Source organism: Pirellulales bacterium (assembly GCA_033762255.1).
Taxonomy (GTDB): Bacteria; Planctomycetota; Planctomycetia; order Pirellulales; family JALHPA01; genus JANRLT01.
Genome location: JANRLT010000021.1, coordinates 173,015 through 230,685 on the forward strand (window position 1 = coordinate 173,015; position 57,671 = coordinate 230,685).

Annotated in this window: 42 protein-coding genes, 1 other RNA gene and 1 riboswitch (2 of these 44 running past the window's edge); of the genes, 21 read left to right on the forward strand and 22 right to left on the reverse strand. The window is 55.3% G+C overall.

All coding sequences use genetic code 11. The features are described from left to right. Together nrdR and ispD are read left to right on the forward strand one after the other, a co-directional pair. Positions 1–410 carry the 3' portion of a transcriptional regulator NrdR gene (gene nrdR, locus SFX18_06315; protein MDX1962747.1) on the forward strand. Its footprint begins 61 nt before the window's first position, so only the last 410 of its 471 coding nucleotides appear in the window; its start codon lies beyond the left edge, outside the window; it ends in the stop codon at positions 408–410. Between the two features lie 39 nt (positions 411–449). Next, complete coding sequence (gene ispD, locus SFX18_06320; GenBank protein MDX1962748.1) at positions 450–1,193, forward strand: 2-C-methyl-D-erythritol 4-phosphate cytidylyltransferase; 744 nt, start codon at positions 450–452, stop codon at positions 1,191–1,193. A 310-nt stretch (positions 1,194–1,503) separates the two neighbouring features. Here the strand turns inward: ispD and SFX18_06325 are convergent, their stop codons facing one another. The 4 genes from SFX18_06325 to SFX18_06340 all read right to left on the reverse strand — a co-directional run bounded on the left by SFX18_06325 (position 1,504) and on the right by SFX18_06340 (position 7,399). Next, a complete protein-coding gene (locus SFX18_06325; GenBank protein MDX1962749.1) occupies positions 1,504–3,429 on the reverse strand; it encodes a hypothetical protein in 1,926 nt (641 codons plus the stop codon). 285 nt (positions 3,430–3,714) lie between these two features. Further along, positions 3,715–4,908 (reverse strand): hypothetical protein, encoded by a 1,194-nt coding sequence (locus SFX18_06330; protein ID MDX1962750.1) that lies wholly within the window; start codon positions 4,906–4,908, stop codon positions 3,715–3,717. 419 nt (positions 4,909–5,327) lie between these two features. After that, positions 5,328–6,434, reverse strand: a complete 1,107-nt coding sequence (locus tag SFX18_06335; GenBank protein MDX1962751.1) for a Gfo/Idh/MocA family oxidoreductase — start codon at positions 6,432–6,434, stop codon at positions 5,328–5,330. A 122-nt stretch (positions 6,435–6,556) separates the two neighbouring features. Next, the gene (locus SFX18_06340; protein ID MDX1962752.1) at positions 6,557–7,399 is read right to left on the reverse strand and encodes a hypothetical protein; all 843 of its coding nucleotides are present in this window, start codon (positions 7,397–7,399) and stop codon (positions 6,557–6,559) included. On the opposite strand from SFX18_06340, the gene SFX18_06345 reads away from it, so the two are divergent. The 11 genes from SFX18_06345 (at position 7,368) to SFX18_06395 (ending at position 21,287) form a co-directional block, all read left to right on the forward strand. Then, on the forward strand, positions 7,368–7,679 hold the full coding sequence (locus SFX18_06345) for a hypothetical protein (protein ID MDX1962753.1): 312 nt from the start codon (positions 7,368–7,370) through the stop codon (positions 7,677–7,679). The two genes, SFX18_06340 and SFX18_06345, sit on opposite strands and share 32 nt — an antisense overlap. Before the next feature lie 412 nt (positions 7,680–8,091). Beyond that, positions 8,092–8,461, forward strand: a riboswitch (cobalamin riboswitch). A 255-nt stretch (positions 8,462–8,716) separates the two neighbouring features. Then, on the forward strand, positions 8,717–9,589 hold the full coding sequence (locus SFX18_06350; protein ID MDX1962754.1) for a DUF1559 domain-containing protein: 873 nt from the start codon (positions 8,717–8,719) through the stop codon (positions 9,587–9,589). Between the two features lie 290 nt (positions 9,590–9,879). Continuing rightward, positions 9,880–11,559 (forward strand): DUF4465 domain-containing protein, encoded by a 1,680-nt coding sequence (locus SFX18_06355; GenBank protein ID MDX1962755.1) that lies wholly within the window; start codon positions 9,880–9,882, stop codon positions 11,557–11,559. 710 nt (positions 11,560–12,269) lie between these two features. Continuing rightward, on the forward strand, positions 12,270–13,094 hold the full coding sequence (locus SFX18_06360) for a class I SAM-dependent methyltransferase (GenBank protein MDX1962756.1): 825 nt from the start codon (positions 12,270–12,272) through the stop codon (positions 13,092–13,094). Positions 13,095–13,231: 137 nt separating this feature from the next. Then, complete coding sequence (locus SFX18_06365) at positions 13,232–15,667, forward strand: PSD1 and planctomycete cytochrome C domain-containing protein (protein ID MDX1962757.1); 2,436 nt, start codon at positions 13,232–13,234, stop codon at positions 15,665–15,667. Between the two features lie 236 nt (positions 15,668–15,903). Beyond that, positions 15,904–17,406: a DUF1501 domain-containing protein gene (locus SFX18_06370; GenBank protein MDX1962758.1), complete on the forward strand. Its 1,503-nt coding sequence runs from the start codon at positions 15,904–15,906 to the stop codon at positions 17,404–17,406. Positions 17,407–17,412: 6 nt separating this feature from the next. Beyond that, on the forward strand, positions 17,413–17,739 hold the full coding sequence (gene cutA / locus SFX18_06375; protein MDX1962759.1) for a divalent-cation tolerance protein CutA: 327 nt from the start codon (positions 17,413–17,415) through the stop codon (positions 17,737–17,739). A gap of 126 nt (positions 17,740–17,865) precedes the next feature. Beyond that, positions 17,866–18,795 carry a hypothetical protein gene (locus SFX18_06380; GenBank protein ID MDX1962760.1) on the forward strand — a complete coding sequence of 310 codons (930 nt, stop codon included), beginning with the start codon at positions 17,866–17,868 and terminating at the stop codon, positions 18,793–18,795. Positions 18,796–18,960: 165 nt separating this feature from the next. Further along, positions 18,961–19,545, forward strand: coding sequence for a class I SAM-dependent methyltransferase (locus tag SFX18_06385; GenBank protein MDX1962761.1), 585 nt, complete (start codon positions 18,961–18,963; stop codon positions 19,543–19,545). Positions 19,546–19,638: 93 nt separating this feature from the next. Next, positions 19,639–20,682, forward strand: coding sequence for a PIN domain-containing protein (locus SFX18_06390; protein MDX1962762.1), 1,044 nt, complete (start codon positions 19,639–19,641; stop codon positions 20,680–20,682). Between the two features lie 89 nt (positions 20,683–20,771). Beyond that, positions 20,772–21,287 carry a hypothetical protein gene (locus SFX18_06395; GenBank protein MDX1962763.1) on the forward strand — a complete coding sequence of 172 codons (516 nt, stop codon included), beginning with the start codon at positions 20,772–20,774 and terminating at the stop codon, positions 21,285–21,287. A gap of 10 nt (positions 21,288–21,297) precedes the next feature. Here SFX18_06395 and SFX18_06400 read toward each other — a convergent pair whose 3' ends face one another. The 3 genes from SFX18_06400 to SFX18_06410 form a co-directional block, all read right to left on the reverse strand. Continuing rightward, the gene (locus tag SFX18_06400; GenBank protein ID MDX1962764.1) at positions 21,298–23,640 is read right to left on the reverse strand and encodes a hypothetical protein; all 2,343 of its coding nucleotides are present in this window, start codon (positions 23,638–23,640) and stop codon (positions 21,298–21,300) included. Between the two features lie 207 nt (positions 23,641–23,847). Next, positions 23,848–25,839 carry a polyprenyl synthetase family protein gene (locus SFX18_06405; GenBank protein ID MDX1962765.1) on the reverse strand — a complete coding sequence of 664 codons (1,992 nt, stop codon included), beginning with the start codon at positions 25,837–25,839 and terminating at the stop codon, positions 23,848–23,850. A gap of 948 nt (positions 25,840–26,787) precedes the next feature. Further along, positions 26,788–27,132: a hypothetical protein gene (locus tag SFX18_06410; protein ID MDX1962766.1), complete on the reverse strand. Its 345-nt coding sequence runs from the start codon at positions 27,130–27,132 to the stop codon at positions 26,788–26,790. Positions 27,133–27,429: 297 nt separating this feature from the next. On the opposite strand from SFX18_06410, the gene SFX18_06415 reads away from it, so the two are divergent. Further along, positions 27,430–28,707: an NAD(P)/FAD-dependent oxidoreductase gene (locus tag SFX18_06415; GenBank protein MDX1962767.1), complete on the forward strand. Its 1,278-nt coding sequence runs from the start codon at positions 27,430–27,432 to the stop codon at positions 28,705–28,707. A 132-nt stretch (positions 28,708–28,839) separates the two neighbouring features. Here SFX18_06415 and SFX18_06420 read toward each other — a convergent pair whose 3' ends face one another. Continuing rightward, entirely contained in the window at positions 28,840–31,878 is a 3,039-nt protein-coding gene (locus tag SFX18_06420) for a hypothetical protein (GenBank protein ID MDX1962768.1), read from the reverse strand. 279 nt (positions 31,879–32,157) lie between these two features. Then, entirely contained in the window at positions 32,158–34,017 is a 1,860-nt protein-coding gene (locus tag SFX18_06425) for a hypothetical protein (GenBank protein MDX1962769.1), read from the reverse strand. A gap of 638 nt (positions 34,018–34,655) precedes the next feature. On the opposite strand from SFX18_06425, the gene SFX18_06430 reads away from it, so the two are divergent. Next, the gene (locus SFX18_06430) at positions 34,656–37,367 is read left to right on the forward strand and encodes a hypothetical protein (protein ID MDX1962770.1); all 2,712 of its coding nucleotides are present in this window, start codon (positions 34,656–34,658) and stop codon (positions 37,365–37,367) included. A 301-nt stretch (positions 37,368–37,668) separates the two neighbouring features. Then, positions 37,669–38,064, forward strand: a complete 396-nt coding sequence (locus SFX18_06435) for a GlsB/YeaQ/YmgE family stress response membrane protein (GenBank protein ID MDX1962771.1) — start codon at positions 37,669–37,671, stop codon at positions 38,062–38,064. A 36-nt stretch (positions 38,065–38,100) separates the two neighbouring features. On the opposite strand, the gene SFX18_06440 is transcribed toward SFX18_06435, so the two are convergent. Then, positions 38,101–41,253 carry a DUF6797 domain-containing protein gene (locus tag SFX18_06440; GenBank protein MDX1962772.1) on the reverse strand — a complete coding sequence of 1,051 codons (3,153 nt, stop codon included), beginning with the start codon at positions 41,251–41,253 and terminating at the stop codon, positions 38,101–38,103. Between the two features lie 447 nt (positions 41,254–41,700). On the opposite strand from SFX18_06440, the gene SFX18_06445 reads away from it, so the two are divergent. Together SFX18_06445 and SFX18_06450 are read left to right on the forward strand one after the other, a co-directional pair. Further along, positions 41,701–43,734 carry a DUF1553 domain-containing protein gene (locus tag SFX18_06445; GenBank protein ID MDX1962773.1) on the forward strand — a complete coding sequence of 678 codons (2,034 nt, stop codon included), beginning with the start codon at positions 41,701–41,703 and terminating at the stop codon, positions 43,732–43,734. Between the two features lie 164 nt (positions 43,735–43,898). Continuing rightward, a complete protein-coding gene (locus SFX18_06450) occupies positions 43,899–45,188 on the forward strand; it encodes a DUF1501 domain-containing protein (GenBank protein ID MDX1962774.1) in 1,290 nt (429 codons plus the stop codon). Between the two features lie 235 nt (positions 45,189–45,423). Here SFX18_06450 and SFX18_06455 read toward each other — a convergent pair whose 3' ends face one another. From SFX18_06455 to SFX18_06465, 3 genes are all read right to left on the reverse strand, one after another. Beyond that, on the reverse strand, positions 45,424–46,158 hold the full coding sequence (locus SFX18_06455) for a sulfite exporter TauE/SafE family protein (GenBank protein ID MDX1962775.1): 735 nt from the start codon (positions 46,156–46,158) through the stop codon (positions 45,424–45,426). Positions 46,159–46,498: 340 nt separating this feature from the next. Next, positions 46,499–46,759 (reverse strand): 50S ribosomal protein L27, encoded by a 261-nt coding sequence (gene rpmA, locus SFX18_06460; GenBank protein MDX1962776.1) that lies wholly within the window; start codon positions 46,757–46,759, stop codon positions 46,499–46,501. Between the two features lie 151 nt (positions 46,760–46,910). Next, positions 46,911–47,909, reverse strand: coding sequence for a hypothetical protein (locus SFX18_06465; GenBank protein ID MDX1962777.1), 999 nt, complete (start codon positions 47,907–47,909; stop codon positions 46,911–46,913). Positions 47,910–48,328: 419 nt separating this feature from the next. Here SFX18_06465 and SFX18_06470 point away from each other — a divergent pair, with 419 nt between their 5' ends. Both SFX18_06470 and arsM read left to right on the forward strand, forming a co-directional pair. Further along, positions 48,329–48,727 (forward strand): arsenate reductase ArsC, encoded by a 399-nt coding sequence (locus tag SFX18_06470; GenBank protein ID MDX1962778.1) that lies wholly within the window; start codon positions 48,329–48,331, stop codon positions 48,725–48,727. Continuing rightward, positions 48,718–49,611, forward strand: coding sequence for an arsenite methyltransferase (gene arsM / locus SFX18_06475; GenBank protein ID MDX1962779.1), 894 nt, complete (start codon positions 48,718–48,720; stop codon positions 49,609–49,611). Before SFX18_06470 ends, arsM begins: the two co-directional genes overlap by 10 nt. A gap of 136 nt (positions 49,612–49,747) precedes the next feature. On the opposite strand, the gene SFX18_06480 is transcribed toward arsM, so the two are convergent. The 6 genes from SFX18_06480 to rnpB form a co-directional block, all read right to left on the reverse strand. Continuing rightward, entirely contained in the window at positions 49,748–50,644 is an 897-nt protein-coding gene (locus SFX18_06480; protein MDX1962780.1) for a transglutaminase family protein, read from the reverse strand. Between the two features lie 4 nt (positions 50,645–50,648). Then, entirely contained in the window at positions 50,649–50,891 is a 243-nt protein-coding gene (locus tag SFX18_06485; GenBank protein ID MDX1962781.1) for a hypothetical protein, read from the reverse strand. Between the two features lie 173 nt (positions 50,892–51,064). Further along, positions 51,065–51,637: a Uma2 family endonuclease gene (locus SFX18_06490; protein ID MDX1962782.1), complete on the reverse strand. Its 573-nt coding sequence runs from the start codon at positions 51,635–51,637 to the stop codon at positions 51,065–51,067. A gap of 282 nt (positions 51,638–51,919) precedes the next feature. Further along, complete coding sequence (xylB, locus tag SFX18_06495; protein ID MDX1962783.1) at positions 51,920–53,452, reverse strand: xylulokinase; 1,533 nt, start codon at positions 53,450–53,452, stop codon at positions 51,920–51,922. A 430-nt stretch (positions 53,453–53,882) separates the two neighbouring features. After that, entirely contained in the window at positions 53,883–54,218 is a 336-nt protein-coding gene (locus SFX18_06500) for a VOC family protein (GenBank protein MDX1962784.1), read from the reverse strand. A 48-nt stretch (positions 54,219–54,266) separates the two neighbouring features. Next, positions 54,267–54,673: RNase P RNA component class A (gene rnpB / locus SFX18_06505), an RNA gene on the reverse strand. Positions 54,674–54,957: 284 nt separating this feature from the next. On the opposite strand from rnpB, the gene SFX18_06510 reads away from it, so the two are divergent. Further along, on the forward strand, positions 54,958–55,179 hold the full coding sequence (locus SFX18_06510) for a hypothetical protein (GenBank protein ID MDX1962785.1): 222 nt from the start codon (positions 54,958–54,960) through the stop codon (positions 55,177–55,179). A 21-nt stretch (positions 55,180–55,200) separates the two neighbouring features. Here the strand turns inward: SFX18_06510 and SFX18_06515 are convergent, their stop codons facing one another. The 3 genes from SFX18_06515 to SFX18_06525 all read right to left on the reverse strand — a co-directional run. After that, positions 55,201–56,301: an efflux RND transporter periplasmic adaptor subunit gene (locus SFX18_06515; protein MDX1962786.1), complete on the reverse strand. Its 1,101-nt coding sequence runs from the start codon at positions 56,299–56,301 to the stop codon at positions 55,201–55,203. Between the two features lie 106 nt (positions 56,302–56,407). Continuing rightward, positions 56,408–57,145 carry an ABC transporter ATP-binding protein gene (locus SFX18_06520; protein MDX1962787.1) on the reverse strand — a complete coding sequence of 246 codons (738 nt, stop codon included), beginning with the start codon at positions 57,143–57,145 and terminating at the stop codon, positions 56,408–56,410. 234 nt (positions 57,146–57,379) lie between these two features. Continuing rightward, positions 57,380–57,671, reverse strand: partial view of an FtsX-like permease family protein gene (locus SFX18_06525; GenBank protein MDX1962788.1) — the 3' portion only. 848 nt of this gene lie beyond the right edge of the window; 292 of the gene's 1,140 nt are visible here — the last part of the coding sequence; the start codon falls outside the window, past its right edge; it ends in the stop codon at positions 57,380–57,382.

Sequence of the window (57,671 nt, forward strand, 5' to 3'; positions counted from 1 at the left end):
ATGGCTTTTCCATCCGTCGCCGGCGCGAGTGCCAGGGCTGTTTCCGTCGTTTTACCACGTACGAACATTCGGAGGAAGCCGCCGTCAAAGTGGTAAAGCGGGACGGCTCGCGCATTCCCTATGACCGCCAAAAGATCAAGGCGGGCCTGACCAAAGCTTGCTGGAAGCGTCCGATTAGCGAGGAACAAATCGAAGCTCTGGTCACCGCGGTCGAGCGTAACATTTATGATTCATTCGAAACCGAAGTGGAAACCAGCCATATTGGCGAACTGGTCATGCAAGAACTGCGCAAATTAGACCAAGTGGCCTTTGTGCGGTTTGCCAGTGTGTATCGTAAATTCCAGGATGTGCGCGATTTTGTCGATGAATTGCAGCCCATTTTGGCCGAAACGCAAAAAACCAAGCGTTAGTCGGGTCTCGATAACCGTTTTTTTCTTTCCCAGCTTTGTATGGCCCACACGTTTGCCGTGATAATCGCCGCCGCGGGAAAAAGCACGCGTTTCCGTGACCAGCACTATAAAAAGCCGTTCGCCCCGCTGGCAAACAAACCGGTTTGGCTGCATTCCGCCGAGCGGTTTATCAATCGCGCCGATGTAAAGCAGGTTATTTTAGTTATTTCACCCGCTGACGCCGAAGTATTCGCGGCCAAATTCGCCGGCAACGCCGCGATCCTAGGAATAGAAATTGTGCACGGCGGCCAAGAGCGGGCCGATTCCATCGAAAAAGCCCTCGCGCGGGTCCGCCCCGACATCGGTTATGTGGCGGTGCATGACGCGGCCCGCCCCTGCCTGGCAGATGCCTGGATCACCCAGGTCTTTGACGCGGCGGCGCAGAGTGGCGCTGCGATCTTGGCTATTCCCGTGCGGGGAACGCTAAAAAAAGCCGACAACCAGGGAAAAATAATCGACACCATTCCCCGTGACAACCTGTGGGAGGCCCAAACACCACAGGTCTTTCGCCGGGATTGGCTTTTGGCCGCGTACGCCCAGCGCAACGGCTTTAACGCGACCGATGACGCCCAATTGCTTGAACGCTCAGGCAAATCCGTGACCCTAGTCAGCGGCTCGGCCATCAATCTCAAGATCACCACCCGCGAGGATCTAAAACTGGCGGAACACGCGCTGCAGGCCCTCCCCCGTCCTAAGCTGGGCAACGCCATGAACCCCTTTGCCGACGATGATATGTGGCGGTGAGGGGAGGAATGGAGTTTGGAGGAGTGGAGTTTAGAGGAATGGAGGGGAAGAATTTGGGTGGCGGGGGACGAGCCTTGGCGAGGACCCTATAGGGCAAAGTCAGAAATCTGAATAGCCGCAATTCTTCATTCTTCATTCATACTTCTGCATTCAGCTGGCCTCATTCTTAATTTTAAATTCTTCATTTTTAATTCCATAAAAAAACCCCGCGGGAGAGTCATCATGACTTTCCCGCGGGGTGTTTTGCAGCATCGCATGGCCATCCTGGCCCGATGGTACTGACAGCTATGCCCGCTTATTGCCAGTGGTATTACTTGCTGTTGACGGTGAAATCGGCGTAGCCAATCGTCCCCATTTCGGGACCATCGCAACCCGCAATTTCCGTTTCCTTGCTCACTCGCAGTGGCGTGATCAGGTTTGACAGGTTAAACCAGACATACGCCATGCCAAAACCCACCACCCAGACCGTGACGGCGGAAATGAGCTGGGCGGTCAACTGACTGGCATCGCCATAGAACAATCCTCGCACGCCATCCTCGATTAAAGCGGGATCCCCGCCAGTGAATTTCTTTGCCGATTCGTCGAAAATTCCACGTTCGACGCCATTAAAGCCCAGGCCGTACTTGCCATTGGCAAACAGACCCAGGGCAATGACGCCAAAGGTGCCATTCACCCCATGTACCGAGATGGCACCGCAGGGATCGTCGACGCCCAATTTTTCAAAGAAAAAGACGCTAAAGACCACCAACACACCGGCGATAGCGCCGATCATACATGCCACCCAGGTATCCACAAAGGCACAGGGGGCAGTGATTGCCACCAGGCCCGCTAACATACCATTACACAACATTGTTGGGTCGGGCTTCATCCCTTGGGCGGTCAAGGCCAAATGCGCGCCCACCGCGGCAAACACGCTGGCCAGCATTGTGTTAACCACTACCACGGAAATCCGCAAATCGGTCCCGGACAGCGTGCTACCCGCGTTAAATCCAAACCAGCCAAAGGCCAGCACGAACGTGCCAAAAATCACCATCGGCACGTGGTGGCCGGGAATCGGTTGCGGCTTGCCATCTTTATATTTGCCAATACGCGGGCCAATGACCAGGCAGCCCGCCAGACCGATCGCTCCACCCATGGCGTGTACCACGCCCGAACCGGCAAAGTCCACCGCTCCATGGCCCAACCCCCAAAATTTACCCATCTGCGCCAGCCAGCCGCCACCCCAGACCCAGTGGGCGTATATACAATACGGCAGCGCGACCCACAGACCATACAGTAGAAAGTTATTCCATGCCCACCGCTCGCACATGGTTCCCGTGGGAATCGTGGCCGTGGTGTCCATAAACACCATCATGAAAAAGAACAAGGCCAAGACACTCACGTCATCCTTGCCGGTCAAAAAGAAACCATTTGTCCCAATGAAACTCCATTTACCCTCGGATTCGATCTCTTGACCATCTTTGATTTCTTTATACTTAAAAGCGTCCGAGGTGTAACTTTTATCCAAGAGCACCGTTCCGGGACCGATTGGTGAATACCACCCGTCCGGCACCGGCGCGTTCCACCAGCCACCCCAGCCCAGGGCAAAACCGTACACGTAAAACGCAATACAGCCCAGAGGGTAAATCATGAAGTTCATCGCCACGGTATGGGCCGAGTTCTTCGCCCGGCAAAGCCCGGTTTCCACCATTGCAAAGCCCAGTTGCATGAACATGACCAAGGCACCGCACAGCAGCACCCACATCATGTTGATAGAGAACAAATTGTGGGCGATACGGTTGTAAAGTTCAGTTGGAGTTTTGGCGGATAGATCGCCGTCACCCACGGGACCAGCGGATGGGGTTGTCCAGTAGCCCGCATTTCCCCCAATCGGATCGGGGAACTTTACGACATCCCCCCCTTTGTCATCTTTTACAGAAATTGTGGGGGACTGATACAACTCAAGTGGCGGTGGTGCAGCCGCGCCTCCAGCGGCGGCATCAGGGGCAGGGGCCGCCGCATCAGGAGTCATCGTACTCGCGGGGGCGTCCGCTTTAGGTGGTTCAGCCGGTGCGTCCGCTTTCGGCTCATCAGCCTTGGGAGCGTCCGCGGCGGGTGTATCCGCCTTTGCTTCGGTTTTGGCCGCATCCGTAGCCGGAGGAGCATCCCCCGCGGATTGGGCAAAGAGAATCTGGCATGCCCAAATCCCTAGGCAAACATAAATCCCTGCAAAATAGAACCGCCTGCGTGTCAACATACAAAAAACCTTCCCAGTATAGAGTAGGGGAAATCCACGTGTCACCAGAAAGCCGCCTGGAGCACTTCTCGCTGGGAAATAGGCAAGCGATATGCCAATCGCAAAATCCTGTTTGTGAATCCACTCTTAATAACACGGGAAGTTGCCCCGCGCATTTTTAGATAACTTCCATATAGATAAGGGTTTAGGAATATTTTCAAAAAATTTATCGAAAATGAAACTATTTTTACAGGAATTTAACATCTAAACCGATAGTCGAGCTTTTCAGCAATTCTTGCCAGCTAATTAAGCGATGCTTATTTCCCCTGTATCCGAGGATGGGCATTGGTAAACAAGTCGGTAGCCAGCTCTACCCCACGCCCAATAACTTACTGAAAACAGCACAATCTCTAACAAGCCTAAAAATACCAATTCGACCATCTTCAGCACCGCAAAGACGCCATATAACCAAATCCAACCCGCGGTAAACAGCACCACCAGCAAGACCAGCAGGATTTTGTACAGTATCCCCGCATTCCCGGGAAAGGTCAGTTGAACCTGGACCCCCACTAATAAACAACACCAGGCGGCCAGATTAATTGCATATGCCGCCGTATCACTTTTGCCTAGGATAGGCAGAATTAAACTGATTCCCTGGCTAATAATCGCCGCAAACACCAGGCCCACTAGCAAGTCTTGTAACGTAAACTGGGTCGGTCGCTCACCGGTCCCCCGCGACTTTATCACAGGTGGAAATAGAAAGGAGAGCGATGTGTAACTCGGTTCTGCTTTATCTGAAGGTGTCGCGAATGTCCAACGCCAGCCTAATTGGGCAATCCCCCACCAGACTCCGGCGGGGACGAATATTCCCACAATCACACAACCCCACCATTCCCACGGGTCAAGCCGCAGTTTGGTTTGGGCGTATTCCGACAGGGAAAAAGATAATCCGGTAAACGCATAACCCGTCAGCAGGCGCAGCCAAATAGGCTCCTTGCCAGCCCCGATCCACAGCGGGAGCCAAGAGGCGGTCGACAGCAAGGCCAAAACGCCATAAGCCAAGAGAGGGTTTAATTCTGGTTTGAGATAGGCCCCCCCCATAGCGGCAGAAACAGCCCCCAAGAGTGTCATTACCGCGATTCCCACGGCCAACCACCGCGCGGGCCAAAAAAGCTCGGCGGAAGCAAGCCGCTGCACTGGTCCAGGATTGGGAATCAGCGGTACCTGGGGTAGAGAGGGGAACACTTCTTCCGCCAGCGGCAGCGCCGGAACCGCCGTCCCAGGCAAAAGCTCTGCTGATATCTGGGCGTTTGCGGTATGGCCGGGGCGAGGGGGGCTGGCTTCCCCCTGGTCCAATGGGTACGGATCTAGTGGAGGGGGCAACACGGGATTTCCCGCATTGGTGGACAGAGGCGCGGGGGGCGCGGGCCGTTCCCGTGATCCAAACAACGGATCATGCGCCGGTCGCGCGGGCGTCGGACGTGGCGGTTTGCGGGACACGGTATGTCAATTAATAATTAATAATTAAAAATTAAGAATTGAGGATGAAACGCTAGTTGCATGGGCTTTAGCCCGTGGCAGATTGTGTATTCCGCACAAACAATCAGCAGCCACGCGTTAGCGTCCGGTTGAATGGTCTGAACCGTGGGCTAACGCCTAATGCTGATTTCGTCCGGTTGTCCGCAAACAATCAGCCGCCACGCGCTAGCGCCCGGTTGAATGGCCTGAACCGTGGGCTAACGCCTAATGCTGTTTTCGTCCGGTTGTCCGCAAACAATCAGCCGCCACGCGCTAGCGTCCGGTTCTGTTCATCCCGAATCAACATAAATCGTGGGCTAGCCTCCGGTTAAATAGTCTGAACCGTGGGCTAGCGCCCAGCGGCTGATTTTCCGGTTCTGACTGTTACCGTATAACCTTTCCTACCGCGCCGCGAGCGGCGTATCGATCCAGCGGCGTTCACGGTGCGATTGCAGGCACGCGTCCGCCACCAGTTGCGCGTTTAGTCCATCATAAAAGCTGGGAACCGCCTGGCGCCCTTCGACAATCGCACTCACAAATTCCCACATCAGATCATAGCGAAAAACCGTGGCTGGATCACCAACCGCCGGGTCGCGGGGACTATCCGCCGGTTTGAGAAATTCCGCCGGTACTGGCACGGGGGCCAGGTCTTGGCCGGTCCTGCCCAGAAGCAGTGTGTTTGGCTCATGCAGTTGATACACGGCGGAGGCCTCGCTGCCGTTGATTTCCGCCCATTCATGGCCAAAGCCGCGGCGGCCGTACCCCTTGGCCAGGGTGGTCCCTTCCCAGACTCCAGTCGCGCCGCTGGCAAATTCACCAATCAGACTCGACCAATCATCCACGTCGGAAGGAGCGCATTCCCGCCCATCGGGGGTCTGGGTGCGGGGGGCAAACCGGGCCACCGCGCCGCAGATCGATTTGATCGGCCCGAGTAAATCAATCGCAAAATCAAGCCGGTGGATCGTCATGTCAAACAAGTCCCCCGCGCCCGCCAAGTGGGTATATTGTCGCCAACCCCAACTAGTCTCTGGCCAGTCGAGAAACCGCTGGCTGCGAAAGTGCCGCGGCTCCCCCAAGGCCCCCGTGGTCAGCAAATGCCGCAGATACCGCATCGACGGGGCAAAGCGATACGTAAACGCCGTCATGTGGACCACGCCATTGTCCCGCGCGGCGTGATACATGGCGGCGACCTCGCCGGCGTTCAGGCCCAGCGGTTTTTCACACATGATGTGCTTGCCATTGCGGGCGGCGGCCACGGCAATGGGCAAATGCGTAAAGTTGGGCGTGGCGATAATGACCGCGTCGATGTCGGGATCGGCGCAGAGTTGTTCGGGATCGGTGGTGGTTTTGGCCAAATTCCAGTCGGATTGGCGCGCGGCCAGCAGGTTGGGATCGGTATCGCAAGCGGCGACTAACTGGCAGCGCGGGTCTAGCCGAATCGCGGGAACGTGGTGGTAATCGCTGACTTTACCAGCGCCGATAATGGCAATGCGTATGGGTTGGGTCATGGGTAGTCCAAGTAAATGAAATAAATCCCGCGCGGAACAAGTTAAAGGGCGTTCCGCGCGGGATTCTTGATTTTATGAAAGTTTTTGCGAGGACAACAGGCAAAATTAGCCGCAAGCCAGGATTAGGTATCCTGATAAGCAACCGGTTGGCCGGTCATCTTGAGGTAGGCCACGTTTGCGAGCAAATAACCAAATAGCCCCACCGCAATGGCACCAATGATTGTGATGAATATTACCACAAAAATCAAAAAGAGCACCAACCCCGTTAAAAATAGGGTGAGTTTATTTCCTTCTGTATATTTTGTACATAAGCTATATACCTCTCCAACATTCGCATTTTTATCCACGACAAATTGAAACGCAGGAGCAAACATTAACCCAAGATAGATTCCCGGCACGATTAACAGTAAAAAACCGATAATAACAGCAATACCTACCATCAATGAAGTTAACAGAAAGTTAGTAAAATAAGGGCCGCCACTAGTCAGGTCATTAAATTCTGATGGTTCACCGCGGGCTACTTTGAGCAAAAATTTAATTAATCCTGCGCCGAAAAACACATTTACTGGCAAGGTCACAGCCAAATTAAGCAGTATTCCCAAAAAGCCAAAAGAATCATTTAGAAAAATGGCATCTGCAATCCGACCGATGATATTCGTGATCAGTCCCGTAATGAACACCCCAAATAACACGCTCGACCAACGTTGCTTAAAAACTTTCCAGGTGGAGTTAAGCAGATCGCCAATCTCAAGCTTGGTGTGCTGCATTTCTCCCGTGCCGACGGGCTCTCCTTGATACGTCCGCACCGTTTGAGGGGCCGCGTACGGATTTTCGGCCTGACCGGGCTGCGGGCCACCCCAGTTGGGGGCTCCGGGGGCTGGTGGCGGCTGAAACTGCGGGAAATTTCCTCCCGGCGGAGGAGGGGGCGGCGGCGTGAATCCACCCGCCGGAAAACTGGGGGCCAAGGGAGACGCCACGCCAGCCCCCGGCGAGGGAACTGCTCCCCCCGGCACGGTCAATAACGTGGTGCAATTAGGGCATTTCGCCGTCCGACCGGCAAATTCCTCGGGGACGCGCAGCTTCTTTTGGCACGAACCGCAGACAAATTCGATCGGCATGGGATTGGCCCTGGAAAAATTTGCGTTTGATTTCAACTGGGAAATATCCGTGGCAGCCCTAGGCAGGGGACGGACGCAGCTAGATTGTGTCGAGTGCCGGGGAAAGTTGCAAGAATTCTTTCGGTGAATTCCGGGAAATCTTGGTAAAACCCCGCCTCTGTACCGCACGTACCGGCGGACTTACGTCCGCCGCTCGTCCCGCGTCTCCCATCTCCCGTCTCCCGCGTCTCCCATTTCCCGTCTCCCGTCTCCCGTCATATCGCGCTCCGCTGCGCGTCGCGGCTAAACTTGCCGCGTCCCGCGCCTCCCGTCTCCCGTCTCCCGTCTCCCGTCTCCCGTCTCCCGTCTCCCGTCTCCCGTCTCCCGTCTCCCGTCATTTCGCGCTCCGCTGCGCGTCGCGGCTAAACTTGCCGCGTCCCGCCGATACCATCGGCGGCTTTGTTACCTTGACGCGCGTCCCGTCCGGCGGACGGGACCTACACCTCACTGGAATTTTGTAAAAACGCTTGACGAATTCCAACATGTTCCGTATAGTCACCTGCATGATCCGCCGGGTTGGTGGTCGGGTTGCGTTGTTCGCACTCGACAAACAAGGGAACTGTGGTCGGGTGGGTTGGATAATTCACGTCGCATTCGATATTTTTTCGCGTTTGCGATCAGGCTTAGCCACTTCCGCCTTATTCCGCGACGGCCCCGCCGCTGTGATCGGGTAAGTATGGATTTGTCGGGGATTCTTGGCTCCATATCTTGGCAGCCACGAGTTATCGGCACCATCCACACACTGAACGGCCTCTCTGTTTGTGGCCATTGCGTTGGTTGTTGTGAGTAATCACAAATACCATTTGCGCGAGAAGGCCCTGGCTGTTTTGCCCGTAAGTCAGAAGACCTACCAACACGGTTCGAACGCGACTTCACGAGGGTCTGAAGTCTGTTCGGGTTTGTCGGTAATGATCTTAGAGTCGATGGCATTCTTGGATTAGCCGGCAATCTTTACTCAAAGGGACGCTAATCGCGCTTCACGTTTCGTCGCCAGCCCCCCGCTGCGCGCTACGGATGAAAATGCCAGCCCCGGACTGCGTTTAACGTATTTCCGTGTCCCGCAAAATTCCTCCATAGCCTCCGGCGCGAGGTCCGCGTAAAACGTGCGCGCCTGCGTTAAATGGAATGCCCCCGCGACCTGCCCACCAACCGGGATGCGCCCCTGCGCCGGGCCGCGCTTTCCCCACCGCCACGCCTCCGCGGGGCGTGATTCGCGCGGCGGTCCGCGCGTTTACGCTGGTGGAGTTAATGGTGGTGATCGCGATTATCGGCCTTTTGGTAGCGCTCTTATTCGCGGGGTTGCAGGCGGCTCGTTCCGCCGCGCACAAAACTCGCTGCGGCAATAACTTGCGGCAAATTGGCCTGGCGTTGGTCGCTTATCATGACGCCCACAAGCAGTTCCCCCCCGGCGGGATCGAATGGCGGTCCAAACCGACCGATAACGATCGTCGACAACACGCCTGGTCGGCCTTGGTACTCCCTTTTTTAGAGGAAACACCCCTCTATCGGCGGATCGATTTTGAACTTCCGTTTGATCATCCGGACAATGCCCCGGCCGCTATGACGGTTGTTCCCGTGTATCTGTGCCCGGCGTCGCTGCGGGGGGAACCCTTGGCCAGGGGACGGGGGGCGTGCGATTACGGCGGCATCTATGGCGAACGGATTTCCCGCCCTAACGACCCGCCGCGCGGCATCCTAATTTATGACCAGGCGTTTCGCGCGCGGCAAATCACCGATGGCCTGAGCCACACGATCATCGTGGGGGAAGATTCGCAATTTACTGACGGCCAATGGATCAATGGGCGGAACATCTTTGATCAGGCGTTTGCCATCAACGCGGCCCCGCCGTTTGAAAATGACATCCGCAGCGGGCACCCGCGTGGGGCACAGGTCGTATTGGCGGATGCGTCCGTCCATTTTTTGCGCGAGGAGCTATCCCTGCGCACATTGGCCGCACTTTGCACGCGGGCGGAGGGGGATCACGTGGGTGAGTATTAAAGTAGTTCTGGCTTCAGCCCGTTACTTGTTGTTTACACCCCCTAACTTTAACGACGGTTGAAAGTCATGAGTATCATGCGAATGAATCGGGCCGTTGGCCCTATAACTTGTGTTTTACTGTTAACCTAGGGCGACGCTGCGCTTGCCCTAGGCTGGGACAGGTCGGGCCGTTGGCTCGCAAAGAATCGAATGCCTTTGGCCCGCGAAGACTTCAATAACAATCAATCTCTACAGAACAAAAAATCTAGGTGTTAGTAGTACAAGATCACATTTTCCCCCGGGAGCCAATCATGACACACTTCTTGACTCGACAATTAATCGTCTGCCTGCTCTTATTCTGCGCTATTGATTTATCCCAGGCACGCGCCGCGACGATCACGCTAGAGGATCAAAGTCTCCTTCCCAACTCGCAACGGAATAATCCCGCGTTTGTCTCTGGCGGAGCGGCCTTTAACAATTTTTATGACGCTGGCACGGACTATTGGGCCGGTTGGGCGGTCTCCACTCAAACGGACATAACTACCGCCGGGTACTTTAACCAGTACAGCGCGTATGCCTTACCCGCTGGGGGTGGGGCTGGCGGCTCAAGTACCTACGCCTTGACTTATCTGGACGGCATTACGATTCCCAGGATCACGCTGCCTGCCGGGTCGCAACCGGTTTCCCTGCAAGTGGCCAACACTACTTACGCCGCGCTGTCGATGCGGGATGGGGATAGCTTTGTCGGACCAAAATTTGGCGGAACGGATGGCAATCTGCCGGATTTTTTGCTGTTAAAAATTACAGGTCTCAATGCCTTGAACCAACCCGTGGGGACGCCGATTGATTTTTATCTGGCCGATTTTCGGTTTGCGGATAATAGCCTGGATTACATGCTCACTGCTTGGACGAATGTGGACTTGACCCCCTTGGCCGGAGCCACTCAACTGACGTTTGCGATTAGCGGCTCGCGAAATAACAATTTTGGCCTGTTGACCCCCGCATATTTTGCCCTGGATAATTTGGAAGTGACCGTCATCCCGGAACCAGGGCTGGTGTGGGCGACTGTGGCGATTTTATGCCTGGGTGGTATTGGATTATTGATAAGAAAAAGCCCCCGCGCTGCCACAGTGTCAATCTTTTTTTGCACAGGGAGTCTGCTGTTACTCAATTCCACACCCGCCGTGGCGGGGCCGTTTAGCGTGGCGCCGATTGCAGCCGCAGACCCCGCGATCATCCACTGGGCCAGCGAAGTGAGCAGCTACCAGCCAGCGGCCGATTTAGATCCCGCGACGCAAATGCTGGCCCACGCCTTAGGTCCGGCCAACGGCAACATCGTGTCGCTGGGGGATTTGACCGCGGCGCAAATCACCGCCGGAATTCCGGCGGGGCGGATCACGCTGGGCTTTGCCACCCCCTTTGTCGATGGACCGGGGTGGGACCTGGCGGTATTTGAAAACGCCGGGGCCTTTTTTACCGCGCCGTTTATCTTTGGCGAACTGGGTTATGTGGAAGTCTCGAGCAACGGCGTGGATTTTGCCCGGTTTGCCAGCGAGTCGTTAAATGTGGAACAAGGGGCGGGAATTCCCGGCGACACGGAACTAAATGTCGCCTTTGGGCGGGCGTTTGCCGGACTGAATGTGACCAACACGCGGAACCTAGCGGGCGTGCATGCCAGCTTATTAGGAACGCCGTTTGACCTAGGGGAGCTGGCCACGCATCCGCTGGTTAGCGGGGGGCTTTTGGACCTGCAAAACGTCCGATATGTGCGCATTATCGACGTGCCGGGGAACGGGGCGTTCCTCGATAGTCAGGGCCGGCCGATCCTGGACCCCTGGCCGGGTACGGGGAACACCGCGGGATTTGACCTGGACGCCGTGGGCGTGCGATACATCGTGCCCGAGCCGGGAATGCTGCTCATGGCGTGCGCGGGTTTGGCGGCCTGGGCGTGGAGGCGAGGGAAAAAGTGTGGTGTTATTAAAGGTATATAAAAACATTTTTAGCACAGAGTCACGAAGGTACATTAATTTGAAATTTGAAATTTGAGATTTGAGATTCTAAATCTGAAATCTGGGATTTGAGATCCGAAATTAGCACATCCGCGTCATCTGTGTTCCAATCTGCTCCGTGGAATTCGATCTGGTTCTCCCTCCATTCCGCCTTATAAATTCAGTCGGATTTTTAGCACGGAGTCACGAAGGAATACACAGAGGCGCACAGAGAAGAATGACAGAAGTACACAAGGATAATGATTTGAAATTTGAGATTGAAGTCTGTCAAAATCAAAATTTCCAATCCGTAAAATTCCGTACTACCAACCTTTCAAAGCTTCGAAATGTGCTAAGATTATTCGTTGCCCAAGCATTTGATTGCCAAGGGTGTTTAATCCTTTGCGGGCTAAAGGCGTTTGTTAATTTTTGCGGGCCAAAGGCCCGACCTATCCCAGCCTAGGGCAAGCGCAGCGTCGCCCTAGGTAAATAGAAAGAAACAAATGGAAGGGCCAACGGCCCGATTCTTCCAGTTCAACTAACAAAGTCAATTTACAGCCTTGGGTTTCGGGCTGAAGCCCGAACTATGCCTATCCGTGGCAATGAATTTCTCGCGCCTGTCCCGTCCGGCGGACGGGACCTACCCACTCCACGGCACCGGGACGGTGCCTACTACAATCTCTACGGCACCGGGACGGTGCCTACTACAATTCATGTCGCACCTTGAACATAATCGCCGCGCGTGGGATACCCTGGTCAGTCGTCAAGAGCGGCACACCCTGGCCGCGCGGGATGAGGATTTTGCCGATCCGCTGGCCACGATCAACGCCGATGGCTGGCTGGGGGAGGGGGTGACGGGTAAACGCGTGCTTTGTCTGGCGGCGGGCGGAGGGCGGCATAGCGCGCTTTATGCCGCGGCGGGGGGCGTGGTGACCGTGGTGGACCTGAGTCCCGCGATGCTGGCCCTGGACCGGGCTGTGGCCGCCGAGCGAAATTTGCCGATTCGCATCGTCGAAACCAGCATGGACAACCTGCGGATGTTTGCCACCGGAGAGTTTGACCTGGTCGTGCAACCGGTTAGCACCTGTTATGTGCCGGATATCTTGGCCGTGTATCGGCAAGTCGCCTGGGTGTTACGGCCGGATGGCGTGTACATTAGCCAGCATAAATCCCCTGTCAGCCTGCAATGCGCGGTCGAGCCAAATGCGCAAGGGCGGTATGAACTGCGGGAACCCTATTATCGAGCCGGTCCCTTGCCCGACGTAACCGGCAGTCCCCATCGCGAGGGGGGAACGTTAGAGTATTTGCATCGCTGGCAGGAACTCATCGGCGGACTGTGCCAAGCGGGTTTTGTGATCGAGGATTGCCGCGAACCGCCGCACGCGCGGGCTAGCGCCGCGGCGGGAGTATTTGGCCACCGCAGCCAATTCGTGGCCCCGTATATCCGGCTGAAAGCGCGGCGGGTGACGGCGGGTAATTCCAGCACATTTAACGGTAAAAACAAAGACTCGAGCGTTAATTTATGGTTGCCCGAATAGTAAAGTGTGTTAACGTAAACTGATCACCGTAAAAATTTCCTGCTTTGCCGATATCGTGATATAATAATAGAAAAATTTTGGAGCACAGTGTTCTTACCTCAATCAAGCTGCGATTTTTATTTCTTTGGACTGCATGCATGACACAGATACTGATTCAACAAATCACGTTTCGCAGCCACTCACTCATCTCCCGACGGATGGTCGCTCTGCTTTTTATAATTGGCACGGCGGTCATCAGGGATACTTGGGGGGCTCAGTTGCCCGCAGTTGATGCCCCTTCCGTCTCTCCACCCCCAATCGACTTCCTAAAGGACATTCAGCCGCTGCTCTCCCGCTGCACCAGTTGCCACGGCATCGAACACCAAGAAGCCGGCCTCAACCTGCAAGTCCGCGCCGCCGCCCAAAAGGGAAGCGACAGCGGACCGGTCATTGTTCCCGGCAAACCAGAAGAAAGTCTCTTATTCCAGCGCGTGACATCGACCGACCCCCAAACCGTCATGCCCCCGCCCGAGGAAAATAAACAGCTCTCTTCTGCCCAAGTTGATATGCTCAAACGCTGGATCGCCGCCGGGGCCGTCTGGCCCGACAGCGCCGAAGGCTCCGGCACCAATCATTTGGCGTACAAGCCCCCTAGCCGACCTCCCTTGCCCACGGTAAAGGACACTGCTTGGGTGCGGCAGCCGTGGGATGCGTTTGTGCTCATGACATTGGAACAAAAAGGGTGGCAGCCAACGGCGGCCGCGGACCGGGCGACTTGGCTGCGGCGCGTGAGCCTGGATTTGATTGGCCTCCCCCCGACGCCAACCGAGGTCACGGCCTTTTTGCAGGATGAGTCGCCGGATGCCTACGAAAAAGTGGTGGAACGGCTGCTGGCCAGTCCCCGTTATGGCGAACGTTGGGCCAGTTACTGGCTGGATTTGGCCCGGTATGCGGATACCAATGGCTATGAAAAAGATGGCAGCCGCGTGATGTGGCTCTATCGCGATTGGGTGATCGGGGCGTTTAACCGCGATTTGCCGTTTGACCAATTCACGATCGAGCAACTGGCGGGGGACCTCTTGCCAAATGCCACGCCAGAGCAGCGGATCGCCACCGGATTTCACCGCAACACGATGATCAATACCGAAGGGGGTGTTGATCCCGAGGAATACCGCAATGTGGTGAATGTGGACCGGGTGAACACCACCGCCGCGGTCTGGCTAGCCACCACGCTCAACTGTGCCCAATGTCACACGCACAAGTACGATCCGTTTAAGCAAAAAGAGTACTATCAACTGTTGGCGTTTTTTAATAACAATGCCGACTCCGCCACGGGTGAAAGCGTGGTGGAGGAGTTTCCCACACCGGCGCAAGCGGCGGCCTTGGCGGAACTGGACGCCCACGAGAAAATCCCCCACGGCTCGGTCGAACTTAAACCCCTGCGGGACAAAATCAATGAACTACGCAATCAAATTCGGGGACAAATCCCACGGACCATGATCATGCGCGACCAGCCCGAACCGCGCAAAACCCATATTCATATCCGGGGGAGTTTTTTGAATCCGGGAGAGGAAGTGACGGCGGGCTTTCCGGCTGTATTAAGCACCGCATCCTCCGCTCCCAATTCCTCGGATTCCGCCGCGAATTCAGCTAATTCGATGGACAATGCAACCAATCGCCTGGCCCTGGCCCGCTGGCTGGTTGACCGCCAAAATCCCCTTACCGCGCGGGTGCTGGTCAATCGGATGTGGGAGCAGTTTTTTGGGCGGGGAATTGTCGGGACCAGCGAGGATTTTGGAACGCGGGGAGACACGCCCACGCATCCGGAACTACTGGACTGGCTAGCGGTGGAATTCATGGAGCGGGGCTGGAGCCTCAAGCAATTGCACAGGTCAATTGTGCTATCGGCCACATATCGTCAGGGGGCAACCGCCACGACCGAGGCTATCGCGCGTGATCCGGATAATCGCTGGTTGGCCCGTGGCCCCCGTCAACGGTTAACGGCCGAGATGATCCGCGACCAGGCGCTCTTTGTCGCGGGGATGCTGAGTGAAAAAATGGGGGGGCCTAGTGTGATGCCGCCGCAACCGGAGGGGATTTGGAATTCCCCGTATAATGGAGATCAGTGGAAAACCAGCGAAGGAGAAGATCGCTATCGCCGGGGGGTGTACACGTTTATTAAGCGCACAGCCCCGTACCCCACGATGCTGACCTTTGACGCCCCTAGCCGCGAAATTTGCGTTGTTAAGCGAAATAAAAGCAATACGCCCTTGGCGGCGCTGGTGACACTGAATGATCCCGTGTATGTGGAAGCGGCCCAGGGGCTGGCCCGGCGATTGTTGCGCGAGGGGACAAACACCGCCGAGCGGATCTCCCTGGGTTACCGGCTGGTTACGGCGCGTGACGTTCGACCCGCGGAATTAGCGACCCTCACGACGTTTGTGGAGCAAGAGCGCGCCCGGCTTAATGGTGATGAATCCGCGGCTCGGGCGATTGCCGGCAATTTAGAAAAAGACAACTCCGCGACAGAGCAAGCGGTCTGGACGTTGGTGGGAAATGTGCTGCTGAATTTGGACGAGGTGCTGTGCCGGTGACGCCGGGTAGGTCCCGTCCGCCGGACGGGACTGGTGTGACGGGGGGCGGGCGGTGAATGGGAAAAAAGGGTGGCTAGGGCAAAAATCGCTTTTGCCCCCTGACCGGAATTTGGTTTTTGGAGCTTGGTTATTGGTAAAGATATACGAAATGTGGTTACCATTCCTGGGTAATCAAGCTCAAACACAAGTGTGCTTTTCAATTCTTAATTTTTCATTCTTAATTCTTAATTCATCTCATGGATCTGTACCTCGAGCAACTCAAGTCACTCACCCGGCGGCATTTTTTTGAACGTACTGCCACGGGGATCGGCACGCTGGCCCTGGCGGCGCTGGCCAACCCGCGCGTCTTTGCGGCGGAGGGAGAAAACGCCGCCAACGGGACCACTTCCACTAATGATGAAAAGACCTCCGCGCATGCCGCCACCCGTCCCCTTGCTCCCCGAGCGCCCCATTTTCCGGCGCGGGCCAAGCGCGTCATATACATGCACATGGCGGGGTCCCCTTCGCAACTCGACCTCTTTGACCCCAAGCCCAAGCTCAAGGAGCTAAATGGCCAGCCCTGCCCTGACTCACTGCTAAAAAAGGAACGCTTTGCCTTTATCAAGGGGGTGCCCAAAATGCTGGCCAGCCCCTACGAATTTCAGCGGCATGGAGAGTGCGGGGCGGAGCTATCGCCGCTCTTGCCCCACTTAAGCAAAGTCGTGGATGACATCTGCATCATTCGCTCCATGGTGACCGAGCAATTCAATCATGCCCCGGCACAGCTCTTTTTAAATACGGGCTCGCCGCAGTTGGGCCGGCCCGGCATGGGATCGTGGCTGACCTATGGCCTGGGAAGCGAAAGCCAAAATCTGCCGGGCTTTGTGGTGCTAATTTCCTCCCCGCAGGGACCGGACGCCGGCGCCGCGCTCTGGAGCAGTGGTTTTCTGCCGGGAGTCTACCAGGGGGTGCAATTTCGCAGCAGCGGCGATCCGGTGCTGTATGTTTCCAATCCCGCGGGAATTGACGCCGAACGCCGCCGCCGCACACTGGATTTGTTGAATGACCTGAACCGCCAGCAACTGGCCCAAGTGGGGGACCCCGAGACTGTCACCCGCATTGAACAGTATGAACTGGCGTATCGCATGCAAACCGCCGTGCCAGAATTAATGGACCTCAGCGGCGAAACCCAGGAAACGCTGGATTTGTACGGGGCAAAGCCCGGCCAGCAAAGCTTTGGCAATAACTGCCTGTTGGCCCGGCGACTGATCGAGCGGGGCGTGCGCTTTGTCGAATTATTTCATTGGGGTTGGGACAGCCACGGCACGAGCAAGGGGGATGACATCATGCATAGCCTGCCCGAGCGTTGCCAGCAATGCGATCAGGGGGCAGCGGCGTTGGTAACCGACCTCAAACGGCGGGGCTTGCTCGATGATACCCTGCTCATCTGGACTGGGGAATTTGGACGCACACCGATGAATGAGGAACGAAACGGGTCAAAATTTTTGGGCAGGGACCATCATCCCCACTGTTACAGCATGTGGCTGGCGGGAGGAGGGATCAAGCCGGGACTCACGTACGGCGCAACCGACGAATTGGGGTATCATGTGACAGAAAATAAAGTTCATGTCCACGACCTGCAGGCAACGATTTTGCATTGCCTGGGCTTGGACCATACCAAGCTGACGTACACGTTTCAAGGGCGGGATTATCGCCTGACGGATGTGTTTGGCAATGTAGTCAATAATATTTTAGTGTAGGAAATCATGGCGGAATTTGTCACGGCGGTCACTACCTGCGGCACATTGGAAGCGGCCCAAGCGCTGGCCACGGCGGCCATCGCGCAGCATCTGGCGGCCTGTTGCCAGATCAGCGGTCCGCTGCAAAGCATTTACCGTTGGCAGGGAATCATCGAGACCGCCACCGAATGGCAAGCGGCGTTCAAGACCACGCGCGCGGCGTTGCCGGCACTCCAAGAACTGGTGCTTTCGCGACATCCGTATGATACGCCGGAGTTTCTGGTTTGGGAAATCTCCAGCGGCTCAGAAAAATATTTAACTTGGCTGCGGGGGGAAGTAGTGGATAGTGGATAGTGGGTAGTGGATAGTGGGTAGTGGGTTATCCCCTGGCCAGAAATTTCCCCAGTCGGTAGCATAGACCGCTTGGTGGCAGCCACGGGTCGGCTGGCCCGTTATTTTCCCCATGCTAGTAGACGTTCCATGCCCCCACCTTTGCCGCCGGACATCCCCTGGTTGGCATGGTGGCTGCCGCTCTTGTGCAGTTTGATTTATGTTTGCGGAGCGCTGTGTCTCAAATATGCAGCGCGGTACCGAGTCAGCTTGTGGCTGGGGAGTTGGTACGCCAATGTGGCCGTGTGCTGCGCGAGCGCACCCCTGTGGCTGATCCCCGCGCCGGCGCTCTCCGGCCAACCCTGGTGGCAAGCGATCGTAGCGGGGCTGGTCTTTTGGTTGGGTCAGTTTACCACGCTGGTCGCCTTGGACGTGGGGGAGGTCTCAATCGCCACACCGGTCCTGGGCCTTAAAATCTTGTTTGTCCTGATTTTTATGACTCTGCTCTCCGGGAAACCCCCCGGGCTGCAACTCTGGGTGGCGGGGGGCCTAAGTTTAGCCGCGCTCACGCTGCTGCAGGGGGCTCCCCGGGCCAGCGCTTTGCAACCCAACGCCACCGGTCACAAACCCCGCCGCATCGGCCTGACCATTTTGCTGGCGGCTTTTTCCGCTCTGGCCTATGCCCTCTTTGATGTGTTGATCAACGCCTGGTCGCCGCATTGGGGAATAGAACGGATCATACCGCTGGCGTTTTTGGTGGCTTTGTTGGTCTCCACCTTGGCGGTCGGCGCGCGGGTGGGGTCTTGGCGGATCCCCCGGGGGGCCATTCCCTCCCTGTGCGGCGGTTCGGCGCTAATTGGCCTGCAAAGCGCCACGCTCATCTACGCCATTGCCTGGACCCAGGACCCGCCCCGTATCAATTTGATCTACAATTCCCGCGGTTTCTTTAGCATCCTGGCGGTTTGGGGGGTGGGACACTGGTTTGACAATCACGAGCGGCACCTGGGCCGGAGGGAATTCATCCGCCGGTTGTGCGGCGCATTTTTGATGCTGGCGGCGATATTTTTAGCCATCACCTAAAACACAATTACCCCGCTCATCCACAATCCCGATTGACATTGTCAAATCTGGTCGCCGCACCCCAGAATAAAGCGTTGCGGCGCGTCGCACCGCCGGTTTTCGTGATCGCTTATAAACCTGTAAAACTTCATCCCACGCGGTATGGATTCCGCGGAAAGGTCGCACATGGGCCATTCGAATCAACGCATTTACCTGACCACGCATTTGCCGCGAGTGGAGGGACCGATCTTGGAGATTGGCTCGCATGACTATGGCAGCACGGCTCCGTTTCGCGGAATTTACGCCAACAATAACTATGTCGGCCTGGATTTACAGGAGGGACCCAATGTCGATATCGTCCATGACCTGACGACCGGCATCGGCCCTTTGCAGCCAAATTTCTTTTCCCTGGCGATTTGCTGTTCGGTGCTGGAGCATGTCAAACGTCCCTGGGTCATGGCCGAGCATATCACCACGCTGGTGCGGCCCGGCGGGCATGTTTATATCTCCGTTCCCTGGGTTTGGCGGTATCACGCCTATCCAGACGACTACTTTCGTTTTTCGCATCATGGAATCCGGGAATTGTTTCCCAGCTTTGAGTGGCAGCAACAACATTACTCCCTGAACGTAAAAAACGAATTTATCAAACTGACCCCGGAAACCCTGAACGCCGATGAGCAATTGTCAATCCTTGTCCCCGGACCGGCGGGTGAACGCAAGTATTTGCCGTATTTGATGGTCGAAATGCTGGGCATAAAGCTGAAGGACTGATTCGATTTTATCGGGTGGCCATGTTACAATAGGTTTAAGACGGGAATTATTAATAATTCCAGCCTCCCGCCAAAATGAAATTACCCAACAATCATGCCTAATCTTGCGTTATTGGTCCTCCGCGCGGTCTTTGTCATGGTGGCGATCGGCCTGGGGGCCGGACTAAGCGGATCCGACATCCTCTTGCGCGAACCGTGGTGGCTCCCTTGGGCGACCATTGGCGGGATTATGCTTTTGGCGGCGGGGGTGATCTTTTTGGATAATTCCATCGCCCGCAAGGAACTGCAAACCGTCACGGCGGTGTACTTTGGGCTGATCGTGGGGATGTTTCTGACCTATGTCGTGCGGCTGGCCATGACCCCCTTGCTGGCGGGGGTAAAGGCCGATGTGGTGCAATGGGTCGAACTGATCGTGGGGATGATTCTGTGTTATTTTTGCATTAGCATCCTCCTCCAGACCAAGGATGACTTTCGGTTTATCATTCCCTATGTGGAATTCGCCCGCGATGTCAAGGGACGCAAGCCCTTCATCCTGGACACCAGCGTGATTATCGATGGGCGGATCGCCGATGTCGTGGAGACCCGCGCGTTTGACAATCAACTGATCATTCCCAGCTTTGTCGTGGCCGAGATCCAGGGAGTGGCCGACAGCGCCGACCGCATGCGCCGCAGCCGTGGAAGGCGGGGGTTGGACATACTTAATCGACTGCGCAACAACAAAGAACTCGACCTGCAGATCCACGACCGCGAACTAAAAGAATACCTGGACCAGCCGGTCGATATGAAGCTGGTCATCCTGGCCAAGCACCTCAATGGCAAAGTCGTCACCAACGACTATAATTTGAACAAAGTGGCTAATTTAAACGGCGTCGGGGTGATTAACCTTAACGACCTAGCAAACGCCCTCAAACCGGTCTTTTTAGTCGGCGAGGCGATCGAAGTTCGCATTGTCAAACCGGGGGAAGGGCATGGGCAGGGAATCGGTTATTTGGACGACGGCACAATGATTGTGGTCGAAGGGGGCCGCGAGCATGTCAATCAATCCGTCCGGGTCACCGTGACCAGCATGCTCCAAAAAAGCGCCGGCCGCATGGTCTTTGCCAAATACGATAGCCAAGTTCCCGTGCTGCAGGGCTAAAATCCACCTCGCAGCTTGTTGCAATCCCTACTCAACTCATAACGCTCTCGCAATCGGCACTGTTGACAACAATTGCAGCTTTTTCCCACGTGCATCTGCTTTTGGTGGCCCGGTCCCCCGACTCCGCGCCGGTCCCCCCGGCCACTGTTTCCCCCGCCCAGGCGAATTTTGCCGGTAGTCTGGCGCTTTTTGATTGTTCCTTTGAGCAGTTATCCGCGCGTCTGAATGCCCTCACCCGGATGGATTGCGAGCCCGACGGCGCGTTTGTCTGGGTCGGGACGGACTGGCTCGGGCCGGCGGGTTTGACAACGGCCGAACCGCTGCCCGCGGAATTACCCGTATCCGGGTCCATGCGGGAAACAAAAGACAGCCACCTATCAAGCCCCGAGGCACCAGCGCAAGCCTGGCAAATGGAGGGACAATTAAGCGATCGTGAGGGAAAAATCTGCTCTGTCGAGGTAAAGGGGAGTTTTCCCTTCTGGGCTTGGAAAAAATTGCTGGAATGCTGCGGGTATCCCCAAGTCGCCATCAGAGTGATATTACTAAAAACCGGGCAGAGCCTGGAACTGGATGAATTTTTGTTGCAAGCTCGGGAACCGCCATAAGATGTATTGCCTAGCTTTTTTGCAGAGCCGCGCGGATCGATTTAGCGCGCTGTTCATATTCGCCGGCGGCGGCTGATTGATTGCTGGATTTAAGCGCTTGGGATAAAAGCTCCAACCCGTCGGCGGCGTGGGGATGATTTTCCGGAAGGGCGGGTAAGGACTCGGCCTCCCACCTTCGCAAGACCGTCAGGGCGGCGGAGGGTTGCTTGGCCAGCAATTGCGTCCGCGCGATCCCCAAGAGCATCGCACAGGCCAACGGTTGATCGGCGGTTTCGCTTTCCATGGCCGCCAAATAAAGCTCTAATCCGGCTTGATAATCCTTTAACGCCCCATCGCATTGGGTTTTGCCAGGATTAGGTCCCAGGCTAACCAACGCCCGGGTGGCCAACAATTTTGCCACAGCGGGGTGCAGGGGATAATTGCCGGACTTTTCCACATTCGCTAGGGAGTTTTGGGCCATTTCCAGTCCTTGCCGCAGACCTTCCAGCCCCTCCTTTTCCTTGCCAACTAAGGCCAAAGCCCGGGCCTGCAACCCTAACGCCCAAAGTTTTAGCGGGTGCAGTTCGCGGCCCCGTTCGGCCAGGATTGCCAGGGGGGGCGCCAGTGTTTTTAGCACATCCTCGGAAGTTTTTTGCAGGTCTCCGCCATTTGCCCGCTCTAGTATTGATTCGGCCAATAATAACTGCGCCTCGATCATGGCGGGATGATGCGATAAAAACCGGGCCTGCCCGGCGGCCAGAAACTCTTGCAATTTTAGCTCCGCCGCCAAATACATTCCCCGGGCAAACAGATATCGACTATGGAGCAGTTGCGCGGCCAAGGCGCGCGTGTCTGTTTTTGTAAATTGGGCCAACAGCGGCTTGTACTGTAACTGCGCCGCGGGATAATCTGCGGTGATGCCGCCGCAATTCGCCAGAAACTGCCGCTGTAGCTGCGAGCTGGCATGCGCCGGATGGCTGGTTGGCAAATGGCCCCGCAGGGCCGCCGCTTGTTCCAGATCCGCAAAAGCCGAATTGGTCTGGGCAAGTTGCCAATGCAAAATCGCCCGGTTTTGCAGGGGAATCGCCAGATACGCTCCCCTGCGGGAAGTGGCCGAGTCCGTATCGAGGACGGTGCGAATGATGTCCTGGGACCGGCTGAGCAAAATTTGCGCGCCGGCCGTATCCGGGGGACTGGCCAACAAATGCAGCACGCCCAAGTTGTTCTTCAGCGCGGCCAAAATGGGGGTCGACTCGTCATAGTTAAGGGAATTCGCCGCTTTTTCCAGACGGAGCAACTCGTCCCAACGCCCCTGTTGGATGTAAACGGCCAAAAGCAAATTGATGGCCGTCAGTTTGCCAGCCGGAGTGCCGCTTTTGGCTTGGTCGTACAAGGTTTTGGCCTGGGCCAGCGCCTTGGGAAATTGCCCCGTGTGGAGCAGGGCGATAGTGAGGTACGTTTGCAGGATAGGGTCATTTTTTTGTGTTTTAAGCAGTTCCTCCGATTTCTTGACCGCCACCGGGAAATTCCCCGCAAACAATTCCGTCTGCAACAGGGCCAATTCCGCGACGGACGCCTGTTCTCCCTTCGTCGAGATTTCATTATTAAACTGAGTCCGGGCTTTTTCAAAATCCCGCTGGGCCAGGGCAATTAATCCCTGCCGGTACGGAGCGCCGCCCGGACGCATTTTTTTGGCGTCCTGCTCGGTCTTTAAGGGGATAAGGGGAACCTCGACCACGGCAATGTGGGGATCCACCAGCGTCAGCCATACCGTGGCCGCCGCTTCGCGCAAGTCCGTCTCTAAGTTGGCATCCACATAAGAACGATCAATGGGTGCCAACGGGGTCCACCACCAGCCAAACAAGATCGCGAATAACACCCCCGCCGTAATATTGGCATAACGACGTTTGGTCCGGCCCGTGCCAAACTGCAGCAAATGCGCATGATCATGAGGGTGCGCCGCCGGATGTTTGGGGGGATCGGCAACGGCCTGGGCGGTAGCCGGTACATGCAGCGTGCTCAGGGCGGAAGCCAGGGCAGCCTTTTTTTCCAGACTCTCGGGCCGCATTAACGCGCTGTCGCCGTGGGAGTCCTCCGCATGGTGGTGGTGCGCGTGGTGCCTATTTTTCAAAAATTCCCGCACGCCAAACCAGCCTGCCAAGGCCCCCAGGCTGGCATGGACCAATCCCAATATTTTTTGCGCGGCAAAAGGGATTTCGGGCGGGCCAAAGAGATACAGCCCGATAGTGAATAGCAGCCACAACGCCCCGGTAATCAGCGTTCCCTTGGGAAACGACTTGGGGCGCAGTTTAAATTGCGTTTTTGTGGAGGGGGCGGGGTGGTCTTTTCCCGCGACCTTGAGACGACGTTTCATGGCAGTCCCCGATTGCATTCTTTTGGGGCGAGACAATACGCTAGTGCAAAAGAATACTGCACGGCAATGAGCGGTCTGCCTGCAATCCTAACATGACCTTAATAATTAAGCAAATTTTTGTCCAATAATTAAAAAAACGACAAATTTGCCGGATAAATTGTCACATACGAAGGGAATTTAGATCATTTACGCTGTGCGGTCGTGTTATTAACTTGCCGAGGGGGCTTGGCAGCCTAAAACCAACTCTAGTAAATGGTGCAGTAACGCCCGCAACGCGGGCGGTTGCACCTGGCTAATGGCCTGCAGGGCTTGAACCCGATGTTCATCCACCAGCAGCCGCGCGGTCTCTAAGACTCCGGCAGACTGGTAAAGTTGGCGAATTTCGGCCAACGCCGTGGGGGACAATTCTCCCGCCGCCAGTTGTCGCAGGCGCTGCCTGTCCGTCGGGGGTAAATTTTGCAGGGCTAAGGCCCAGAGGATTGTCGGCCGCCCCCCTAAAATATCTCCCGCCGCTTGCAATTTGTTATGGTCGTCCCCCTGCCAATCGCCCAGATCATTGAGGATTTGAAAGGCGATCCCGAGCTGCCGGGCAAAATCATAGATGACGGTGCGATAGGGGGTCAGAGGACCCGCCAGCCGCAAACCGGCGAATAATGCCGCTTCAAACGCGGGGGAAGTCTTAAGTGCGTAAATTTGCAGCGTCTCGGCGGGGCTAAGGTGCTTTTCGTGGGAATCCCGCCACAGCAATTCCGCCCCCTGCCCCTCGGTTAGTTTAAGGTGGGCGTCCGCCAAACAATCTAAAATGTCCGACACCACCGCGGGACCTAACGCCGCCGCTTCCCGGCTAACAAGCCGATACCCCAGGCCTATCAAATAATCCCCCACATTTATCGCCGTGGAAATGCCATAACTACGGTGCAACGTGGGTGACCCATAGCGAAACGGGTCGTCATCCTCGATATCGTCATGAACCAGCGAGGCCTTGTGAAAGGTCTCGATCGACATGGCGACGCGCTTGATGCTGGCAGGCAACGTCGCCAGCCAATCCCGCGCGGTCCGCGGCGTGGGAAAATCCCCGGCGGTCAACGCAAAATAAACACCCAGCGTAATAAACGGGCGGCTATGTTTCCCACCGCGGGTCAAAAAATCATACGCCAGGGCTTCGGTTCCGCAGATCGGGCTAAGGCCGGAAATTCCTTTGCCATTCATCGCCGCCAAAGAGGGACCACCGCGAAAGCGCGGCACAAGCTGTTCCAGCATCTCCGGGGTAAACATCCCCGCCGCCCCTTGCCAAATCGGCAAATACACCGCCGCGATCTCATCCCTCCGGGAGCCTGCATCCACACCGGACACAGAACCCTCAGGATGTTTCTGTGAAAACCTGTGGGTGTGCGGTGCCCGTGAATCGTCTGCCTCAATGGAATTTGGCAAGCCAGCCAAGTCCAGCAATTCCCAGACCCAGGCCTCATCGACGGCAGGATGAGGGGAATTGGACGAAGTTTTTTCTGGGGAAAAACGGGGTGCATCGGCATCGAGCAAGGGAATCGCGACACACGGCAATCCCAGGGGCAAAAGCTTTTGCCAGGCTTTTTCCAGATTTTGCAGGGTATCCACCCCCAGTACTCCCTGAACACGCCCCGATAACAGAGCGTGTAAGATTGCGTCGGTCTCTGTCGTGCAGAGTACTTGAAATCCTCGCTGCTGCGATTTTTGCAGGGCCACCTGTTGCCAGGAAGCATTTAAGCGTCCGGAAGAGCCCCCCCCTGTGACAGGGGGAAGCAACAACAAAATTCGTTCAGGGGGAATCTGACGAATTTTCTCCGACCAGTATTCACCCGCGGCGATTACCATCACCCAGGCGTGATATTCCGAATTTAGTTGTCGTTCGTGTAGTATTTTGCGTGCAAAGTCGGCTAGTTCTGCGGCTGTCAGGCGTTCGATATTCCAGTGCGGGACGGCATTACGAACAACCCCTCGCAATTCTTGACGTTGTTGGGGAGTGGGAGGAATTTGCCAGCCTTCCTGCCGCTGTGCGGAAAGTTTTTCCTCTCTAGGGGCGTAACCAGAAAAAGCATGCCCATTCATGCCAGCGGACGCGACGGAATTTATCGTCGCGGACTTGCCCCCCGTGGCAGCAACACTGGTAGGGGGTAAAACAGGATCGCTGGATATGTTTTTTGAGGACAAAATTGTATGCATGGGGAAAGGCCTTGCCAGGTGAGCATTCTTTCCCAGCAAATGTCACAAATCCGGGTGGATTGTAACATCTGGGAAATTATTCCGAAAATCGGTTCTTTTGTCGAGATGCCGCAAACTTCTCTTTTTCAGCAATTAATTTACAAACCGCAATTTCCCGCCGATTATTAACTTTTTGTCGTCTCGATTTGGCCCTGCGGGGATTTTTTTCTTGGCGGATAATCAAAAAACAGGGCCCACGATAAAAACCGGCCAATTATTCGGCCCGGTCCGGATAGATGGGTGGATAAAAATTCCCCCGGTAAGGAGCGGGTTAAATAAATAGACCGGTGCGAATCACAAAGATGCCGCACCGGTCTGTCTCGTTGTTGTGGCGGCCTGAAAAGAATTGGACAGTTCCCCATCCGCATCAGGCACGCAGTTGCCAAGCGAAGGCAAGCTACGACTTTTTGGCCGTTTTCTTAGCAGGCTTCTTGGTGGCAGCCTTCTTGGGAGAGCGCTTCGGGGCGGGGGTCTTGGCAGCTTTCTTAGTGGCCATTCTGTTGGCTCCTCGTTACCAGGTGCCCAAGTCGATTAGCGGCTTTTTCCCTTAGGGCACTGAAAAGGGAAAAGGCAAATTGCACACGGCCCGGGCTGGCTAAAGATTGCCCACTTAGATAGGGCAAATTCCGCCATCCCTGGCAGGTTGGCCAGATTGGAGCAAAAACCAGGGAAACTCGTCAAGATGAGTTTACTTGGTAATATGCGCCAATTATGGGCAACTTGATGCTTTATTCATTCGGCGTCGACTACGCCGAACTTGAGGGTTAAGCCGATTGTCCAAGAAAATTAGTAGTAATTAATCTATATTTAACACAAGCGGGTCGGTTTTTCCCACTTGGCTTATGACACTTTGTCCTTCCACAGCCCCATTATTCCACAGCCCACATTAAATGGAGGATCGTGCAAGATTTAACCCGCTTTGGCCAGCAACTCCTCAACCAGCTTGGCTAACAGGGCGGGATTGTCGCTCTTGCGTATGTGGGCGATACGGTCCGCGGGAATTTTCATCTTTTCCAGCAAGACCATGATCTGCGTCCAGCGCTTTTCCCTTGCTTTTCCCTCGGCCAAATACAATTCTGTCACTTGCTCGCTCAGTTTTTGCAATTGCAGCGTGGAGAGATTTTCATAGTAATTTTTGATAATATTCTGTTGGTACTTGCTGTATTCCGCCATCGAGACCTCGGTTTGAAAAGCCCGGTTTAAAAGTGTACTCGTGTCAGTTGCCGGGACGTGCACTTGTGCAACTGTCAGCACAAAAAGTCCGCCGACTTCTGCCCCCTTAGACTCCATCGGCAGAATCCCAACGGCGTCATTATCCGCTGTTAAGGGGAGTAGAGGCAAGCGAAATACGCAAGATTTACGCGAAAATACGAGTGTGCTTTATCGATGTAACTTGATATGCTGTATTGACTTGCGAAACAAAACACCTACAACGAGCTTTTTTGCGGAAAATACTCGTCCAAACAACTATTGTCGGCGGACGATAGCCGGTAATACTGTTCTTACATTAATGGAAGAATCCGTTTTGAAGTACCTAGGTCCCAAATCATCATGATCCAAACGAATTCCCTACATACCATCCCCTCGGCCGCCCAGGTGGTAGTGCTGGGGGGAGGACCGGCGGGTGTAACCACCGCCACCTTACTGGCACAACAAGGCGTCGATGTCGCCCTGTTCGAGCGAGAAACTTTTCCCCGTTTTCACGTTGGGGAATCTTTGATCCCCGAGACGTATTGGGTGTTGGAACGTTTGGGGATGCTGGAAAAGCTGAAAACAAGCTGCTTTGTGCGCAAGGAAAGCGTGCAATTTGTGAATGCCCAGGGCAAAGTGAGCGAACCGTTTTATTTTACAGACCATAAACCGGGGGAATCATCGCGAACATGGCAGGTGCTACGCAGCGAATTTGACAAGATGATGCTGGATAACGCCCGCGAGCAAGGAGTGCAGGCGTGGGAAGGGGTGCGCGTGCTGGATGTCGTTTGGGAAGGGAATCGCGCGAGTGGCGTCCGGCTACTGGACGCGGCGGGGGACCAACACCAGGTCCACGCATCCGTGGTGGTTGACGCCACGGGCCAAAGCAGCTTTATTGCCAACAAGCTCAAACTGCGGGTAAAAGATCCCGATTTGAAAAAGGGATCGATCTGGACCTACTGGAAAGGGGCCTTCCGCGATACGGGCGTTGACGCCGGGGCAACCATTATCATTCAAACACCCGACAAAAAGGGGTGGTTCTGGTTTATCCCCCTGCATGACGACGTCGTCAGCCTGGGGGTGGTTTCGGATTTTAAATCGCTGTTTGCGGCGAGTCGAGGCGATCACGAGGCCATCTATACCGAAGAACTACACCTTTGCCCAGCCGCTTTGCAACGGATTGCGAACGCCACGCGCTGCGCCCCGTTCTATGCGACCAAGGATTATTCCTACCGCAGCACTCAGGTCGCTGGCAACGGCTGGGTGCTGGTGGGGGATGCCTTTGGCTTTTTAGATCCCTTGTACTCTTCCGGCGTGTTGCTCGCGCTCAAAAGCGGCCAATTGGCGGCGGACAACATTGCCGAGGCGGTGCGCCTAGGCGATTATAGCGAAACGCAACTCCGCAAGTGGGAACCCGGTTTTGTACGGGGGATGAACCGCATGCGGCAACTGGTTTGCGATTTTTATGATGGGCTAAATTTTGGCCGCTTTGTCAAGGAATATCCCAACATGAAGGGAATCCTCACGGATTTGCTGATCGGCGATTTATTTGACGACAAGGTGGACGCCATCATCGAACCGTTGAACCACGCCCGGACCAGCCTGCGCGAGTATCGCGAGCAACAGCTTGTGGGATAGACGCTGCTGCTTATTCATAATGTGGTATAACCCAAAAATGATAGCCCGTGTCTGACACGGGCTTGTTTTATTTTGATTGCGATTGTTGAAAATCATTGCTGAAATTTACCCTTTGAACCAGCAGGGGGAGGATCAAGCGGAAAAGTGCTTTCTCCGCCAATTGGCTAACGCCACCCCCCCGCCGATGATGCCTGCCAAAAACCAGACACTGGGTTCGGGAATGGCCGCAACCGCGGGTTGGGCCAGGGGGCTGCCGACACCCGAACCAAAGTTGCTGTCAATGGGCAGGTAATCCGCGGCGGAAACCACACCGTCAAAGTCTCCATCCCCCAGGGTCCAGCCGCCGGATAATCCCGGAGTGCTCGCCCCTAGATTGGAATCCACCACCACATAATCCGCCCCATCCACTTGGCCGTCCAGGTTGTAGTCACCCGGATAGGTAAAACGAACAATGATTTGATTAAACCCAGTCCCCAGCGTGGAATTTCCCAATGTCTGATCATAAAAGGGATTGCCGATGTCCCCAAACTGGCTGTTGGCATTATCCACGGCAATAATCACACGCGATCCCCCCGACAGATCGACCACCGTGCTGCCAATCACCGGCACGCCGCTCCCCGTGGCGATGCCAAAGTTGTAATAGTTATCGATATATTGCGTGATCGTAGCCAGCGGATTGGGATCGGCGGCGTTCCCTTCGTAATACACAATCAGGTCATTGTCGTGCAGGTCCAGGATGGCGTCATTGCCAATGTTCAACCCCGGCAAGCCGGAACCCAGATTGGCTAGGGTATTATTGACGATCATGAGGCCCAAGGCCCCGCCGCCGTTGGGCGTGATTTGCAGGCGGGTGGGATCCGGTATGGAGCCTACATCGAGTGAGACGCTATTTTGCCGCAAACCTTTGACGGAGAGTGTGGATTTGGCGGCGATATTCGTATTTCCCCGCGATTCGCCATTCGGCTGCATCACCGTGCCTGGGCCAGTGACGCGTCCGGCGATTTGATTGGTCCCGTTCACAATCAAGTTACTATTAGCCGTGCCAGTCACAATAGGCGTGCCAGAGAGCAGCGCGGGAGCGATGCCGCTGAGCCAAAATTGCCCCACGCCCGGCACATCAACTAATGGAGTCTGCAAGGAAGCCCCCGGTAGCAGGACTAAATCTCCCTGACTAACCCGGGTAATCCCCGTATAAGTGCTAGCGGCGGACAAGAGAAGCGCGCCTGGGCCAACTTTTGTTAATCCACCGCTGCTGTTAGCCTGCAAGGCAATCGGCCCAATCACCGCCGGAGCGGGCATGCCGCCTCCCAGCAAATTGACTGTGGGGGCCGAGGTATATCCCTGCCCGGGATTGGTGATGACAATGCTATCAACTGCGTCGCCGTTCATTTTGGCAATGGCGGTCGCGCCGGTCCCTCCGCCGCCGGTGATTTCGACAATGGGAGCGCCGACGTAATCAAAGCCATTGTTGGCGAGCTGGATCTCCTTGATACCATCCCCCGCGGGAGCCAAGAGCGGCTGATTAACCGTGATGACGCGTCCGTTCGTGTCGATGACCGCCCCGCCATCATTGATTGTGACCGCGTCCAATCCCTCTAAAAAGTCCGCTCGATCGTTGATCGCCCGCAGTGTGCCCCCGTCAAAGTTCAACTGCGAATAGGATCCGGGATTTAGCGTAAAAACCCGCTCGGCCAGTGTGACGCCGCCATTGAGATTGACCACGCCCACCGCCGAAGGCTGTATGCCGATACAGAGGCCGCCAAAGAGTTCGACAGTGGCATTGGCGTCGACTGTCATTTGGCCGATGCCTTCCTCTGCGACAATATGAAATAAAGCCGCGTTGGAGTGCGTGTATGTACCGCCGGTATGGTAAGCCACGCCGCGGGAATCAGCGGTAAAGCGGGCAATGGCTGGGAATGTGTCGTTCTGAATCAGACCTCCCGACTGGTACAGCACACCCCGGCCGAACGCGCCGATTTGCAGATTATTACCCCTGGAATCAAAGGTGCCCCCGCTGATATTGAGCATGCCATAAGCCGTGACGTCACCGGGACCACTGGCTCCGCCGACGCGCCATTCGCCCCCCCCGCCCAGATTGCGCAGCGAGCCGCCGGTTTGATTGATCACACCCACGCCATTGCCAAATTTGCCAACGTACACCTCGCGGACATTGGCGGTCCCATTGGCTAAATTAAAGACGCCAATCGCGCCGCCATTATCACCGACATTAAACCCCAAATCCGTATGCGCGGTGATCGTGCCGCCGTTCAGGTTATAAGTTGCCCGCCCAAACCCGCCAATGGAAAACCAAAGCGAGTTTGCCCCCGGCAATCCCACATTGACCGCGGAATTTCCCGCTTGATTAAAAATTGCCTCGCTGGACAAATCTTCCGCGACGATAAATGATTTTTGGCCGGGAGTCAGTTCGATAATCGCATCATCTTGAATCGTCACATCTAATTTGCCCGTTTGACCAAACTTGGAAAAACCATCCAACGTCATGCGGGCGTTATCAGTCATCAAGATTTTTGAACCATTGACGCCAACACTATTGGCGGCACGAAATTGCCCGCCCCCTAAATGAGAAAACACCCCTTTACCGCTAATGGTTAAAATCCCATCGCCCAGAATCGTCGCGGCCTCCCCTCCCAGGCGAAATTCATTCGCGGTTTGGATGTACTGGGCGGTGTCCTTGATATTTAATTCCCCACGATTCCCGGGAAAAGCGGAAAACCCGACTCCGATGACCGTTTCGCCGCCGCTGCTGTGCGTCGAATTTAAGATGGCATTCCCGCTTAGATTGATGATCCCCGTCCCTGTCGCGGGGACCGGTCCAAACCCCTGCCCCGCATTCAACCAGCTATTGACATTGAGGGTGCCGGTTGTCATGTCCAGTGTCACGGTTCCATCCCCCTCACGGGCCAGCACCAGTTCATTGATGGTATCGGGGATCGCGCCGGTATAGACCAGATTTTTTGTCACTCCGCCAAAGGCGAAAATAAACACGTTATCACCGGGACCGGGTAATGCCCCGGTGCTCCAGTTGCCGGCCACGGTCCAGTCGTCACCAGCGGGACCGTTCCAGTCGACGTCAACGGCAACAGCGGACAGGCCCCAAGTTCCGGCCAAAAGGCTGGCTAACAACGCGCGGCGAATGTGCGCTTTGGTCATGTGATGCTCCTCAGAAAGATGTTAAACTGGCTTGGAGGCTGGATTGATAATTAATATTCTTGCAATTGTGTATGGAGTGGCCTGTACGGCTGGGAAATTGCCATGGGTAAATTAGCGCATGTCCGCACGCGACGCCCACCACATAGCTGGAAAAAAACTATGCGGCTGAATGGAATCTGGTATTACAGATAGTCCACCGCGGGGCAAAAGTCAAATAAGATACTTGATTTATCGCAAGCTTCAGGCGGTGGAATTTGTAAAATGAATTTTTTAAGGAGGTTACTTGGAACCCGCTAAAATACGTTCTGTTACCCGTGGCATGAGTTTCTTTAACCCCGGTGTGGTTTTTAGATCCCGCGTTTTGACCAGGGCCATGAACTCTTTGCTATTTTTCCCCAGCAAGGGATGCAAATTATGCCACACAATCTGCTGCAAATGCTCATCTTCTTCCGCCGACACCAGCACATCAAACAGCAACTTGATAGGGTTGGCTCCTTTGAGCTTTTTGGCGGCGATGGCGACTTGGATTAATACCTCGGGGGGGCTTTTTTGGGCTAATTCCGTGATTATAGCTAGTGCCGCCGCGCTTACTTCTCCCTGATCCCCCGCTGCTCGGACTCCCCAGGCCCGCAACGCGGGATTATCTTGCCGTAGCAAATAGTCCAACATCTGTTCGGATAATTGCCCCGCCCCCAGGATCGCCCACAAGGCGTGCATCCGATACTTCCCCGGAAGCTTTTCATCTTGGACCAGTTTTTCCAAAATTGGCAACGCGGTTTTTGACTGCCGTTCGCTCAAAATCCGTTGGGCGATGTCGCGGTAATAGACATTGGGGCTTTGCAGGCGCGCGATTAACTGTTCGTCGCTGTCGCGGGACAAATCAAATACGCCCGCGCGCGGGGTTTGCTCGTAGCGAATGCGATACAACCGCCCGCGTAAACGGTCGATTCCACCCGGATCACGGTTGGCGTCTTGGTAGCAGTGATAGCGGTCATACCAATCCAGGACATACAGACAGCCATCGGGACCGGTTTTTTGGACGACCGGCATAAACCAAGCGTCGTTCGCGCTTAAAAAATCGGGCAGCGGCGTGCCAAAATAGGTGGAGCCCCGTTGCTCAATATGATCGCTATTCAGGCAATTGCCGTGAATGTTCCCCATGTACAGTTTTTCGCGGTATTGCTCGGGATAGGCGTCGCTGTCGAAATAATGGATGCCGCAATAGGCGGCTTTTTGGTGTTTGTGATCAACAATCGAACGCATGGCCCAGGTAAACGGGGGATAAGGCCCCCCCTGGCGCTGATAATAACCGCTTTCGGTCAAATGCCACAGGTGGTCGATGACACAGGCGCTAATAAACAGGCTGCCGTGATTGTCCCAGGCAATCCCCCAGGGATTGCTGGTCCCTTCGCACCAAACCTGAAACTCGCGCGTGCGGGGATGCACGCGAAAGATGGCGCAGGTAAACTTCCAACCCGGATGGTCGGCCTTATGATGCGGCGAACCCTCGGGATAATGGATGTGGCTATTATTAAAAACGCCATTGATACCATAAAGCCAGCCATCCGGCCCCCAGGTTAGCGAGTTGGGCAATTCATGGGTGTCGTCACGGCCAAAGCCCGTCACGATCACTTCAACTTTGTCAGCTTTGTCATCGCCATTGGTGTCTTGCATGAATAACAGATCGGGCGCGTTGGCCACCCACACGCCTCCATGTCCGACCGCCACGCCCGAAGGGATATTCAGCCCTTCGGCAAAGATGGTGGTTTTATCCACTTTGCCATCGGCGTCGGTATCCTCGAGAATCTTGACCCGGTCTTTTCCCGCTCCCGGTTCCCGGCGGGGATATTCCAGGCTTTCTGTCACCCAAAAGCGCCCCCGTTCGTCGATGGTCATGGCCACGGGATTGACCAGGTCCGGCTCTGACGCGACGACCTCAACGCTGAATCCCGGAGGGACGGTCATTTTGGCAATGGCCTCCGCGGGAGAAAGCGCCGGTCCGGGGACGGTATCTTGCCCGTGGGGTTTTTGGGGTTCATCGGCCGTCACGTGATTACTATCCAGCCCCCAACTTAAAAGCCAGCACAGACACAGACCAATCAGGGGGCGGCCCAAGGCCGGAATTTTTGGGTAGGGCATGGGTGAGAACCTCTATTTTTGTAACAAAAATGAAATTGGCGGGTGACGACTGGTTTTACAATACTGAATTGGGACCAGGAACTACAGGCGGAACCTATTTTCTGATTATTTGCCGCGCAAACAGCAGGCAACTAAAATCCCTCCGCGGTAATAACTAGATTATTTAGGTGAAAAGCAAAACTCGCAAGTTATCGTCCGTAAAACTGACATATTTTTTCTGGACTATGACGACGGGATAGTTTTCGAATTTCATGAAAAACTGTTGTGAATATTGATAATTCCTTGCAATCTGTTGCTAAGATGAATGCTTGTCGGGGGGAGGGGCCAAAAGTAAAGCATTTTCCGCTTTACGTATTTCCCCAGGTTGCAACACACCACGTTTCAGCCCATCCTTTTCTTACAAAAAGCGTTGTTTTCCAGCCATGATACGTCAATTCAACCGCTTTCTGACATTTCCAAATTTTCTCACAAAAAATCGGTGTGGATCGACTCTTTCGCGCCGGGAAAACCTCCCAACGATACATTGCAATAAAAGGATGCTGGTCAGCCCTGCTTTATTGATCCGGCAAATTTGGGCAGCGGCAACAGGACGGGGAGCTATTTTATCGCTGTCACTCATTTTCTCCATTTTATCACCAGTGGCAACGGCCTGGTCCGCCCCTTTTATCGTGGGCTCGCACGCCACCTATCTGCAAATTGACAAAATTGACACCGATTACACCCTCGGCGGCACTGGGGCCTTGGCAAATCAACTGACTTGGGGGCCAGATGGCAAACTGTACGTGGCGACTAGCGGCAATGGCGTCTTACGTTATGACTACAATACCGCCACCGGCGCTCTGACAAATCGCACAGTGATCGCCCAGATTAATGCGCAGGGAATCGCCTTTCACCGGGATGGGTCTAACCGGGATGTGCTGTATCTCACCGAAAATGACACAATCAACCGGCGTGGGTATCTTACCCGCTTGACCGACGCCAACGGCGACGGCCTGTATGGGGGTCCCTCGGACGTTAACGTGCGAATTGTCAACAATATCCCCATCGGGACGCATGGCTTGACCCAATTGGCGATTTCGGGCAATTCCTTGTATGTGGGGATAGGGACGCGCAGCTTTAATGGGGGCATAGAAAACGCGCCTGAGGGAGAATCCGCCTATAACGGCAATATCGCGGTCATTCAAAACCTGAACGGCGTCACAGACACCCTAGATGCGGCGGGATTTGGCTACGCGGGAAATCTTACCACGGACATGACGCTAGCCAACCCTTATACCTCCACCGCCGCGAATAAACTTATCAACTTGACCAGCGGCGCCCGTCATCCAGCCGGAATAGGAATCGATCCCGAAGCCAAACTTTGGCTGGCGAATCAACAGCGTAATCCCGCGGCGAACGACGGTCTCGACTCTGATTTCTCTAATAACCCCCATGATCAATTGCTTACCGGCGGGTCCAAGGCGGATTTTGGCTTTGCCAATAGCAACTGGCGGACGAACGGGACAGCCCTGGCCAATGGATATTTTAACGCCGCCAACGCCAAGACTTCGTTGACTTTTGATAACCTGGCCGGCGCGGCCCAGCCAAACTTTAATCCCAATACCGAAGCCCAAACCGGACTGGGGATGCAGGCCGACGTGGCGGGGTTGGAGTTTTCCACATCAAACGCGCTGCCGGTGCAGTACCACCGCGATGTCTTTGTCACCCGGACAGCCGGTAATCCTAATTTGCGGGAAGTTTTTCCCGGTACCGACACGCTGGAATACAGCGATATCGTCGCGGTGGATTCCTTCTCCGGCGCGGTGACTTTGATTGCCGACGGTTTTGACGACGGCAATCCCGCCTTTGCCAACCGACTTTGGTCGCAACCACGGGACATCTTGCAAGATTCCCAAGGAAATATGCTGATCGGAACCGCCAATGACGGGTTTTACCGTATTTCCAAAAAGGCCAACGCCCCCGCTGTTCCGGCGGTTCACGCGTTTACCTGGAACACCAATGCCAGCGCCAATTGGAGTGTCGCGACCAATTGGAATACGGATGTGCCGGGTGTCAATGTCATGCCCCACCAGTGGGGTGATCAGCGGCATGCGGTGACGATTTCGCGCCCCGGGGCCAATACCATAGTGACCGTGGATCGCGACATTAGCATTGAAAGTCTGAATTTATTTGAAGAACTATCGCTGGCCACGGGTAAGACGCTGACCACCAAGAATCTGATGTTGGGGGATTTTAGCAATCTCGGTGGCGCGGGAACGTTAACCGTGACCGGGACCGGCGGGGGACTTTCCATTCCCGCGGGGGTCACCTCGATCAAGGAAGGCACCTCCACCATTAACGTCACTAATTCCTTTAACTGGGGCATTAGCAGCACTTGGTTCGTGCAACAAGGGACGCTCAACCTAAATCCCACCGCGCCGGGAACGGTCGGCTCTTTTGGGTTGTTGGTCACCGACGCCGCCACCACGGTTAATGTCGGCGGAACAGCCGATCCATTTTCTCAAGGGCTCCAAAAAATCGTCATCGTCAACAATTCCCCTAACTTTTCCATTACCTCCGGGACCAAGACCGTCGGCAAAATCAGCGGCACTGGCACGATCAAAGTTGCGGCGGGAGCCTCCCTGACCACGGAAGGCTTGTCGCAACAAGGCTTGCAGTTGCTAGGAACCAGTGCCCAGGTTATCGCCAGCCCCCAGGGGGGAACCGCCGGAGCGTTCATCCTGAGTAATCTAACCATGCAGAATGGGTCCTTGTTGGATTTAAACGATAACGATCTGGTCCTGTATTACAGTCAGCCGGGACCTAATCCCGCGTTAATACAAACCATCACCAGTTACGTTGACAACTTTTACACTGACAACCTTGCCTTGCCCCGTATCGGCTCCACCGCCATGAATAACTCCGGCGGCAACCGAATTCTCATTCCCGTGGATAATTCCTCGTCGCAATTTGGCGACACGGGGAATCCCTTCTTGGGTTTGGTCCTAGGCAATAGCTCCAACCCCACCAATCCAGGGTTTAACCAGGTCATCATCCGTTTTACGTATCCGGGCGATTACAACCTGGATGGCCAGGTGGATGGGTCCGACTATCTGGTGGTGGATTCAAATATTGGCTCGACCACCCCGGGCTTGTCAGCCGGTTGGACGTTGGGGGATGGCGACTTTGACGGCATGATCACCACCGCCGACTATAGCCCCATCGACACCTTTTTTGGTTCAGGAGTGGGTAATCCCTTGGGTTTACGGGGGGAGGCGCCCATTTCCATTCCTGAACCACACGCGCTGGTCGCCGGAGGCATAGCGATACTTTTGCTAGCGATGCGCAGACAGCCGCCGCGCCGCGTTTGAGATTTGAGGCAATTTCGCCCCTAACGAGACCAAGCCTCGTGCTAGCAAGCAGCGATCCGAAAGCCAAATTCGCCTTCCGCAACTGGCATGCGAGCGGCTGTTTGGCAAAATGGACGGTTTTTTGCGGAATACTTGCTGTAGCGCGATTTCTTTGACCGTTAAGTAAGAATATCGTCACCGTTCGTCACAGAGCGGTGATCCGTGGGGAGCGGCTCTTTCCCGCGTCAGCTTTTTCGGCTTGCTAGCAATTTCACTTTGTCCCGCAGCTTGCCCATTTTGTTGTTTGACCAGGGATGGTCCCATGCCGGCTGTTAATCCCGACTTTCAGGTTTTGTTAGAACGGTGCGCCCACGATGTGCTCATGTGGGTGGGCTTTGGCACGCTGACGGGCCTTCTGGCCAAGGCGATTATGCCGGGGCGCGATCCCGGGGGCCCGATTGCCACCGTACTGATGGGAATCGGGGGGTGCGTCATTGGCTGTGGGACGCTGATGTTTTTTTACGAAGGTCAACGTGTCACGCCGATTAGCCCGGTGGGATTTTTGGTGGCCACCGGGGGCGCGTTTATCATTTTATTCTTTTATCGGCTACTGAGCGGCAGGCTGCTGCGCGAACATTCTCCCCGCGCGTCGCGATTGGTTCTCCCCGCGCCGCATCGTCGCCGGGAATTGGTCCTGCGCCACGACGAAGAAGAATAGCCCAAGGGTTAAGAAAGCCCACTGGCGGGAAATCGGTTATTTTGCCAGCTCATGGATGCTATTGTGGATTGTACCGACGATGTCGCGGCCATCCTCCCCCGACAGCCGGTAACGGATCTCCATTCCCCAGGTTGGCTCCAGGCCGGGCAAGTCCAGCTTTACCGACTTGCCATCTTGGCCCAGGGTGGCATGGGCGACGGTTAACGACCGTTCATTGATATGCTCTGAGCCGTAGTCTTCGCTGCGCCGCAGACTCCAAATCTTGACTTCAAAGTTTTTCGCCTCCACCGCGCCTGGATTCAGCTTATCTGTAAACGTAAGCTCCACGTGGCCGGATTTGGCCGCAAGTCCAATGGGCAGATCGACGGGCCGGCCCGTGTATCGCACGCGGTAAAAACCGCCGGGCAGTGTTTGGTTTCCGGCCCAGGCATACATGCCGCAAACGTAAAGTTGCCCATTGGTTGGATGAAATCGCGGTCGCATGACACCCGTGGGAAAGATGGGAAGCGGCAGAGCGCACATGCCTCCCTGGGCCTGTCCGTTGACTTTTTCATGCGGCACGACATAAATCCGCCCCATGCCATAAGAAGTGTTAAGCAGCGCCCCTTGCAGCGGGCCCCACGTTTTTGCGGGTACCCAGATCAATTCCGCCGGAGAGCGGTCAAAAGCGTTTGTTATCCAGCAAAGCGGTTGCTTCATGGCTGTATCCGCCGTGTCGGTGATATCGGTATATCCCCACAGATTGCCATAAAACCCGCCTTTTTCCACCAAATTGATCCTGTTTTTTGGAGTCCAAAATCCTTCTTGATCAGTAACAAAAAAAGTACCATCGGGATTAAGACAGATCCCGTTTGCCGCCCGAAAACCGGTGGCCAGGATCTCAGTCAAGGCGCCATCGCGAGAGACCTTTAATAGCGTGCCATGGTGCGGAACAAGCGCCTGCAAGGCGTGCCGGCCACTCTTGGCATAATAAAAGTTTCCGTCGGCGTCCGTCTGCAAGCCCATCGCGAACTCATGAAAATGCTCCGTCACTTGGTGGTCATTGTTAAAGCATTCGTAATAATCAGTTTCGCCGTCGCCGTTCAGGTCATGCAACAACGTGATCTGATCGCGGCAGCAAACAAAGATTTTTCCATCTCGAAATTTTAACCCCAAGGGCTGGAATAAACCGGTCGCAATCCGCTGCCAAGCAAGCCCCTCTTGGGGATTGTCGATTCCCCCGACCACCCAGACGTCTCCATCCCACGAACAAACGGCCATTCGTTTGCCATCTGGAAAAAAATCAAAGCCAGTCAGCCGCAATTGTGCATTCCAGGGATTGGGATCCGGCACACCCAATGTGTCCACCGCGAACGGCCCCTCGTTGCTTCCGATCACGGCGGCGGTTCGCAGTATTTCCGGCCAGCGTCTTGGCCCCCCTTTGGTCAGGGGTTTTAATGGACGCGGCTCCGGAGATGTTTTTGTAAATACGGCAAGTTCATCCGCGGGCATCCGCGCCATCAACACCTTTACCCTGGTGGGCGTGATTTTGGCTGGAATCACCAGGGTATGAAACCCGTCCGCTTTACTAAGCGATGCCATGTGATTGCCATTAACAGCGACCGAAGTGGTTATAGGAGCGATCCGGGCGACTAAATCACGCGAGGATTTGCCTATTTCCAAAGTACGCGTGAAAACGGCGTTGTTTTGGGCGGGAAGCGATTCCGCTCCGGCAAGTTCCAGAATCTCCGCGTCCCCCACGGTATATGCTATGACCGTTTGGTCCCCATAAGCGTAGGTGCCCAAAAACTTTCCCCATTTTTTGGGCAGCGGGCCATAGGCGCGATGATCTCGGCCGCGCAAGCGGGGGTCTTCAAAGCTGCCTGTTTCGGGATTGGCCCAGCCCGGACCAACGGGGTTCTCCACATGTCGCTCGCCTTTGAGCTTTGGATGAATTTGGTGCTGGCCATTAAAGTGGATGCCCTTCCAATCGATAAAGTCGGAACCGACCCAACCCGCGGCATAGCGGAGCGTATCATGGTCAAACAACGCCCAACTCTTGCCCCGGGAGACACCTCCCGCGCCGGGATCCAGCCGAATGGCAATACCTTTATAGGCAAAATTCGGTCCCTCGCCGCCGACTTCATACGTGTTTATGAGACTGGGGCCGTAGTCCATGGCCATCCACGGGTCCACACTAGCAGGCTCCGGGCCGATGGACAGGCCTTTTGGCAAATTAGCCAGATAGGCGCGTTCGGTTTGCTGATATTGGGTCGGGTTATGTGGTTTTAAGTATGCTTCGCGGAGATAGTGGATGACGTCGTACTTTTGCCGGGGGACCATCCATGTCTGCGGGGCCATCAGGTTATAACCATGGGTAAGCGTCTGGTACAGGCTATAAGGGTCGCTGCCGTTTTTAAAGATATGGCTGGCAAATCGCGGAGACGCGGGAAGCGAGCCCGCTTGATCGATGGTTCCATGGCAATTAGCGCAGACGCGGGTGTAAATTGCCTCACCGCGCTCGTAGGATTTTTGATCCAGCCCGCTTATCAAACGATCATGGTCGATGTCACGCTCATACTCGGGCAATACAAACGGAGTCAGCGCGGGCCGTAACTGGCTGGCCCGCATTGGCCCCCCTTCTGATACTTCGATCAAATACTTTGCCAAATCCAGAAACTGCTGGCGATCCGAAAGCACATTGATCAGCCCTTCGGGCATGAGTGATTGCGCGCCGCGGGTTTTTTCCTCGATGTTCTCATTTTTGATATCGATACTTTTTCCACCCGCGGGATCGATCAGCGTCAGCGTTCCATCCTGTTCCCGCGCGACAATTCCCGTATGCGATTTGCCATCCGTGGTATTCACAATCACGGTCTCGTACCGCTGTTTAATCACCTTGGAAGGGGACAGCACGGATTCAATCAAGTGCTCGGCGGTGGTTCCTTTGTCGGTCTTTGTTATATCTGGGCCGGTAGGGGCGTTATTGGCTCCATCATGGCATTTCGCGCATGAAATTGACGATTGAAAAAAAATAATCGCGCCACGTCCCGCATCGCCATGCTGCCGCGCATCCCGGGCGATATCGGACAAAGGCTCCGATTGCAGTTGAGCCGTCAACGTTGGCAAATCCGCCGACCAGACAGCTTGCCCACAAATAAAAATTAGCAAGCAAATCAAGGAGGGGCGGAAAAGAACCATTTTTTTCATGAAAAGTACCTATCACTCCAGAACCTGGATGTTTTGCTGGTCCGCCCGTTCAGTGATTGCAAGTTTTCAAATTTTTTCTTGCAAAAACACTCGACTCACAATCGAGTTCAGACGTGAAAAATCATTGTAGACTGTTTTGGCCTGACGGCAATGAAAGGCCGCCATGCCAGCTTCTTTGTGCAAATCCTCAATTTACATCAAAAAAAGCGGTCCCCGGGGCGTCACTATCCATTAATCCAACTCCCGTTGCCGCAGGTATCTACTTTTTTAGCCAGATTGACCGAGACTTTCTCCCTGAAAGTGGGGTAAATTTTACTAATGGGATGAATTTTCTGGCTTGGCGATTGCGTATTTATCTTTAAGCAGGCGACTAGCTGGGTTGGAATTCGTTTAATGGACTAGGCGGTTTGATACCGCGTTTAGAACCACTTTTGATAGGTAATAACAATGTCCACCCAACGTTGCCGCTTGCTCTGGCCGTTGTTTATCGCGGGATTGGCGGTTTGTTGCGGGTTTTCCGGGTCCCGGGCTGCGGAACAGCCTACTAACCCCCCCACCCAAGCTGCACCATTACGCGCGGCTTTGTCCGAAAAACTCAAGGCCGCCCGCCAGGCCCAACTGCAATCCCCGCCGGCCGACGCGCCCGCTGGCAAGAACGCCAAAAATGGCAAAAACGCCGCCAAAGGGAAGGGCAAAAACCAACCTGGCCAACCGGCGGCCAATCTTCCCGCCAATCCGCAAGCGGCTGAAATGCTGCGGCAGCGGATTCAGGCGCTGGCCAATCCCACCCCCGCCAGCGAAGAGCAAATTCGCGCCGCGGCCAACGCCGCCAAAGTGGTCGGTGCCAAAAAAGACAAAGATTCCGCCCCCTTGCCGGTGTTGACTCCCAAAAGTCCAGCCGCTGCCGCGGCCAAAATCAACGAGTTGATCCACGAAGATGTTTTTGCCAATAGTTCCGAAAAACCGCTGGGACTAGTCAATGATCAGACTTATTTACGGCGGGCTTATCTGGACACGATTGGGCGGGCCCCCACCCCCGAGGAAATCACGGCCTTTGCCCTGGATACCGACCCGCGCAAGCGCGCGCAGGCCATCGACCAATTGTTAGCTCAATCGACTTATGGCGATAACTGGGCGCACTATTGGCGAGATGTGATCATGTACCGCAAGGCGGAGGACCGGGCCAATCTGGTCTATAAACCGCTACAAGAATACCTTACCGCCGAGTTGAATAAAAACACCCCCTGGGACAAACTAGCACAGTCTTTTATGACCGCCACCGGACCCATTACCGAAAATGGGGACACCGCGATCTTTATGGCCCAAATGGGGGATAATGAGGACGTGGTCGCGGAGTTGTGCCGCATTTTCATGGGTGTGCAAATTCAATGCGCGCAGTGTCATGATCATCCGTCGGATCGGTGGAAGCGTGAACAATTTCACGAACTCGCGGCTTTTTTTCCACGAAATACGGTTCGCCCCGGCATGCCGGGAGACCAGCTTAGTTTTACACTGGCTTCGGTCGAGCGGGAATTTCGGGCACGGGGACCGGATAATGGCCGTCCCCGCGGATCACTGGAACATTTTATGAGCGACCTCCAGGACCCGGAGTCCAAGGGGACCAAAATGGAGCCGGTGTTCTTTGTCAATGGCAAGCAACTGCCGTCGGGACTGAGCGATTTGGAGCGGCGAGGCGCATTTGCGATGTGGTTTACCGGTCGGGAAAATCCCTGGTTTTCGCGGGCGATTGTCAACCGACTGTGGAGCGAATTGACCGGCGAGGGATTTATCGAGCCAGTGGACGATATTGGTCCCGATCGCGAGATCACCGCCCCCCGCGCCCTGGATTATCTGGCGGCGCAATTTGTGGCCAATAAATACGACCTGAAATGGCTCTTTCGCACGATCACGCAGACAGACGCCTACCAACGGGCCAGCCGCTCGCGACGGACCGCCACGCAGACCCCCTTTACCGCAAATGTGGCTCAACGGCTGCGGGCGGATCAGCTTTATACACAACTGATGCATGTGCTGGAATTACGGGACGATGCGGCGGGGGCTTATGGCCGGGGGCCCGGCGGAGCAGGCGGTCGTTATGGTCTGCGCGATCCACGCTTTCAGTTTAATGCCATGTTTGGCTACGACCCCAGTGTGCGCCGCGACGAGGTGGCGACCTCCATCCCCCAAGCACTCGCCCTGATGAATGGGCAACTCAACCGCGCGGTGGAAGGAGACCGTCGCAATTCCATGCTAAACCGCGTCCTGGCTGAAAATCCCGCCGATGAGGATGCCATTAGCGAATTGTACTTGCGTTGCCTTTCCCGTGAGCCCAAACCCGCCGAACTGGCCACCTGCCAGGGATACATTGCTTCGGCTGGTAATAAGTCCACGGGGGGTAATTCAGTTAGTAGCCGCGCCGACGCATTCGAGGACATTCTCTGGGCGTTAATTAATTCGCCGGAATTTGCTTATAGAAATTAGGCGAAATAAGCAGTTTGTTATGTGAAGTTTTCATTTTTTCAGACGAAACGGATAGGAATTCATACACGGACCTCCACTGCTGTGCAAACCAGCAGTGGCACCCCAAAAACCAAAAACCAGCCTCCAAATACCAAACTCCATTCCTCCAAACTCCACACTCCACCATGCCCCTCCATCTTTGCTCCAGCGTACAGACCCGCGATCAGGCTGTCATTCGCCGGCGGGATTTTTTGTGTGGGATTTCCGCCGCGGCTGTGGCCGCCGGAAACGTCAGTTGGACGGACCTCATTACCGCCCGCGCCGCGGACCTGCGCAAGGAAGGGCGCGCGTGCATTTTGCTGTATATGCAAGGGGGGCCCAGCCAGTTCGAGACCTTTAGCCCCCTGGTTGGCCACGCCAACGGTGGGGAAACCAAGGCGATCAAGACCAATGTGCCGGGGATCGAAATTGCCGAAAATCTGCCGGAACTGGCCAAAGTCGCCGACAAATTTGCCATTGTGCGCTCCATGACCAGTAAAGAAGGGAGCCACCCGCGCGCGTCGTACCTGCTACACACGGGTTATCTGCCCACCGCATCGATTAAGCACCCCGCCATTGGCGCGATTACCGCCGCCGAAATCGCCGATCCCACCAGCGAACTCCCCGCGTATGTCCGCATCGGCGGACGCGGAACCTTTGCCACAGGCGGTTTCTTGGGCGTAAAGTTCGATCCTTTTGACATTAATAATCCCACTCAACCGCCGCAAAACAGCCGACCCGCTACCGAAGTTGCCCGCTTTCAAAAGCGACTGGGCCTGCTTGATTCTCTCCAAGGGGAATTCGCCAAGACCAATCCACAAGAGGTTAAGGACCATCAAGAACTCTACTCCGGAGCGGCCCGAATGATCCTAAGCCAGGACATGCAGGCCTTTGATTTAGCGCGCGAACCAGCCAACACGCGCGATAGCTACGGCACGGGAAACTTTGCCAGCGGCTGCCTGCTGGCCCGGCGGCTGGTCGAGGCGGGCGTCCCCTTTATTGAGGTGGTCTCCAACGGTTGGGACACGCACGATGATAATTTTAGCCGTGTGAAAAATCAGTGCGGCCAAATTGATAAACCGATCGCCGCTTTATTCAATGATTTACAAGCGCGGGGATTGCTGGAAAAGACTCTGGTCGTTTGGATGGGGGAATTTGGCCGCACGCCCAAGATCAATCCCCGCGGAGGGAGGGACCACTACCCCCGGGCGTTCAATGTCATGCTGGGGGGCGGGGGCGTCCGGGGGGGACAGGTCATCGGCCGGGTCGATGCCAGCGGCGCGGGCGTGGCCGACCGCCCGGTCACCGTGGCCGACTTTTTACGCACGATCTGCCACAGCCTGGGCGTGGATGCGAACAAGGAAAACATGAGCAGCATCGGCCGGCCGATTAAGGTCGTGGACGGGGGAGAAGTGGTGAAGGAACTGTTTGCGTAGGTCCCATCCGCCGGACGGGGCTATTTGTACTTGTAAAGTTTACATGCCTTGTGTTGTTCAAAGATATCTCATAGCTCAAACAAATGCGTGCCAAAGGCGTTTGATTCTTTGCGGGCCAACGGCCCACAAGCAGCAATTCGTACAAAGTTATAAAAGTTTGCAATAATGCCATTTTCCAAACCCACGTATATCAAGTATTAATTCGTAATCAGTAAATGGTAATTTGTAATTTTCTCTACAGTCCCAACACCAGCTTTCCCCCCGCGATCAAGAGCACCACCGCCAGGCAGCGTTTGATCGCGGTTTCTGATAAAAATCGACTCCCGATCGTGGCTCCCACCCACCCGCCCAGAATTACCGCGGGAAGCAGCGTCCAAACCACGTCTGGCACCGTGGGCGACTTTTGAAAGTGCCCCGCGAGACCGGAAATGGAATTGACCAAAATAAAGGGCGCCGATGTCCCCGCCGCGATCTTGGGCGTGGCCCAGCCCATGAGGAGCAGCACCGGTGTAAGAAAGATTCCCCCTCCCGTGCCCGTCAGGCCGGCAAACAGCCCCAGCACCGCCCCGGTCAACATCGAAGCCGCCAGTCCCGGCGGGTGAGAAGTTGATGGTCCGCGCGTGGGCCGGATAAAGCGTATCGCCGAAAAAATAAGTGTGCCACCGAGTAATAAGTGAAACACCCCCGGTGGCAGCTTCCACAACCCCCCCAAGTAGGCGAACGGGACCGAAGTTACGGCAAACGGCCAAAACAAGCCCCAGCGAAAATGCCCCGCGCGGTAAAACTGCGCCGTCGACAGACAAGCCACAAAGATGTTCAGGATCAAGGCTGTGGGTTGAATGACGTCCCGTGAAAAACCAAAGAGGGCCATAACCGAAATATAGCCCGATGCTCCCGCGTGCCCGACCGCGGCATACAAGAGCGCCACCAACGCCGCAGCAGACGCCAGGGCCAGAGTTTCCAAGGGCATCTGTCGGATGAACCTTTCCTTCCCTCGCGCCGGGCGGGGATTTTTTCACTGGATGAATAAAAATTTGGTAAACGGCGTTTAGGCAACGGGACGGTAACGTAGTCGGCGCCTTCCAGCTGCCGTTGAATAATAAAACTGTTTGCACAGCGTGATACAAACGGCTTCGTACTCACACGGCAGCGGGACACTGCCTACTACGTACTTACAACCCGATTCATTAACGTAGGCTTATCAATTATCACCGCTTGTGGCCCAGACCACAAAAAAACCGCTTTCCCAAATAGAAAGCGGTTTGCAGATTATAGACTCGCCCCGCCCTGGCTAGCGGGGCGCTAGCAACTTAATTGGTGGCGGCGGTTTCCGGGACAATATTGATCCGGCGGCCATCGCGGTCAAAATGAACCTGCCCGTCCATTAGGGCAAACAGCGTATAGTCTTTTCCCTGGCCAACATGTCGACCAGGATAAAACCGATTCCCCACCTGCCGGATCAGGATATTCCCCGCCCGCACGGTTTCACCAGCGAATTTTTTGACGCCGCGGCGCTGGGCGTTGGAATCCCGACCATTGCGGGTAGAGCCCTGACCTTTTTTATGTGCCATGACACAGCCTCCTCATAAAATATGATTGTTGGGTGCGGGCCAACCGACCCCGCATGACGATGCTAGATCATACGAATCGCCCGCGCAAACCCCAGTGGGAAAAGGACTTAGACCCACCAGGCAAACACGGAAAGCCGTAGAATCCCTGAGTTTAGCGAAAAACCCATTGATGGTCAATGACCGCCTCTTCACCGCTCGCGGGATCACGCATGGGGAGGCCAAAGTAGATCTCGGTTTCGGTCTTTGTAAAGGCGTCGCTGGGGCGCCAGAAATTAAGCTGGAGAAACTTGGTTTCAAAGATGCGACCCGTACCCGGGGGATCGCCGGGTTTGTAAGTCCCCGGGGGATCGGTAAAGCGGTAGACATTGGTCAATCCGCCGACATATACCTGAAATTGATCGATCCGCGGGTCCACATCTTCCCAGGTGGCCACGCCCCAGACACTGTTGTCTTTTTGGGGGGTGGAAAGGGGGATCGGGATATTCAGCATATCAATTGTGGAATTGAGTCGGCGATTGGGATCCTCGCGATCCTGAATCGGCTTGAGCGCGACGGGAATCAAGCGATCAAGATACGCTTTCTTCTTGTCCACGGTCTCCAGGCTAAAGGTGGGGACAAAGTTAATTGGAATCGCTTGCTCCTGGCCAGCCACCTTAGAGGTCAGTTGGTCAACTTCCTTGACGTCCCAGGTCCCTTCATTGGTTTGAAACGGTTGCAAATGCTTGCCGACATTCCGCACGCGATAAACGATGTACCAGACGACTTTTTGCTGCATCTTGCCCGATTCTGTGGGAAAATCGACCATGATCATCCGCGGCGGCTTAAAGCTGAACTCCAGGCTCCAAACCGAGCGGCGAAACGGAGTCTGAGTGGCGGCAAAGCGCAAGGTCTGGGTCTCGGCCAAGTCGCTGCTTTTAATCGGCCAATTCATCAACTCCGGATGCCCAATCTTTAGCTCGACTAGGTCTTGATGGCTAAAGGTTTCGTTTTTTTGCCGGTCCGGAGTAATGGTAATTTCCGTCCCAGGAACCAACCGCCGCAAACCCGTCGGGGGAGAGGGCGCCTGGGCGGAGACGGTGGAGAGTTGTGTTCCCGCGCAAACGGCCAGGCCCAACCCTAGTGCAAAACGCTGAAATATCCGGAAATTCATGGTTGCCTAATGCAAAGATTGCGCAAGAGTACGATGAGGTAACAGAAGTTGCAGCCCCAGCCGGACCGACCGTGACAATGAATCTAAACTGTTATCACTAGACTCTTTAGTATAAATAGCGGCAAATCCGCCAGTCAAGGAAACGCGTAAATTCCCATGTGATTTGCGGGATTGAAGAATATTTATAACGGTTTTTCCGGGGAAATTGGGGGCTAGGGTCTGGTTTTATCCCCAAATGCTAGGGAAAACCAAATGGCAGCAAATAACCGTTAAGAAATTTGACGCGCATGTGACCATAAAAAACTGGAATTACCATGTCAAAAATCATAATATTCTCACAATTACCCACTATGATGTGAATTCTAACAGTCTGTACTTGTTATCTGTGGCGTGAACAATAACTCTCACGGTTTTTTTCCATGCGTGTCGTCTTTGTCTGTGTCGAAAATTCCAACCGGAGCCAAATGGCCCAGGCGTTTGGCAAATTGCATGGGTTAGAGGCCTACAGCGCGGGTTCGCGCCCATCCGGAAAGGTGAACCCCAAGGCGATCGCCGCCATGGCTGAACTTGGCTATGACCTTTCCACCCACCAGTCAAAATCGCTGGCCGATCTGCCGGATGTGGACTTTGACTACGCCGTGACCATGGGCTGCGGGGACGCGTGTCCCCATCTGCGGGCGCAGCACCGCCTGGACTGGCAAATTCCGGATCCGCGAGAAATGCCGCCCGAGGAATTTGCCAAAATTCGCGATGAAATCGGTCGATTAGTGGAGCAGTTGGCGTCTTCAACTAAAAATGAGGTGCAATCATGTCGGTAACCGAAATTGTCCAGCTAAAATATGGTAATGTCGCCAAAAGTGGCTTATCCAGCGATAACGCCGGCGTCCTTGCCATCGCCCAGGCGTTTGGCTATAGCGGGGAAGAGTTAAGCTCGATCCCGGCGGAAGCAAACATGGGCCTGTCCTGCGGCAATCCCACGGCGTTTGCCAGTTTAAAGCCAGGGGAAACCGTGGTTGACCTGGGCTGCGGCGGGGGATTGGATGTTTTCTTGGCGGCAAAAAAAGTTGGTCCGACCGGCCGCGCCATTGGAATTGATATGACCCCGGCGATGCTGGACTTGGCCCGACAAAATGCAGTCAAGGGAGGCCTGGAAAATGTGGAATTTCACTTGGCGGGAATCGACAAGCTACCCTTGGCGGACCAGACCGTGGATTGCATCATTAGCAACTGCGTGATCAATCTGGCGGAGGATAAACCCGCGGTCTTTGCGGAAATGGCCCGCGTGCTGAAACCCGGCGGGCGGCTGGCGATCAGCGATTTAGCTCTTTTAAAACCGTTACCTGCGGAGCTGGCTGAAAATTTAATGGCGTACGTGGGTTGCATTGCCGGTGCGATACCCGTACAGGAGTATGAAAGCGGGTTAAAGGTCGCGGGCTTTGCCGAAGTGCAGGTCGTGAATACCGGGGCCGACCTGAATGCGTATGCCAGTCTCGAAAACCAGTCCGGGTGCTGCTCGCCGGGAATGTGCTGCGAGCCGGAATCCTCGGTCGAGGATTCCAGCGTTACGCCAGCGAGCTTGACGGTAATTAGCACCGAGTCGGGCAATTCCGAACTGCATCGCGAATTGTCCGATCTGTTGCGGCGTTACAATGTGAACGATTTTGTGGCCAGCGTGCGGGTGTATGCGATCAAGCCCGCGTAAAAATATCTCAATAGATCGTAACAGAAAGCAACACGCGGGACGAAACATGTGATCATTTACACCTCTGTTCCCTCCGCTTCCTCCTGTTTATTTCTGTAAGATAACAGGAGGGAGCAAGCCCGGTGTTAAGGCGGGTTTACTCCAATTCCCGCGCAGCTTCGGTCAGGGGAGAGACATCGACCGACACTGTCAGACCGTGCTGCCCCCCGCCGATGAACACCCCTTTGATCGGGCAGACGTCGCTATAGTCCCGCCCCCATGCCAGCGTGATATGATCGACCGATGGAATGCAATTATTGGTGGGATCAAAGTCCACCCAGCCGGTTTCGGGACTATAGGCCGACAGCCAGGCGTGCGACGCGTCCGCGCCGATTAATTTTGGCTGGCCGGGGAGCGGCATGGTCAGCAAATAGCCGCTGACATACCGCGCGCTCAGGCCCAGCGCGCGCAAACCGCCGATCATCAAATGGGCAAAATCCTGGCAGACGCCCCGGCGCATGGCCAGGACTTGATGCAAGGGGGTGCTGATATTGGTCGCCGCGGGGTCGTAGGTAAATTCGTGAAAAATGCGGTCCATCAGGTCCGTGACGCCATCCAGCCATAATCTTCCGGACGGAAACGAAACCTCGGCAAACTCCGCCAATTCGCGGCTGCGGATAATATGGGGAGAGTCGTACAAATATTGGCGGCTTTCTAAATGCAACGGGGGGTGGACGGAATTCAGCCGGTCGCGGACAGTCTCCCAGGGAGAGGTTTGCTCTCCTTTGACGCCGACGGGGGGGAGAACTTCGACTTTGCTGACGGCCGTGACCGCTAACCGCTGGTGCCCTTCTTGGATGGTAAACAGCGACCGATGATTGCCAAAGTAATCGCGCGTATGTTCGAGCCGCGCGGGGGCGGGGCGGACAGCCAACCGGTGCGATAGGCAATATTGGCGGCCGTGCTCGCGCGGGGTCAGATGAACCTCGTTATGGCACAGCGGCACGGATTCGCTGTATTGATAGACCGTGGAGTGGGTGACTTTGTACTTCATGCTGTTAAATCCAACGCGGAATTCTGGCGAATTCCGCTACCTCATTGTTAGCTAGATATTCAAATGGGGTATTATCGAGTTGAATGGGCACAAATCGACCCAAGTTCCGAATGATCCGCGCATGGTTGAGCGAGCCCCCCGGCATGGCGAAAATCTCGCCCCGATAAAACTGGTGTTTCATCGTCGCGGATTCTTCGCTATCCAGGTATTCTTGGATCGTAAATTTACGGAGGGGAGCCGTGGACATGGAGGGAGCTTTTTGTAATGGAATAATCAGTAGCAGTTTAGCCATTTGTAGTAGTATGAACCGTGGGCTAGCGCCCGGCGGCTGATTTCGCCACAGCAACAACCTACAGCCTCCACGCGCTAGCGTCCGGTTGAGTTCATCACAATATTCCTAACAGCTAAACTGTTACAACATCATGATTCAAAGACCACCCGGTCATACAAATCGCGCAGCGGTAATTCACAGGAAACACAGGAAAGCTCGATCCTGGCGTCCAGTCCATCTATACAGCGCAACTTCCAGCCCTCATGTTCTGTCTTTACATAATGGTCGCAGTGCGGCTCAAACTGCGAGATCAAAACATAGTCACAAAGCGTGGCAATCCTCTGGTATTGAATAAATTTTTGCCCCCGGTCAAAGTTTTCCGTCGAAGGGGATAAAATATCAAAAATCACTCGCGGATTGACAAGCGAAGGAGTGTATCGCCCATCCAAAAACGGTTCGCCGCACACAATCAATCCATCGGGATAAGTGTACAAGCTGGGGGAGCAATAAACGCGCATCCCTTCCCCGAGATATTCACACCCGGTATCGCGTAATTCCTGATTTGCTAAACAATGCAAGTTGTGTGCGATGCGGGTATGGCTTAGGCTTCCCCCAGCCATCGCAAAAATTTCACCCTGATAAAATTGATAGCGCAATTCGGACGTCGCTTCGATCGCCAGGTACTCATCAACGGTATATTTTTGGATGGGTTGGGTGGACATGTTAGGCTAAAAAAAAGTTGAACTTGGGTAACTGTTTAGCCGTTTACGGCACAGAAACCGTGGGCTAGCGCCCGGCGGCTGATTTCGCCACAGCAACAACCTACAGCCGCCACGCGCTAGCGTCCGGTTTATTCTTAACATTTCAAATGACTAAACAATTAGGAACTTGGAAATTACCCCCATTTTACTACGGGATCTCGAATGTGGGGATACAAATCCCGACTTACCCACATCCAACGCAGCGTATCGGCGTCGTTAACCGGCCGGGCCGTACTGACGCGTCTATTCCGCCAGCTTGGCGATCGCCTGAAAATCGTTCTTGAGCGAGCGGTAGAGCTGTTGGTAAAACGGAAAGCCACGATCATAAAACTTGGCCGCCGCTTTATTCGCGGGGGTCTCTTTTACAATCTTGATCGTGGCGTCGCACGCCTCTTCGATGTTTTTATATGCTCCATCCCCTACCGCCGCGAGCAGCGCCACCCCATAGGCGGGACCTTCCTCGGCGTTCAGTGTGGCGACCTTTTGACCAAACATATCGGCCTGGATTTGCCGCCACAGGGGACTTTTGCTGCCGCCGCCGCTGGCGCGAATTTGCTTTACCGGCACGCCCAGCTCCTGAATGATGCTCAGGCTGTCGCGCAGGGCATAGCTGACCCCTTCCAGGATCGAACGCACCAAGTGTCCCCGCGTGTGCTTCAGCGTCAGGCCGATAAAGCAGCCCCGCGCGGCGGGATCGGCGTGGGGCGTTCGTTCTCCACTGAGGTACGGCAAAAAGAACAGCCCTTCGCTACCGGTGGGGACGGCGGCCGCCTCGTCCGTCAGGATGGCGTAGGGATCGATCTTGGTTTTTTTTCCGGCCGCTATTTCCGCCGCGCACAGTTGATTGCGAAACCACTGCAAGCTCCCGCCGCCGCTCAAGCTGACGCCCATGAGGTGCCACTTGCCATGAACCGCGTGGCAAAAGGTGTGTAGCCGCCCGGCGGGATCGATTTGGACATTGTCGCTATGGACAAACATGATGCCCGACGTGCCGATGGATGTGCTAAGGACGCCGCTTCTGACGATGCCATTACCCACGGCCCCCGCCGCGCAGTCCCCCGCCCCGCCGACCACTTTGCACGCGGTGGTTAGGCCCAATTGAGCCGCGACTTCCGCCGTCAAGGTGCCGGTCACTTCCTCGGACTCATAACAACGGGCAAATAGGTTTTCATCCAACTCCAGTTTGGATAAAAGTGGTTTGCTCCAGTTTCGCTTTGCCACATCCAAGAGCAGCATCCCGCTGGCGTCGCTGACATCCGTGGCAAATTCCCCCGTCAAACGCCGCCGCACGTCATCCTTGGGCAAGAGAATTTTTACCGTTTTAGCAAAGTTTTTTGGTTCGTGATTGCGCAGCCAGAGGATTTTTGGCGCGGTAAAACCGGTGAGCGCGGGGTTGGCAACCATTTGGATCAGTTTTTTGCGTCCACCGGCCCGCTGTTCGATTTCAGCGCATTCGGCGGCGGTACGTTGATCATTCCACAGGAGCGCCCGCCGCACGACTTGGTTTTTTTTGTCCAAAAACACCGACCCATGCATTTGGCCAGAGAGGCCAATCGCGCGGACATCGGCCGGTTTGAGTTTGGCCTTTTTGACAACGGCCCGGATAGTTGCCACGGTGGCATTCCACCAATCGTCGGGATCTTGCTCGCTCCAGAGGGGCTGGGGGTGGTGGCTGGGATACAACTCCGTGGCTTCGGCCAAAATTTTGCCCGACTCGTCCATTGCCAGGGTTTTTGTGCCCGACGTGCCAATATCGATCCCCAAATACACAGCCATAGTCCGCGCAACTCCCAAAGAAAGTGAAATCCCCTCGTGAAAACACGACCGAAGTAGGGGGATTATAACTTGCCAGGAGGAAAACCCGCAAATCGAGTTAAGAGCAGACCGAAATGTGCACAATAAATTTGTGATTATAAATACTTTTTTGTGTTTTTTTCTATTCTTGCGGCCATTTGCCTTATTTTTGACTTTTACAGCTCAACTCATTGCCCACTAGTGCTTTGTCAACAATTTATTATCGGATAAGCCTTAGCGCGCTACCCCACATTTAGAGGAACAAGAACCGTGGGCTAGTGCCCAGCGGCTGATATGCCTAACTCGGATCTTTAACTTTGACAAAGCACGAGTTCACTACTTTTTAGTATTTCTTGCTATTCTTGCGGCCTACAGCGTTGTTGTAATTTTTGCGGCTCCGACTTTTTGCACGCTATTCCGCCATCAGCTCCACGACATTTCCCGCGCAGTCCGCGATATACGTGCTGCGGGTGCCGTCGCGGTGGGCCTTGAGCGGGCCGTATTTTTCCGCTTGCGGATGGGAAAACGCGATATGCGGCGGGTGCTGTTCGGGAATGACCAACGCCAACTGCGTATTGGCAAAGGTCAATAACGCCCAGGTGGCGTCCTGATAGCTGATTGTGCAGCGAAAATTGCTGGTGTACCAGTTGACCGCCTCCGCAATGTCCCGCACCGAAATCGCCACGTGGTGCAGGGAGTCGAGGTTGGTGCCAGTCGCCAGGGGTTGCTGTGGTTGAGCTTGAGTCATGGATTTAAAAGTAAATTTTCCCAGGATGCAAATATAGAAAAAGCAAAAAAATGGAGCGGACCTATAAGCCGGGTTCTGTACGCCAGCCAAATGGCCAGCGCGAAGATCATTTCTCTAGGCCGCGCTTTGCAGCGCGACTCAACAGCAGCCTACCCGAAGGGGGGTCGAGCCGAGTCAGCCCGCGGCGTCGATCCCGGGGAACGACGACGATCCTTCTGCTTGGCCTTGCGCCCAGTGGGGTTTGCCGAGCCGGACGGGTCACCCCGCCGCTGGTGCGCTCTTACCGCACCGTTTCACCCTTACCGAACTGCCAAATTGACAGCCAGGCGGTTTATTTTCTGTGGCACTGTCCCTGACCTTGCGGCCGGTGGGCGTTACCCACCACTGTACTCTGCGGCGCCCGGACTTTCCTCTCGCCGGGAATTACCCCGACCAGCGATCTTCCGGTCCGCTCCATTTTTAATTATATCCGCCCATGACAATTTTCGCAGGAGAGAATTTTCGTGGGATATTTTGCGGACAAGAGCAAGCTGGCCCGTGTTCGCGCAAAAAACTCGGCATAACTTGGCTTTAAGCATTGGTTTTTCCCCATGAAAATTGCGTTTTTACGATGGCAGGCACGATTCTCTCTTGGCCCCGTCTGGCGGCACGCTTGGCGAATGGGGCCGGGCAAATTACAATCGGGGCTATGAATAATCACCCGCAAAAAATGGCATCCTGGACCCGTCTTGTGCCACACTTGTCAAAATTTGTACGCCCTGTGGTTCTCAGCCTGGGCCTGATCTTTGTCACGGCAAATCCGGTCCTGGCCCAGCGCGAGGAACCAGCCAAACCCGCGGTCAAGGGTTATACCTTGCAGTATGTCTTTACCGGCCTGCTAGTAGTGTTGGGCGTATTTGTCGCCTGTCGGCCGGGGACGCGGGGTAAAACGGCTAAGCTGGAACGGGGAGAGGACGAATAACGCTGGTTGATAGAGAAACATTTACCTTGGTGCGGTATTCAGTTTATTAACATGGGAAATTTTGTTGGTTTCCTCGATCCGGACATCCACCTGTTGCCCCACATACAAATTCGTCTCGCCGGGGTCGATCTGGTAAATTACCGGCAACACCCGCGTGTCGGAGCGTTCAGTGTTGTCGCCCGTCCAGGTCTTTTTTACCGCGACCAGCGGCTCGATCCGGACAAGCCTTAACGGAAACTTTTTTTCTGGCTGGCCCCGCAAGATCGCCACCGCCGCGCCGTTCCGATCAAACCGCGCCACGTCCTCTTCGTCCAGTTCAGCTCGCACGCGCAGCTCATCCAGATCCCCCAGGACGTACAGCGCCTTGCCCGCCTGTAAATTGACATATTCGCCCGCCCGCACATTAACCTGCAAGACATGACCGCCGCTGGGGGCCCGCACCGTCGCCCGTTCAATTTCGGTTTCGATCTGCCTGACGGCCGCTTCGGCAGCGGACACCGCCGCGCGGGCGACCTGCTTATCCGGCTCCCAAGCGCCAGCCAAGAGCAACTGATGAGCCGCCCGGGCTTCTTGCCAGGCTTGTTCCGCGACAGTTTGCTCCAACCGCGCGCGAATGACATCTTCTTCCGATGTCGCCCGCTCCAATAGCAGTTTCTGCGCGCGGGCGTGCCGATCCCGCGCCAGGGCGACGCGTGTTTCCGCTTGTTTAACGCGGGCTTCGCTCGGAGGAAGCTCCTCGGGACGTGGAAGCGCTTGCAGCTTGGCCAAGCGGTCGCGGGCCTCGCTTAATTGGGCGTAGGCGACGCCCAACTGCGCTTGGAGTTGTCGATCATCGACTCGAAACAGGGGTTCCCCCTTCTTTACCGTGGTCCCCACGCGGTCCACTGTAACATAGACTTCCCAGACCATGCCCGAGATCGCCGCCCCAACGGAAATATTCTCGCTGACTGGTTCTATCATTCCCCGCGCGGAAATGGTTTGCGCGTAGGGTGTTGCCACCACGGGCAACGGGGGAAGCGCGGCTCCTTGCGGCGCGGCTGATGTGGCGACATGATACACGCCCAAGGCCCCCATGCCGAGGGCCAATACGGGCAGGAACAACGCGGATAGTTTAGTCAACATGGGGGTGGAGGTGGGAGGAATGGAGTTTGGAGCCGTAGGTCAAATCATGGATTACAAGTGGAAGGGCCAACGGCCCGATTTATTTGCCACAGGATAAAATTCATGCTTAACTTTGTTCGACACTTTCGATCACGCCGTCGCTCATGGTGGCGATGGTATCCGCAAAGCGATACACACGGCTATCGTGCGTGACCACGATCACCGCCCGGTCAGGCCGGACCGCCGTTTGTCGCAAGAGTTCCATCACCGTTTGGCCGCTGGCGGCGTCCAGTGCCGCAGTCGGTTCGTCGCACACCAGCAGTTCCGGCCCATGCACCAGCGCCCTGCCAATCGCCACCCGCTGCTGCTGTCCGCCGGACAATTGGGAGATTTTTTTGTGTAAATGATCCTGAAGGCCCAGCGTGCAAAGGACCTCGGTCGCCACGGCGACCGCCGCGGAGCGCGGTTTTCCAGCGATTAACAGCGGAATGGCGGCGTTTTCGGCGGCGGTCAGCGCGGGGAGCAGATTGTACTGTTGAAACACAAAGCCCACCCGCGCGGCCCGAAAATCAACCAGCGCGTTTCCGCGCAAAGTGGTCAAATCACGTCCTAAAACCTCAATCCGGCCGCTCGTGGGTTGCAACAAACCGGCGATAATGGAAATCAGCGTGGTTTTACCGCAACCAGACGGCCCCACCAACAAGGTCATCTGGCCATATGCCACATCCAGGTCCACACCGCGCAAGACCGTCGCCCGCGCATTCCCTTTGCCAAATTCCTTAGTCAGTCCCCGGCATTGTACCGCGGGAGGGGAGGTTCTAGACGAGTTGGTGTGGCTTTCCGGCAATTGCAGAGTTGTTGGCATGATGTTAGATTCCAAATTTTCAAAGCACTATGGCACTGTATTCACAGTGATATTCACTGAGAATACGGGGGGATTCTTCGGCGACGGAGTCACCTCCTACATGCTCTTTCTTCTCTGCGAACTCCTCCGTGACTCTGTGGCTTACATTTATTCTTTTCGGCGACGGACTCGCCTCCTACGGGTCTATCTTTTCGGCGACAGAGTCGCCTCCTACAAGTTTATTCGTCACCTCACTTACCCTCGGAAGACGACCGCGGGTTCCAGGACCAACACTTTTCGCGCGCTAAACAGGCTTGTGCCCAGGGTAATGACGCAGATCGCCGCGCTGGTCAACGCGAGCGCGTGCCATGTCATGTGTATCCCCGCGAGCGCGGTGATGCCGCTAGTCGCGATAAAAAACATGGCGGTCATGCCCAGCCCGATGCAAAAGCCCAATCCTCCGACCACGCATGATTGCAATAAAATCATCAGCAAGATCCGGCTGTTGCGTAGGCCCATGGCTTTTAATACGCCAAATTGCCGCAGG

Excerpts from the sequence above, each read along its gene's own strand:
- ispD (MDX1962748.1), top strand. The coding sequence starts at position 450 with ATGGCCCACACGTTTGCCGTGATAATCGCCGCCGCGGGAAAAAGCACG.
- SFX18_06325 (MDX1962749.1), bottom strand. The coding sequence starts at position 3,429 with ATGTTGACACGCAGGCGGTTCTATTTTGCAGGGATTTATGTTTGCCTA.
- SFX18_06335 (MDX1962751.1), bottom strand. The coding sequence starts at position 6,434 with ATGACCCAACCCATACGCATTGCCATTATCGGCGCTGGTAAAGTCAGC.
- SFX18_06350 (MDX1962754.1), top strand. The coding sequence starts at position 8,717 with ATGCCCCCGCGACCTGCCCACCAACCGGGATGCGCCCCTGCGCCGGGC.
- SFX18_06355 (MDX1962755.1), top strand. The coding sequence starts at position 9,880 with ATGACACACTTCTTGACTCGACAATTAATCGTCTGCCTGCTCTTATTC.
- SFX18_06360 (MDX1962756.1), top strand. The coding sequence starts at position 12,270 with ATGTCGCACCTTGAACATAATCGCCGCGCGTGGGATACCCTGGTCAGT.
- SFX18_06365 (MDX1962757.1), top strand. The coding sequence starts at position 13,232 with ATGACACAGATACTGATTCAACAAATCACGTTTCGCAGCCACTCACTC.
- SFX18_06370 (MDX1962758.1), top strand. The coding sequence starts at position 15,904 with ATGGATCTGTACCTCGAGCAACTCAAGTCACTCACCCGGCGGCATTTT.
- cutA (MDX1962759.1), top strand. The coding sequence starts at position 17,413 with ATGGCGGAATTTGTCACGGCGGTCACTACCTGCGGCACATTGGAAGCG.
- SFX18_06380 (MDX1962760.1), top strand. The coding sequence starts at position 17,866 with ATGCCCCCACCTTTGCCGCCGGACATCCCCTGGTTGGCATGGTGGCTG.
- SFX18_06385 (MDX1962761.1), top strand. The coding sequence starts at position 18,961 with ATGGGCCATTCGAATCAACGCATTTACCTGACCACGCATTTGCCGCGA.
- SFX18_06390 (MDX1962762.1), top strand. The coding sequence starts at position 19,639 with ATGCCTAATCTTGCGTTATTGGTCCTCCGCGCGGTCTTTGTCATGGTG.
- SFX18_06400 (MDX1962764.1), bottom strand. The coding sequence starts at position 23,640 with ATGAAACGTCGTCTCAAGGTCGCGGGAAAAGACCACCCCGCCCCCTCC.
- SFX18_06405 (MDX1962765.1), bottom strand. The coding sequence starts at position 25,839 with ATGCATACAATTTTGTCCTCAAAAAACATATCCAGCGATCCTGTTTTA.
- SFX18_06415 (MDX1962767.1), top strand. The coding sequence starts at position 27,430 with ATGATCCAAACGAATTCCCTACATACCATCCCCTCGGCCGCCCAGGTG.
- SFX18_06420 (MDX1962768.1), bottom strand. The coding sequence starts at position 31,878 with ATGACCAAAGCGCACATTCGCCGCGCGTTGTTAGCCAGCCTTTTGGCC.
- SFX18_06425 (MDX1962769.1), bottom strand. The coding sequence starts at position 34,017 with ATGCCCTACCCAAAAATTCCGGCCTTGGGCCGCCCCCTGATTGGTCTG.
- SFX18_06435 (MDX1962771.1), top strand. The coding sequence starts at position 37,669 with ATGCCGGCTGTTAATCCCGACTTTCAGGTTTTGTTAGAACGGTGCGCC.
- SFX18_06440 (MDX1962772.1), bottom strand. The coding sequence starts at position 41,253 with ATGAAAAAAATGGTTCTTTTCCGCCCCTCCTTGATTTGCTTGCTAATT.
- SFX18_06445 (MDX1962773.1), top strand. The coding sequence starts at position 41,701 with ATGTCCACCCAACGTTGCCGCTTGCTCTGGCCGTTGTTTATCGCGGGA.
- SFX18_06450 (MDX1962774.1), top strand. The coding sequence starts at position 43,899 with ATGCCCCTCCATCTTTGCTCCAGCGTACAGACCCGCGATCAGGCTGTC.
- SFX18_06455 (MDX1962775.1), bottom strand. The coding sequence starts at position 46,158 with ATGCCCTTGGAAACTCTGGCCCTGGCGTCTGCTGCGGCGTTGGTGGCG.
- rpmA (MDX1962776.1), bottom strand. The coding sequence starts at position 46,759 with ATGGCACATAAAAAAGGTCAGGGCTCTACCCGCAATGGTCGGGATTCC.
- SFX18_06465 (MDX1962777.1), bottom strand. The coding sequence starts at position 47,909 with ATGAATTTCCGGATATTTCAGCGTTTTGCACTAGGGTTGGGCCTGGCC.
- SFX18_06470 (MDX1962778.1), top strand. The coding sequence starts at position 48,329 with ATGCGTGTCGTCTTTGTCTGTGTCGAAAATTCCAACCGGAGCCAAATG.
- arsM (MDX1962779.1), top strand. The coding sequence starts at position 48,718 with ATGTCGGTAACCGAAATTGTCCAGCTAAAATATGGTAATGTCGCCAAA.
- SFX18_06480 (MDX1962780.1), bottom strand. The coding sequence starts at position 50,644 with ATGAAGTACAAAGTCACCCACTCCACGGTCTATCAATACAGCGAATCC.
- SFX18_06485 (MDX1962781.1), bottom strand. The coding sequence starts at position 50,891 with ATGTCCACGGCTCCCCTCCGTAAATTTACGATCCAAGAATACCTGGAT.
- SFX18_06490 (MDX1962782.1), bottom strand. The coding sequence starts at position 51,637 with ATGTCCACCCAACCCATCCAAAAATATACCGTTGATGAGTACCTGGCG.
- xylB (MDX1962783.1), bottom strand. The coding sequence starts at position 53,452 with ATGGCTGTGTATTTGGGGATCGATATTGGCACGTCGGGCACAAAAACC.
- SFX18_06500 (MDX1962784.1), bottom strand. The coding sequence starts at position 54,218 with ATGACTCAAGCTCAACCACAGCAACCCCTGGCGACTGGCACCAACCTC.
- SFX18_06515 (MDX1962786.1), bottom strand. The coding sequence starts at position 56,301 with ATGTTGACTAAACTATCCGCGTTGTTCCTGCCCGTATTGGCCCTCGGC.
- SFX18_06520 (MDX1962787.1), bottom strand. The coding sequence starts at position 57,145 with ATGCCAACAACTCTGCAATTGCCGGAAAGCCACACCAACTCGTCTAGA.